58 protein-coding genes and 2 pseudogenes are annotated in these 54185 nt (G+C 54.3%); 30 read left to right on the top strand and 30 right to left on the bottom strand.

The genetic code is table 11. The annotated features are described in order from the left end of the window. A partial coding sequence (locus tag LWH94_RS15185; protein WP_232902738.1) for a helix-turn-helix domain-containing protein occupies positions 1–205 on the bottom strand: 205 nt, incomplete at its 3' end. A 430-nt stretch (positions 206–635) separates the two neighbouring features. Next, positions 636–1625 (bottom strand): porin, encoded by a 990-nt coding sequence (locus LWH94_RS15180; protein WP_232902737.1) that lies wholly within the window; start codon positions 1623–1625, stop codon positions 636–638. 674 nt (positions 1626–2299) lie between these two features. Here LWH94_RS15180 and LWH94_RS15175 point away from each other — a divergent pair. The 7 genes from LWH94_RS15175 to LWH94_RS15145 all read left to right on the top strand — a co-directional run bounded on the left by LWH94_RS15175 (position 2300) and on the right by LWH94_RS15145 (position 7925). Beyond that, positions 2300–3196 carry a cation transporter gene (locus LWH94_RS15175; RefSeq protein ID WP_023011861.1) on the top strand — a complete coding sequence of 299 codons (897 nt, stop codon included), beginning with the start codon at positions 2300–2302 and terminating at the stop codon, positions 3194–3196. 4 nt (positions 3197–3200) lie between these two features. Further along, complete coding sequence (gene lspA, locus LWH94_RS15170) at positions 3201–3716, top strand: signal peptidase II (RefSeq protein WP_023011862.1); 516 nt, start codon at positions 3201–3203, stop codon at positions 3714–3716. A gap of 97 nt (positions 3717–3813) precedes the next feature. Beyond that, on the top strand, positions 3814–4722 hold the full coding sequence (locus LWH94_RS15165) for a cation diffusion facilitator family transporter (protein WP_008169406.1): 909 nt from the start codon (positions 3814–3816) through the stop codon (positions 4720–4722). A gap of 33 nt (positions 4723–4755) precedes the next feature. Continuing rightward, complete coding sequence (locus LWH94_RS15160; protein WP_206769037.1) at positions 4756–5757, top strand: arsenic resistance protein; 1002 nt, start codon at positions 4756–4758, stop codon at positions 5755–5757. 44 nt (positions 5758–5801) lie between these two features. Continuing rightward, on the top strand, positions 5802–6440 hold the full coding sequence (locus tag LWH94_RS15155) for a DsbA family protein (RefSeq protein WP_058091791.1): 639 nt from the start codon (positions 5802–5804) through the stop codon (positions 6438–6440). Between the two features lie 22 nt (positions 6441–6462). Further along, the gene (locus LWH94_RS15150; protein ID WP_023010648.1) at positions 6463–7305 is read left to right on the top strand and encodes a cytochrome c oxidase assembly protein; all 843 of its coding nucleotides are present in this window, start codon (positions 6463–6465) and stop codon (positions 7303–7305) included. Beyond that, positions 7302–7925 carry an SCO family protein gene (locus LWH94_RS15145; protein ID WP_058341922.1) on the top strand — a complete coding sequence of 208 codons (624 nt, stop codon included), beginning with the start codon at positions 7302–7304 and terminating at the stop codon, positions 7923–7925. Before LWH94_RS15150 ends, LWH94_RS15145 begins: the two co-directional genes overlap by 4 nt. A gap of 61 nt (positions 7926–7986) precedes the next feature. Here LWH94_RS15145 and LWH94_RS15140 read toward each other — a convergent pair whose 3' ends face one another. Next, positions 7987–8394 carry a MerR family transcriptional regulator gene (locus tag LWH94_RS15140; protein ID WP_008173636.1) on the bottom strand — a complete coding sequence of 136 codons (408 nt, stop codon included), beginning with the start codon at positions 8392–8394 and terminating at the stop codon, positions 7987–7989. A gap of 69 nt (positions 8395–8463) precedes the next feature. Here LWH94_RS15140 and LWH94_RS15135 point away from each other — a divergent pair, with 69 nt between their 5' ends. From LWH94_RS15135 to LWH94_RS15100, 8 genes and pseudogenes are all read left to right on the top strand, one after another. Then, entirely contained in the window at positions 8464–9189 is a 726-nt protein-coding gene (locus tag LWH94_RS15135) for a cation diffusion facilitator family transporter (RefSeq protein WP_008173639.1), read from the top strand. Beyond that, positions 9186–9476: a disulfide bond formation protein B gene (locus tag LWH94_RS15130; RefSeq protein WP_442915001.1), complete on the top strand. Its 291-nt coding sequence runs from the start codon at positions 9186–9188 to the stop codon at positions 9474–9476. Before LWH94_RS15135 ends, LWH94_RS15130 begins: the two co-directional genes overlap by 4 nt. Before the next feature lie 25 nt (positions 9477–9501). Then, positions 9502–10827, top strand: coding sequence for an IS1182 family transposase (locus LWH94_RS15125; protein WP_053113971.1), 1326 nt, complete (start codon positions 9502–9504; stop codon positions 10825–10827). A gap of 142 nt (positions 10828–10969) precedes the next feature. Continuing rightward, a pseudogene (locus LWH94_RS15120) lies at positions 10970–11203 on the top strand (disulfide bond formation protein B); the annotation flags it as partial. Next, on the top strand, positions 11200–11877 hold the full coding sequence (locus LWH94_RS15115; RefSeq protein ID WP_008173644.1) for a DsbA family protein: 678 nt from the start codon (positions 11200–11202) through the stop codon (positions 11875–11877). The pseudogene LWH94_RS15120 and the gene LWH94_RS15115, both read left to right, overlap by 4 nt. Positions 11878–11958: 81 nt before the next feature. Next, the gene (locus LWH94_RS15110) at positions 11959–12681 is read left to right on the top strand and encodes a cytochrome c biogenesis CcdA family protein (protein WP_008173647.1); all 723 of its coding nucleotides are present in this window, start codon (positions 11959–11961) and stop codon (positions 12679–12681) included. Between the two features lie 57 nt (positions 12682–12738). Continuing rightward, positions 12739–13095 (top strand): DUF3703 domain-containing protein, encoded by a 357-nt coding sequence (locus LWH94_RS15105; protein ID WP_053113384.1) that lies wholly within the window; start codon positions 12739–12741, stop codon positions 13093–13095. Between the two features lie 17 nt (positions 13096–13112). Further along, on the top strand, positions 13113–13568 hold the full coding sequence (locus tag LWH94_RS15100; RefSeq protein ID WP_227507855.1) for an SCO family protein: 456 nt from the start codon (positions 13113–13115) through the stop codon (positions 13566–13568). A 538-nt stretch (positions 13569–14106) separates the two neighbouring features. On the opposite strand, the gene LWH94_RS15095 is transcribed toward LWH94_RS15100, so the two are convergent. The 5 genes from LWH94_RS15095 to LWH94_RS15075 form a co-directional block, all read right to left on the bottom strand. Then, positions 14107–14859: a VIT1/CCC1 transporter family protein gene (locus LWH94_RS15095; RefSeq protein ID WP_011784790.1), complete on the bottom strand. Its 753-nt coding sequence runs from the start codon at positions 14857–14859 to the stop codon at positions 14107–14109. A 75-nt stretch (positions 14860–14934) separates the two neighbouring features. Beyond that, positions 14935–17154, bottom strand: coding sequence for a PepSY domain-containing protein (locus LWH94_RS15090; protein WP_011784789.1), 2220 nt, complete (start codon positions 17152–17154; stop codon positions 14935–14937). A 22-nt stretch (positions 17155–17176) separates the two neighbouring features. Continuing rightward, positions 17177–17650, bottom strand: a complete 474-nt coding sequence (locus tag LWH94_RS15085) for a DUF2271 domain-containing protein (RefSeq protein WP_011784788.1) — start codon at positions 17648–17650, stop codon at positions 17177–17179. A gap of 54 nt (positions 17651–17704) precedes the next feature. Beyond that, a complete protein-coding gene (locus tag LWH94_RS15080; RefSeq protein WP_011784787.1) occupies positions 17705–18085 on the bottom strand; it encodes a PepSY domain-containing protein in 381 nt (126 codons plus the stop codon). Positions 18086–18161: 76 nt separating this feature from the next. Beyond that, on the bottom strand, positions 18162–19478 hold the full coding sequence (locus tag LWH94_RS15075) for a ferredoxin reductase family protein (RefSeq protein WP_232902736.1): 1317 nt from the start codon (positions 19476–19478) through the stop codon (positions 18162–18164). A 167-nt stretch (positions 19479–19645) separates the two neighbouring features. Between LWH94_RS15075 and LWH94_RS15070 the strand changes: the two genes are divergently transcribed. The 5 genes from LWH94_RS15070 to LWH94_RS15050 all read left to right on the top strand — a co-directional run bounded on the left by LWH94_RS15070 (position 19646) and on the right by LWH94_RS15050 (position 24617). Continuing rightward, entirely contained in the window at positions 19646–20311 is a 666-nt protein-coding gene (locus LWH94_RS15070) for a response regulator (protein ID WP_232902735.1), read from the top strand. Then, on the top strand, positions 20301–21626 hold the full coding sequence (locus LWH94_RS15065; protein ID WP_232902734.1) for an ATP-binding protein: 1326 nt from the start codon (positions 20301–20303) through the stop codon (positions 21624–21626). The genes LWH94_RS15070 and LWH94_RS15065 overlap by 11 nt, the downstream gene beginning before the upstream one ends. Next, on the top strand, positions 21617–22756 hold the full coding sequence (locus LWH94_RS15060) for a helix-turn-helix domain-containing protein (RefSeq protein WP_011784783.1): 1140 nt from the start codon (positions 21617–21619) through the stop codon (positions 22754–22756). The genes LWH94_RS15065 and LWH94_RS15060 overlap by 10 nt, the downstream gene beginning before the upstream one ends. 215 nt (positions 22757–22971) lie before the next feature. After that, positions 22972–23553, top strand: coding sequence for a DUF6448 family protein (locus LWH94_RS15055; protein WP_011784782.1), 582 nt, complete (start codon positions 22972–22974; stop codon positions 23551–23553). Between the two features lie 494 nt (positions 23554–24047). Further along, positions 24048–24617: a reverse transcriptase domain-containing protein gene (locus LWH94_RS15050; RefSeq protein ID WP_081432065.1), complete on the top strand. Its 570-nt coding sequence runs from the start codon at positions 24048–24050 to the stop codon at positions 24615–24617. On the opposite strand, the gene LWH94_RS15045 is transcribed toward LWH94_RS15050, so the two are convergent. Genes LWH94_RS15045 through phnC form a run of 5 tightly spaced genes read right to left on the bottom strand, consistent with a single transcriptional unit; the run spans position 24532 to position 28952 of the window. Next, a complete protein-coding gene (locus LWH94_RS15045) occupies positions 24532–25392 on the bottom strand; it encodes a LysR family transcriptional regulator (protein WP_011783503.1) in 861 nt (286 codons plus the stop codon). The two genes, LWH94_RS15050 and LWH94_RS15045, sit on opposite strands and share 86 nt — an antisense overlap. After that, positions 25386–26396 carry a phosphonate dehydrogenase gene (locus LWH94_RS15040; RefSeq protein ID WP_011783502.1) on the bottom strand — a complete coding sequence of 337 codons (1011 nt, stop codon included), beginning with the start codon at positions 26394–26396 and terminating at the stop codon, positions 25386–25388. The genes LWH94_RS15045 and LWH94_RS15040 overlap by 7 nt, the downstream gene beginning before the upstream one ends. A 9-nt stretch (positions 26397–26405) precedes the next feature. After that, positions 26406–27236 (bottom strand): phosphonate ABC transporter, permease protein PhnE, encoded by an 831-nt coding sequence (gene phnE / locus LWH94_RS15035; protein WP_011784781.1) that lies wholly within the window; start codon positions 27234–27236, stop codon positions 26406–26408. A gap of 10 nt (positions 27237–27246) precedes the next feature. Continuing rightward, complete coding sequence (phnD, locus tag LWH94_RS15030) at positions 27247–28110, bottom strand: phosphate/phosphite/phosphonate ABC transporter substrate-binding protein (protein WP_011784780.1); 864 nt, start codon at positions 28108–28110, stop codon at positions 27247–27249. Beyond that, a complete protein-coding gene (gene phnC / locus LWH94_RS15025; RefSeq protein WP_442915000.1) occupies positions 28107–28952 on the bottom strand; it encodes a phosphonate ABC transporter ATP-binding protein in 846 nt (281 codons plus the stop codon). The genes phnD and phnC overlap by 4 nt, the downstream gene beginning before the upstream one ends. Positions 28953–29462: 510 nt before the next feature. Here phnC and LWH94_RS15020 point away from each other — a divergent pair. After that, a pseudogene (locus tag LWH94_RS15020) lies at positions 29463–29828 on the top strand (Tn3 family transposase); the annotation flags it as partial. A 286-nt stretch (positions 29829–30114) separates the two neighbouring features. Here the strand turns inward: LWH94_RS15020 and LWH94_RS15015 are convergent. Further along, complete coding sequence (locus LWH94_RS15015; RefSeq protein WP_062785119.1) at positions 30115–30294, bottom strand: hypothetical protein; 180 nt, start codon at positions 30292–30294, stop codon at positions 30115–30117. Positions 30295–30633: 339 nt separating this feature from the next. Between LWH94_RS15015 and LWH94_RS15010 the strand changes: the two genes are divergently transcribed. The 7 genes from LWH94_RS15010 (at position 30634) to LWH94_RS14980 (ending at position 34102) form a co-directional block, all read left to right on the top strand. Next, the gene (locus tag LWH94_RS15010; RefSeq protein WP_011784777.1) at positions 30634–30939 is read left to right on the top strand and encodes a hypothetical protein; all 306 of its coding nucleotides are present in this window, start codon (positions 30634–30636) and stop codon (positions 30937–30939) included. A 99-nt stretch (positions 30940–31038) separates the two neighbouring features. Next, complete coding sequence (locus LWH94_RS15005) at positions 31039–31551, top strand: DUF411 domain-containing protein (protein WP_011786663.1); 513 nt, start codon at positions 31039–31041, stop codon at positions 31549–31551. Positions 31552–31561: 10 nt separating this feature from the next. Next, positions 31562–31969 (top strand): hypothetical protein, encoded by a 408-nt coding sequence (locus LWH94_RS15000; protein ID WP_232902733.1) that lies wholly within the window; start codon positions 31562–31564, stop codon positions 31967–31969. Between the two features lie 21 nt (positions 31970–31990). Then, positions 31991–32416, top strand: a complete 426-nt coding sequence (locus LWH94_RS14995) for a hypothetical protein (protein ID WP_232902732.1) — start codon at positions 31991–31993, stop codon at positions 32414–32416. Then, a complete protein-coding gene (locus LWH94_RS14990; protein ID WP_104270155.1) occupies positions 32409–32840 on the top strand; it encodes a c-type cytochrome in 432 nt (143 codons plus the stop codon). The genes LWH94_RS14995 and LWH94_RS14990 overlap by 8 nt, the downstream gene beginning before the upstream one ends. Before the next feature lie 36 nt (positions 32841–32876). Continuing rightward, positions 32877–33353, top strand: coding sequence for a hypothetical protein (locus tag LWH94_RS14985; protein ID WP_104270156.1), 477 nt, complete (start codon positions 32877–32879; stop codon positions 33351–33353). A gap of 26 nt (positions 33354–33379) precedes the next feature. Then, on the top strand, positions 33380–34102 hold the full coding sequence (locus tag LWH94_RS14980; protein ID WP_011784772.1) for a cytochrome c biogenesis CcdA family protein: 723 nt from the start codon (positions 33380–33382) through the stop codon (positions 34100–34102). A gap of 314 nt (positions 34103–34416) precedes the next feature. Here the strand turns inward: LWH94_RS14980 and LWH94_RS14975 are convergent, their stop codons facing one another. The 3 genes from LWH94_RS14975 to LWH94_RS14965 all read right to left on the bottom strand — a co-directional run bounded on the left by LWH94_RS14975 (position 34417) and on the right by LWH94_RS14965 (position 35831). Continuing rightward, positions 34417–35094: a hypothetical protein gene (locus LWH94_RS14975; RefSeq protein ID WP_031210228.1), complete on the bottom strand. Its 678-nt coding sequence runs from the start codon at positions 35092–35094 to the stop codon at positions 34417–34419. A gap of 100 nt (positions 35095–35194) precedes the next feature. After that, on the bottom strand, positions 35195–35596 hold the full coding sequence (locus LWH94_RS14970) for a GFA family protein (RefSeq protein ID WP_200861363.1): 402 nt from the start codon (positions 35594–35596) through the stop codon (positions 35195–35197). Further along, positions 35499–35831, bottom strand: a complete 333-nt coding sequence (locus tag LWH94_RS14965) for a hypothetical protein (RefSeq protein ID WP_226610592.1) — start codon at positions 35829–35831, stop codon at positions 35499–35501. The genes LWH94_RS14970 and LWH94_RS14965 overlap by 98 nt, the downstream gene beginning before the upstream one ends. A 79-nt stretch (positions 35832–35910) precedes the next feature. On the opposite strand from LWH94_RS14965, the gene LWH94_RS14960 reads away from it, so the two are divergent. Continuing rightward, positions 35911–37146: an aminotransferase-like domain-containing protein gene (locus tag LWH94_RS14960; RefSeq protein WP_232902731.1), complete on the top strand. Its 1236-nt coding sequence runs from the start codon at positions 35911–35913 to the stop codon at positions 37144–37146. Positions 37147–37178: 32 nt separating this feature from the next. Then, positions 37179–38090, top strand: coding sequence for a helix-turn-helix domain-containing protein (locus LWH94_RS14955; protein WP_232902730.1), 912 nt, complete (start codon positions 37179–37181; stop codon positions 38088–38090). 100 nt (positions 38091–38190) lie between these two features. Here LWH94_RS14955 and LWH94_RS14950 read toward each other — a convergent pair whose 3' ends face one another. From LWH94_RS14950 to LWH94_RS14890, 13 genes are all read right to left on the bottom strand, one after another. Further along, positions 38191–39594 carry a TolC family protein gene (locus LWH94_RS14950; RefSeq protein ID WP_232902729.1) on the bottom strand — a complete coding sequence of 468 codons (1404 nt, stop codon included), beginning with the start codon at positions 39592–39594 and terminating at the stop codon, positions 38191–38193. Beyond that, positions 39587–42781 carry an efflux RND transporter permease subunit gene (locus tag LWH94_RS14945; protein ID WP_232902728.1) on the bottom strand — a complete coding sequence of 1065 codons (3195 nt, stop codon included), beginning with the start codon at positions 42779–42781 and terminating at the stop codon, positions 39587–39589. The genes LWH94_RS14950 and LWH94_RS14945 overlap by 8 nt, the downstream gene beginning before the upstream one ends. Positions 42782–42791: 10 nt before the next feature. Beyond that, complete coding sequence (locus LWH94_RS14940) at positions 42792–43991, bottom strand: efflux RND transporter periplasmic adaptor subunit (protein WP_232902727.1); 1200 nt, start codon at positions 43989–43991, stop codon at positions 42792–42794. A gap of 97 nt (positions 43992–44088) precedes the next feature. Then, the gene (locus LWH94_RS14935) at positions 44089–45252 is read right to left on the bottom strand and encodes an MFS transporter (protein WP_232902726.1); all 1164 of its coding nucleotides are present in this window, start codon (positions 45250–45252) and stop codon (positions 44089–44091) included. A 149-nt stretch (positions 45253–45401) separates the two neighbouring features. Further along, entirely contained in the window at positions 45402–46085 is a 684-nt protein-coding gene (locus tag LWH94_RS14930) for a type 1 glutamine amidotransferase domain-containing protein (RefSeq protein ID WP_232902725.1), read from the bottom strand. A 30-nt stretch (positions 46086–46115) separates the two neighbouring features. Next, positions 46116–47153, bottom strand: a complete 1038-nt coding sequence (locus tag LWH94_RS14925) for an NADP-dependent oxidoreductase (protein ID WP_222180565.1) — start codon at positions 47151–47153, stop codon at positions 46116–46118. Positions 47154–47164: 11 nt separating this feature from the next. Beyond that, positions 47165–48322 (bottom strand): iron-containing alcohol dehydrogenase, encoded by a 1158-nt coding sequence (locus tag LWH94_RS14920; protein WP_222180566.1) that lies wholly within the window; start codon positions 48320–48322, stop codon positions 47165–47167. Beyond that, a complete protein-coding gene (locus LWH94_RS14915; protein WP_206856375.1) occupies positions 48322–48741 on the bottom strand; it encodes an organic hydroperoxide resistance protein in 420 nt (139 codons plus the stop codon). The genes LWH94_RS14920 and LWH94_RS14915 overlap by 1 nt, the downstream gene beginning before the upstream one ends. 119 nt (positions 48742–48860) lie before the next feature. Then, the gene (locus tag LWH94_RS14910) at positions 48861–49970 is read right to left on the bottom strand and encodes an XdhC family protein (protein WP_199007188.1); all 1110 of its coding nucleotides are present in this window, start codon (positions 49968–49970) and stop codon (positions 48861–48863) included. Between the two features lie 32 nt (positions 49971–50002). Next, entirely contained in the window at positions 50003–51178 is a 1176-nt protein-coding gene (locus tag LWH94_RS14905) for a cytochrome c (RefSeq protein ID WP_232902724.1), read from the bottom strand. Between the two features lie 61 nt (positions 51179–51239). Further along, positions 51240–53438 (bottom strand): xanthine dehydrogenase family protein molybdopterin-binding subunit, encoded by a 2199-nt coding sequence (locus LWH94_RS14900; RefSeq protein WP_232902723.1) that lies wholly within the window; start codon positions 53436–53438, stop codon positions 51240–51242. After that, positions 53435–53905 carry a (2Fe-2S)-binding protein gene (locus tag LWH94_RS14895; protein WP_206856383.1) on the bottom strand — a complete coding sequence of 157 codons (471 nt, stop codon included), beginning with the start codon at positions 53903–53905 and terminating at the stop codon, positions 53435–53437. The genes LWH94_RS14900 and LWH94_RS14895 overlap by 4 nt, the downstream gene beginning before the upstream one ends. A 100-nt stretch (positions 53906–54005) precedes the next feature. Continuing rightward, positions 54006–54185, bottom strand: a 180-nt coding sequence (locus LWH94_RS14890; RefSeq protein ID WP_232902722.1) for a hypothetical protein, incomplete at its 5' end; no start/stop codon positions are given.

Below are 54185 nucleotides of genomic sequence, written 5' to 3'. Positions count from 1 at the left end.
ACAGCCGTTGCTCCAGCTGGGCTTCACTCAGATCCTCTGGCAGCGGCCAGCCAAGCTCCGCCTCAGCAGCACGCCGCAGATACTCGCTCACAGTGGGGCGACTGATGCCGCAGGCTGCGGCAACCTGCCGGTTACTCAGCCCTCGCTCCCACTTGAGGCGAAGGACTTCTTTGATTTTACGCATGGATAACCTCTTCGCTGGCATCTGACCCTCTCCGGATGAAAAGGAGCAGAGTACCGTTAGTTATCCCGCGCCGGACGTTTTGATGGGGAAATCAGGCAGCCTGCCAAGGTGGCAGCTTTGCCGTGGAATCAGTGGCAGCTTTCGCGTGGAATGGGTGGCAGGCTTCGTCTGGAATCAGTGGCAACCTTGGTCTGGAATACGCACGTATTCCCCTCCAGTTTCTTTCTTAATTGTTTGTGATATCCGATTCGTACGGATCGTGGCGCAAATCTTAAAACCAGCTAGAACAACGAACTAAAGGTCAAAAAAAAGGCGAGAATGAAGCATTCCCGCCATTAAATAACCTTAGTTAACTCACAAGTAGACTCTCACACGAACCTTAAATGAGCTTGAAATCCGGAAAAGATTTCAGATACGTCGGTCCCCCTGTATTCAGCGATCACGCTCGACTCTACATGGAAAACTTATGCTCGAAGCCCACACCAAATGTGGAGTCCTCAGAGTCGGCCAAGTCCGCCTCCACCTGAGACACATACGCATAGACCTTACTCTTGCTCGCCAGTTTATAATCGAGCCCCAAGGCCAGCAGGGTTAGCTCCTCGTTTGTTGTCTCGGCTTCGGTCAGTCCGTACTGTGCCTTGATCTTCCAACGCTCAAGATTAACGGCACCACCAACCAGATAAGACGTATCTTCTCCAGGGCCATCGCTTTCTTCTGCCAACTGGTAAACTGCGCCGATCTCGAAGTTGCTTAATCGGACCTTCCCTACGGTTCGCAGGATATTAAGACGACTATCGCCACTTGAATCGGCTTCCAGTGAATCTTCGATATCAGAATCGTAGGCAATACTTCCGTAAAAACGATCATTCTCAAACGTAAAAGAGCTGGAAACTGCATCCGCAGGTCCGTCGTTCTCTGCCCCAGCTGACTGCTCTTCACCCGGGATGACGGCAACACTAACGCCCACAGCATCAAACAGACGTGGAGAACTGTATTGAACAATGTTGCTGGTCCGATTTTCACCAGCCATGATATTTTTTATATCCGCCTGTAAGTCGTTGAACTGGTCAACCTTGCCCTGCGCTGACTTTAAAGGTGTGTCAAATTTTCCCGCAATCAGTGCACCGAGGTTCGCCTGCTTGAAGCCACCGTAAATATTACGCTGCGAGAAAGTCTGGCCATCCTTATCTCCATCATCAATCGATATTTCAAATTCTGCCTTGTAGATCGCCTCCAAGCCTTCGAGGTCGGTATTGAGCGCCCCTTTTACCCCCAGACGGGACGCATTACTCTGGAGCTTCCAGGTATCGCTATTACCGTCGTCCTGGTTTTCATACGAAACATTGGCTTTGCCATACAGGATAGGACCGTCCGCAGCTTGCGCATTTATTGAAGTCACGACAAATCCACCAAACACCAACATCGATAGACACTTTTTCATGAACACCTCTTCAGATTAGATAGATTCAAAATGACACTTGAAGTCTTTCAAATGCTGAGTAGATGGTGCTTTGTACTTATTGCAAAACTGTTACATTTAAATATTTTTTCGTTTTATTCAAAAACCTAAATTAAAATCTTTCTATTATATCCTTTGACACTGAATTGAACTTGAATATAAGCGGTCGTCTTCATACATTGCGTCGTGGGCACGGAAGCGCTTTCCGTCTGACGCCAGGTCATTCACTAAATTCTTCTGTTCGCTCCCTGTGGTGGCCCCCGCTAAACCGGACACCACCTTGTTAATTTGATGCCAGCTCTGCCCGGTATTCCCCGGGCGATCTAATTGTTCCGCCCGTTCACGCCCTTTTTCCAGCGACCGGCCTGCCAAGACAATGTCGCTGTCGATCCGTTGCCCAAGAGTGTTGCAATAGCCGCCCCTGCAGCTCCGTAGCTACCAAGGATTAGTACGCTCTTGTTGCCCTGCCTCATCGTTGCTCAAACTCCTTTTAATGTACTCCAGTTCAACTCTTTAGTTACTACAGGGTCATACCGCAAGTCGTCGAATCGCGGTGGGTTCACCAGTGTCGTCAAAAACTAACAACTTAACGTTGACCCTGTAGTGACTACAGGGTTTTAAATAACGGAACTTGTGTGAGAACCGGAGCCGCGAAAATGAGCAAACCCTGCGATGGACAGTGTGGCAGCGAAGATTCTGTCGTTAACAATGAGCTTCAGAGCCCCGTCACCGCCGAAACAGACAGCCAGCTCAGCACCTACAGCGTGCCGAAAATGGATTGCCCCTCAGAAGAGCGAATGATTCGAATGGCGCTCACGGGTTTTGACAACATTCAGTCACTCTCATTCGACCTATCGAATCGAAAGCTGGAAATTATCCATCAAGGCGAAGTCGGACCTATTACCAGCAAACTGGAAACCCTGGGTCTGGGCGCTTCCTTGCAGAGGACAGAAGACGCCAGCGCTGAATCCGTCAGAGCGGCTGAATCTTCTAAGGCCAACGAAAGCGAAGAGTCCGGCACTTTATGGATACTGCTGGCAATCAACGCACTGATGTTTCTGGTCGAGATGACGATGGGCCTGATCGCCCAGTCCGCTGGCCTGATTGCAGACTCGCTAGACATGCTTGCCGATGCCGCCGTCTACGGTCTCGCGCTTTACGCCGTTGGGCACGGCATCAAAATGCAGGTCAGAGCGGCGCATGTGGCTGGCATACTCCAGCTTATCCTTGCCGCTGGGGTACTGGTTGAAGTTGGCAGGCGCTTTCTGTTTGGCAGTGATCCCCAGTCGTCAATGATGATGGCCGTCGCATCTGTGGCCCTTATTGCCAACATCAGTTGCCTGCTCCTGATCGCCAAACACCGTGACGGCGGTGCTCACATGAAAGCCAGCTGGATATTTTCGGCCAATGATGTGGTTATCAATCTGGGAGTTATCCTTGCAGCCCTTCTTGTTGCCTGGACCGGCTCCAACTACCCGGATCTGGTTATTGGCGGTATTGTGGGAGGCATTGTACTCATTGGTGCCAAGCGCATCCTTGCGCTAAAAGGATAATTCGATGTCTGAAGACCGTTCTCGCTTTTTTACGCTCACTTTTCTCGGCTTTTCGGCACTTATAGCTCTGGCCGACCAACTTATTAAATGGCTCGTCCAGCAATCCATGGCTTACGGACAATCGGTTGAGATCACCCCTTTCTTTAATTGGGTGCACGTATGGAATAAAGGCGCTGCCTTCAGTCTCTTTGCCGATGGCGGTGGCTGGCAGCGATATTTTTTTATTGCGATAGCCATTGTCGTCTCGGCTGTTCTGGTCAAATTGATTCGGGACAGCCATAAGCGAACCGAAGCACTAGCCTATTCGATGGTACTTGGCGGTGCATTTGGAAATGTCATCGACCGAGTTTTTCGAGGCTATGTTGTCGATTACCTGGATTTTCATTGGCAATCCCGGCACTGGCCGGCGTTCAACCTTGCCGACGTGTTCATCGTCCTGGGCGTGGCCATGATTTTGGTCACGAGCTTCACAGCCGAGAAAGGTGCCGGGAATAACATGGAAAATCGCCAGAATGGCTAGTTTTCGCGCGGTCGCAACACTCGCTAAGCCCTCTGAGCCAGGCTTAGCGAGTGTTGCGACTACGTTTAATTGAACAGCAACGACCAAGGAGAAAACAATGGGCCACGAGCATGCTCACATGTCACCGGATACTAAGGATAAGAGAGTTGCAGTAGCTATCTGGGCGAACGGTATCCTAACCTTGGCTCAGATCGCTGGAGGGATCTTCGCTGGCAGCTTGGCGCTGATAGCCGACGCTATACACAACTTTTCGGATATGGCGTCACTATTTATCGCATTTGCGGCGCGGAAGATTGCACGCCGCCCGGCCGACTCGAAGATGACCTTTGGCTACGGGAGAATTGAGGTTGTTGCGGCACTCATAAATTACACCACTTTGATAATGATCGGGGCATATTTGATCTACGAAGGTGGCATGCGATTCATAGATCCCCCGGAAATCAAGGGGTGGTGGGTAGTTTGGCTTGGCATTATCGCATTGGTAGTGGATGGTTTGACCGCGCTGCTTACTTACTCCATGCAAAAGGACAGCGTCAACATCCGTGCGCTGTTTCTACACAACTTGTCTGATGCGTTTGCGTCAATTGCAGTCGTTGTAGGCGGCGCCCTGATTCTCCTGTACGACATGCGTTGGGTTGATCCCGCGATCACAATTGGTATCGCAAGCTATATTCTCTACCTGGGTCTAACGGAAATCGGCGGAACCATCCGGACACTCATGCTGGGTAGTCCATTGGATATCGACACAGATTCTGTCATCGAGGCTTTATCAAACGTAGAAGGCGTTTTAGACCTTCACCACGTACATTTCTGGCAGATGGGTGAGCATGATGCCTCCCTCGACGCCCATGTGGTGGTCGAAATAAGTGCCTGGAATGAACTTGAAAAAGTCAAGGGTGGGATAAAACGAACTTTGGAAAACGAGTTCGGCATCACTCATTCAACATTGGAGTTTGAACATCCTGATCACAGTCACAAAGATGCCCATACTTATGGCCATGGCTAGCAGGGCTGCTGAAAAGGGTACCGTGTGGCAGATATGCTGCGAATGGCCGACATTCCACTCGGTTACGAGCACGCCATGCGAGACGTAATTGAACGCCACCAGGTCTGGGCCTACCTCATCGCTGTTGTTTTCGGACTGTCTGTGGATTGGACATCGTCCCTCGGTGACAGTGTGCCGGATTACTTAATCTGGGGGTTGCTCGGAGTTCTGCTCTACGCCACATTTACTCAAACACCGTTGACCCACCTGTCTGATATGTTCCGGGACCGTCGGTTCATGGGTGCCTTGCTCACCGGAAATTTTCTGGTCATGCCGGCGATCACTGCCTTGCTGATATTGGCGCTGCCGGACAATGACGCGCTGAAGTTGGGAGTGCTTCTGGTATTGCTGATGCCCTGTACCGACTGGTTTGTCACCTTCACTCACCTAGGCAAGGGGGACAGCACCCGAGCCATTGCGGCAACACCGGTTCTGCTGATTGCTCAACTGGGTCTTCTTCCACTTTACCTCTGGCTTTTCATGGGTAATCAGTTCGACGTGAATCTTGAGCTTGGGCGGCACCTCCTGCCGGCCTTTGGCGGGCTGATTATTGTCCCGCTTATCCTGGCATTTCTGACTGAAAAATGGGCCGAAAACTCCAGAAAAGCCATCGGGTTCATTCGCTTCATGGGTCTGATGCCGGTCCCTCTGCTGACAGTCGTACTGTTCATCATCTCAATGACACAGGTCAGCCAGATCGACAGTACCGGCTCACTTATCTGGCCCTTGATGATTCTGTTTCCGGCCTATCTTCTAGCTGCGGCTCTGGTTGGAAAGGCTCTGCGCCGGGTCTTTCGATTACCGGTAGAAACCGGTCGCACCGTCATCTTCAGCCTAGGAACACGCAACTCCTTCGTGGTTTTACCTTTGGCACTGTCAATGCCAGAGGCCTGGGCTGTGGCCGTCGTGGTGATTGTCGTCCAGTCTTTGTTGGAACTGTTTGGAATGATGCTTTATCTGCGGTGGGTGCCTAGTCGGCTGCTACCGGACACCTGAATAATCTGAAACCCGTAAACTCATTTAAAATAGGAAGATCTCCCGTGCAAACCCGAACCCTGGTCATCAGTCTCCTTCTTTTTTGTCTGGTTGTCTTTGCTGGTGCTTTTGTTATTTACGATCGCTCCCAGGGCACTAATGAACCCGCCGTTGTTGAAAAAACGCCACTGGTGAGGGATTACTCTCCCGTTATTGGCCCTGAGGACGCGCCGGTAACCATTGTCGAGTTCTTCGACCCATCCTGCGAAGGTTGTCGCGCCATGCATCCCTATGTGAAACAGATTCAGGCTGCCTACCCGGACAACGTGCGTCTGGTACTGCGCTACGTATTGTTTCACAAAGGCTCGGAAGAGGCCGTCAGAATCCTGGAAACCGCCCGTGAACAGGGGGTCTATGAGCCGGTACTGGACGCTGTTATGGAAGCACAACCGAAATGGCACGATGATCCAAAGGTCGCCGCAGCATGGGATGCGGCGGAGTCAGCCGGACTTGATGTCGAAGCCGCTCGGGCCGGTATGAACTCACCCGAGATTGACGGCATTATTCAACAGGATGCTGCGGACGTTAAGGCGGTTGGAATTTCCGGAACCCCAACATTCTACGTTAACGGAGACACCTTGAGCCGCCTGGGGCCTCAGGAACTGTACGACCTGGTGACATCCAAGGTAGGGTCACTGAAATAACAACAAAACAACCGGCAACGCTATGTCACTGCTTGACTACCTTTTACCCTACGATTTCTCGCCGCTGACCATACTCAGCTACATGCTCGTGATGGGATTCTATGGCGTCGGGCTAATTCGGATGCCGGAACAGGACCGGCCAGGCTCACTGCGGATCTTTGCGTTCACCCTGGGGGTACTGATCTGTTATGCGGTGATGCAGACCCGCTTCGATTACTACGCACAATACATGTTCTTCGTCCATCGGGGTCAGCACCTGATTCTTCATCATATCGGTCCGATCCTGATCGCCCTGTCCAACCCTTTACCGGTCATGCGGTTCTGGTTCGCAAAAATCAGCCCGGGCTGGAGGCATACATTGAGGCCTCTGGGCTGGGTCTATAACGTTCTGCAACAGCCTTTTATCGCCCTTTTCCTGTTTGTCGGGCTTATCTATTTCTGGCTGTGGCCATCAATCCATTTTGACGCCATGCTCAGCCGGGATCTGTATTGGGTCATGAACTGGAGCATGTTGCTGGATGGCCTGCTGTTCTGGTGGTTGATCTTTGATCCAAGACCGCCGGCGATCACCTCATCGCTGGGGTATGGCAGACGCATGTTGGTTCTGGCCGCCGCAGGTGTGCTTCAGATGTTTCTTGGGGCGTGGATCGTGTTTTCACGTGACATGGTCTATGACGTTTACGAAGTCTGTGGCAGGGCCTGGCCGCTGGACCCGGAAGTCGACCAGCTACTGGGAGGCATGCTGACCTATATTCCTCCGGCCATGATGAGCATTCTTGGCATTCTTCTGATGCTCCGGCGAGCCATGCATCAGGACGGAAAATATACCAACCAATCCAAACAACTTGAGGAAACAGCGTCATGAGAACTCGCTTCTGGCGACAGCGCACCAACATCATATCGGCGACCTTAACGCTGATAGCAGCCCTATTGCTGACTGGTTGCTTTGGCAATGACGAGGAAGACTGGAACGGTAAAAACATCAGTGGCTTGATGCCTGAGCTGGAATTCGACCTGATCAATAGCCAGGGCAAGTCTGTATCTGGCGATGATTACAGTGGCCGCGTGAGAATGCTGTTTTTCGGGTTCACCTCGTGCCCCGATGTTTGCCCGACCGCCCTGCAAAAACTCAATCAGGCAACCAGTGGCCTGGACCCCGCGCTTCAGGATGAAGTACTCACTTTGTTCGTGAGTGTCGATCCGAAACGTGACACGCCTGAGCGTCTCGCAAAATACGTGGATTTCTTCGGCGACAATATTGTAGGACTCACTGGAAAAGAACCCCAGCTTCGTGAACTGGCAAAACGATATAGAACAACCTTCGGTTATGACGAACCTGCCGCTGATGGAAATTATGCGGTGTCACACAGCAGCGCGATTTATGTATTTGATCGCGAAGGTAACCCCCGCCTCTTAATGCGGCCCGATCTGAGTAGAGAAGAAATTCGGCATGACCTCGTTGCTCTTATTCAGGAGGATGCCTGACTGAATAGACTGTCCCAACTCGAATTGAGACAGTCCTGGTTGGCGGGCACATACAAAGTGGTTAAGCAGAGCCGGAGAGTGTCTCGATAATTCGGCAGTCCATAATAACTCCGCCGTCACAACACGCACTCAGTCTTTCCAACTCGTGTTCCATTGCATGTAGATCTTTCAGTCGAGAGCGCACTTGAACCAGTTGTTGTTCAACTTTGGCGTCCACACCCGCACAGGACTCCTGCTGACGATCCGCCAGTGAAAGCAGTTCACGAATATCGTCAAGGCTAAATCCGAGCCCGCGGCTTCGTCGAATAAACAGCAGCCGCGAATGATCCTCTTCGGAGTAGAGACGATAGCCCGACTCCGAGCGGGTCGCTTTCGGCAACAGTCCAATTTTTTCGTAATAACGGATGGTCACGGGCTTAACGCCCGTATCATCAGCTAGCCGACCGACCGTGTTCCTTTTTTCGCTCATCGCTATTGACCTTATAGTTACTATAACCACCAGTGTATCGATGTATTGCACGTTTTAGGAGGGTTCGTCGTGGACAGCTGCTGTGAAAACAAGGCCGGTGAACTGGCACAATTGCGAGCGAGCCAAAGCCGGGTGCTTTACATTGCGCTTGCCATCAACGCAGTGATGTTTGTGGTGGAATTCAGCGCCGGCTGGATTGCAAGCTCTACCGCGTTGCTGGGCGATTCGCTGGATATGTTTGGCGACGCGTCTGTCTATGCACTGACACTGTTCGTGCTGGACCGAAGCCGTCGCGCGCGTGCCGGAGCGGCTTTGTTCAAAGGCGGCTTTATGCTGTTGTTCGGGCTTGTTGTTGTCGCCGATGCCATCCGCAAGCTGGTGATACAGGAAGTGCCCGCCGCCGAGTGGATGGGCGCTGTCGGCGCTCTTGCCCTGTTTGCAAACGGCGTTTGTTTTGTGTTGCTCTACCGTCATCGTGCGGACGATCTCAATATGCGTTCCACCTGGATGTGTTCCAGGAACGATCTGTTCGCCAATAGCAGTGTAATCATTGCGGCAGGATTGGTCGCCCTCACCAATACCCTCTGGCCGGACATCATTGTGGGCCTCGCCATTGCTGCGCTATTCCTGCACTCCGCTTGGCAGGTCATCCGTGAGGGTATGGAGGAATGGCGTGCCGGTGGGGCTGAAACCGCCGATAAATCGAGCAAAGATGAAGGCGATACCGCTGGAAACAGCTGCTGCTCTTCTTCGCAAAGCACTTGTGCCAATGAATCCAGAGAGCCATCCCGGTGACCACCAATAACCGGGTGATTCCATGGGGGCTGCTGCTGTCAGCCTGGCTACTGGCGGCGGGGTCCTCGCTTTCAGCCATCTACATCGGGGAAGTTCTCGGGCAGGCTCCGTGCGTTCTGTGCTGGTTTCAGCGCGCCTTCATGTTTCCGTTGGCGGTGATTCTCGCAGTCGCCTGCTACTACTCGGATTTTAACGTTTGGCGCTACGCTATGCCGCTGTCTGTCATTGGCTCCCTGTTCGCTCTAGGAGTCTGCGCGGCAGGAGCCACCTTCTGGCATAATACGTAAAAATTCTTCAGCACCGGAGAATCCGATGGGAACCACCTTCCGCCCCTATTCACCTGATCAGGAACTGCTTCTTCCCCCGAGCCTGAACGAGTGGCTGCCCGAAGGGCATCTGGCCTATTTCATCAGTGACGTGGTCGAGGAACTGGATCTGAGTGCCTTCTACGCCCGGTATGAAGGGAGCGGTCGGCGCAACTCGCCTTTCGATCCGCGGATGATGTTGAAGGTGTTGATCTATGCGTACGCGACCGGCGTGTTTTCATCACGAAAGATCGCCCGGAAGTTGGAAGAAGATGTCGCCCTTCGGGTCCTGGCGGCTGGCAATTTCCCCAGACACCGCACTATCTGCGATTTTCGCAAGCAACACCTGGCTGCGTTCAAGGCCGTATTTATTCAGGTGGTCCGGATCGCCCAGGAAGCGGAATTGGTTACTCTCGGTACGCTGGCGATTGATGGCACCAAGGTCCGGGCCAACGCCAGTAAGCACAAGGCCATGAGCTATGACCGCATGCGGGAGGAAGAAGCCCGTCTGTCAAAAGAGGTTGATGAGCTTTGTGGCCAGGCTCGCCGTGTGGATGAATCGGAAGACCAACAGTTTGGCCCGGATCAGCGGGGCGACGAGTTACCCGAAGAGCTTCAGCACCGTCAGGGGCGGCTGGACAAGATCCGGGCAGCGAAGGAGAAACTGGAAGCGGATCAAAAAACGCAAGATGAGGCCAAAGGCCGGCATCCAGACGATGATCGCCGCTCACCCAAGGGTGGCCGGAACTTCAAGAGAGACTATGGAGTTCCGGAGGACAAGGCTCAGAGTAACTTTACCGACCCCCAAAGCCGGATCATGAAAACGAATGATGGGTTCCAGCAATGCTATAACGGCCAACTGGCCGTGGATGGCGAGTTCCAGATCATCGTGGGCAACCGCCAGGGTAACAACCCCAGTGATAACGGCTGTCTGGTGCCGCTGCTGGGCGAGGTAAAAGAAACTCTGGGAAGTTACCCGGGCCAATGTCTGGCTGATGCGGGTTATCGCAAAGAGGAAGACTTGCAGGCATTGGAGACAAAAGGCATAGATGGCTACGTCTCGCTGCGCCGGGAAGGCAAAAAAACCGGAGATATAAACGCGAGCCGGTACCCGGCGACGGCCCGCATGGAGGAGAAGCTTACCACGGCGGAGGGGCGAGCAGTCTACGCTCAGCGCAAGCACATGGTTGAGGCGGTGAATGGCTGGATCAAGAATGTCCTGGGCTTCCGGCAGTTCGGCTTGCGGGGCCTTCAGGCGGTGCAGGGTGAATGGGATCTTGTCTGTCTGTCGCTCAATCTCAGGCGCATGAGTTCACTGATGAGGCTGGCATAAGTCGCTGAGGCAGCCTTTGGCTCACGGTAGGTACAGCTGGGGCCCTGCGATGCCCCTTTTAACCGGTTAACTGGCTGGATCGAAAGCGATGATGGAGCCGATCCGATATCGCGAACACTCCTTCCGGCCAGACAATGATCCGGTCTGGCGGAAACGAGGGCTCAAAACGTTTCTGCCGCGCAGACTCCTAGCCCACTCACTGCTTTATGTGGGGCTCATTCCACAACCCATTCAGCCCTGCACGGCCACTGGCCCGTCCTGCTCGGGTGACGGAATGACGATATTTGGTGGGCTGCCGCTTCCGTTTCTATCGCTGGCCATTTTTGTTGCCATCATCATTCTGCTCTTGCTTATCCGTCGGAGAGTTCATACATGAATCGTCGTGCCATCTTTGTTGTCGTGTGTCTCGTGCTGATCGCAGCCTTTTCAGCCGCCGTCCTATTCAAGCCACAGCCCCAGCAGCCTCAAAAAACGGCCACCACCGGCGAAAAGTCTGTTGCCGCTGCCGAACCGATCGCGAACCAACAAGCATTGGTACGCTTCCATTCGCCCACATTCGGGCCTGCCGACGCACCGGTGATCATCGTTGAGTTTTTCGACCCCTCCTGCGAAGCCTGCCGGGCGTTCTACCCGATCGTGAAACAGATACTTGCTGAGTATCCAGGCCAGGTGCGGCTTGTTTTGCGGTACACAATGTTCCATCAGGGTTCCGAGGAAGTCTCCAGAATTCTGGAAGCAGCTCGCCTGCAAGATGTCTATGAACCGGTGCTGGAAGCTGTGTTGGAGGTGCAGCCGGCCTGGCACGACGACCCGAAGGTTGCCAAGGCATGGGGAGCGGCCGAGGCAGCCGGTCTGGACCTGTCCCAAGCCCGTGAGGATATGCAATCCGAACGGATAAGCGCCATCCTTGATCAGGACATGCAGGACGTCAAAACCATCGGTGTTCGGGGCACCCCGACTTTTTTCGTGAATGGCCGCCAACTCACGGAGTTTGGTCCCAAACCGCTACTTCGTCTTGTTCAGGAGTCGCTCCCAGACGCACAGAAATAGTCGACCGGTGTCGAACAAAACACGGATGGGCTTGATGCCCTCCACCGTCAACTGAACTCAGAAAATTGAGGACTCACGGAAATGCCAGATCTTGCGACATGGGGAATGCTGGCTGCTTTTTTTGGCGGCCTGGTGTCATTTTTCTCACCCTGCACTCTGCCGCTGGTTCCGGGGTATCTATCGGTCGTTACGGGCGGCACTGTCACAGACCGTTCGAGTCGACTGCAATCTCTGTGGCTCAGTATCTGTTTTGTCCTTGGGTTCAGTGTAGTGTTCATCGCTTTTGGTGCCAGCGCTAGTCTGCTCGGTCAGTGGCTGATGGCCTACCGGCAGGAAGCCAATCTGGTGGCGGGCATTCTGATTGTGCTGATGGGGCTATTTATGCTGGGCTGGTGGAGCATGCCCGCGTTACAGCGCGACTGGCGCTTTGGGCAAACCCTTGAGGGTGGACGGCCCACGGCAGCGTTCCTTCTCGGCTTGGCCTTTGCCGTCGGGTGGACACCGTGTATTGGCCCGATATTGGGCGCTATCCTGGCTCTCAGTTCCACCCATGCGAATGCTGAAACCGGCATGCTGTACCTGGCCGTTTATTCGCTGGGGTTGGCAATTCCATTTTTGGCAACGGCTTTATTTATTAAGCACTTTCGGGCGCGAGTGCGCTGGATGAGCCGCTGGAGTCAGTCACTGAGAATCCTGGCAGGGCTGGTTCTGGTTGTTATGGGGGTAATGGTGCTGACGGGACAGATGACCCGGTTTGCATCATGGATGTTATCCGCATTTCCGGTACTCGGAAGACTCGGTTGATCCCGGGCAAATCTTTGCCCACAACTTAGCTGGCCGATAAGGCAGGAGAACTGAGCAGTGAACAGTGAACTCAAGACGTTCTATCTGACAGAACCGGCAGCAGCCGCTGATGCTGACAATCAGGGCGATGTCGCTACAGCGTTCAGACATCTTGAACGGGCTCATATTCTGAGCCAGAAGTTCGCGTTAGCGCACACGACAACACATTTGCGCATGCTCCGGCTTGGCTGGCACGCGCGCGATGCTCGCGAGGTTCTCGGTCAGCTGGCTCGGGCCTTCGCTGCGTTGCTGGTTTCACGAATCCGGGTTCCTGTCGGCAATACGGGACTTGCCAACGTCAGCGCATTTGAACCGATGGCGGTGCCGGAAGACTTGGCGATTGTTCTGGGACACCAGAATCCTTCCAACACGTAATTGAAGGACACCACTTGATGATCAAACCCTGCTTCCAACACCACGCAAAGCGCTTTGCATCCATTGCAATGATGATGCTGGCAATCCTCCTTGTTGGCTGCATGGGCGATGATCCGCCGGATTGGCACGGGACAGAAATCAGCGGCGTGATGCCCAAGCTTGAATTCGATTTGATCGACAGTCAGGGAACACGGGTTTCAGGCGATGATTACAGTGGTCAGGTACGAATGCTGTTTTTCGGATTTACCTCTTGCCCTGATGTTTGCCCCACTGCTCTGCAAAAACTCAGCCAGGCCGTCAGCGGGCTGAGCACGGAAAATCAGGAGGAAGTACTTACGTTGTTCGTCAGTGTCGATCCTCAGCGCGACACACCCGAACGCCTGGCGGAGTACGTCAATTTTTTTGGTGACAAAATCATCGGGCTGACCGGCAACGCCTCTGACCTCCGCACGCTTACCCAGCGATACCGGTAGACGTTCGGGCATGAAGAACCGGACGCAGAAGGTGACTATGCCGTTACTCACAGCGGTGCAGTCTATGTGTTTGATCGTGATGGTAATCCTCGCCTGCTTATCCGGCCGGAAGATTTAAGCGCTCAATCCATTCGGCAGGACCTTGTTGGCCTGCTTGAAGAGGATTACTGAATGACTGGAGGCTCTGGAGGAAAGCTCTGACTCGAATGTTCGCTTTTGTTTAGGTGCTGGTCGCAAAGCGAACATTCTGGGGTCAGTTCACGAAACGGAAAAAATTGTACGCTAAGCCTTTGGCATCAATGATATCGACACCATTTTTTCCACAATTCATAAAGTTGCGCAGTAATTAGTCGACGACTGGCCCTTGCTAAATAATTTTCATTTCAGCATGAGTTGTGCTTTAAAAATTCAATTCTGCAACTACACTCATTGGGCGAACAGAGCGAGAAATCCGCCGTTAATTCCAATAGCGGGTACGCGAATGAATATCAGCTCTTAGGGGAATATTATGTTAAATTGTCTATTCACCGCTGAAGAACTAACCCCCCAATAACCCCTGCGCAAAATGCCCAGTAGCAAACGCCAGCCCCGCTGCGGCCGTACCCATGATCAAAGTCCGGAGTCCTGATCGCATTGCTGGTAAGCCATAGACGATACTTTTAAGCATTCCGATACCCAAGAAGACGACGCCTGCCAAACCAAGACTCGTCAGGAACTGAATCTGACTCTCCATACCCGGGATGGCATAAGGCAGTAAAGGTAAAGCACCAACCGACAAAAATGCGGCGAAGGTAGTCAACGCGGCTCGGCGTGGGCTGAGTCCGGCACCCGAGAGTCCGTACTCTTCTCGCAACATGGTTGCTACCCACACATCGGGATTACGACTGATAGCCTCCACTACTTGCTCCAGCAATTCGCCGTCGAATCCCTTCGCCTGAAACAGCTGGCGAATTTCCTCACGTTCACCTTCTGGCACAGCACGGATATGTTCACGTTCTGTGCGTTCAGCAAATTTGATCTGATTCAACTGCGCCTGGCCCGCTTCGTAATTACTTACCGCCATGCTGAAGCCGTCTGCAATCAGGTTTGCAAAGCCGAGTACCAACGCAACCTGTGGCGAGAAACCTGCGCCGAACGCACCCGATACAACCGCAAACGTTGTAACGCAGCCATCGATGCCGCCAAGCACAGCATCTGGTAGCGTCGAGGCCTTAACGGGACCAGCAAGCCGTGCACGAACGGCATTAGGCTGGTGCTCGCTGAGCAGTCTTTCATTTTCTGTGGATGGCATCTTTCAGCTTCCTGTTCAGGACGCGATTTGGTGCTTTGGGATTATAGGCTCAGTTCGACCTTGTCACTTTATCTGTCAATATACATCTTCAAGATAACGTCCCTGGCCTCTCAGAGTTTCAATATCGATGTGCAAGGGTTTGATAATGTCTTCTATAACCTGCCGCACAGCCGCCGCCATATCCCGGCCACCACAGACCAGTATCTGCGCACCGGTGTTAACCATCTGTCGCACGGCTAATTCATCCTGTTTGAGCTTATCCTGCACGTAGGCGCGCTCGTCTGTTCTTGAGAAGGCTGTGTTCAGCCCGCTCAGTCGATGATCCTCAAGATAGCGCCCAAGCTCAGGTTGGTAGAGAAAATCTGACCTGGCATCGCGACCGCCCCAGTACAGATACATAGGGTTGCAACTGGTATTGTTTCTGATGAAACCGGTTAACGGACCAATCCCGGCACCTGCACCGACAAGAATCACTGGTCGGTTACCGGTAGCTGGCCGAAAGCCTGGATTGGGGCGGATGAAGCCATCGATACAATCACCCGGCTTGAGGTCATGCAAATAACCGGAGCAAAGACCGCCGGCCTGCTTACGGACGCATATCTCAACAATTTCGTCATTTGCCGAGGACGCGAGCGAGTAGAACCGCGGGGGTTGACCGTGTGGGGGAATAACCCCCAAAAGGTCTCCCGCCTCGAACGGTGGCAGCGCTTTAAATCTTCTTGGAGAAGCCGTTAGCCATCCGCCCTGCTCCGCCGGTTTGAACCGGAAGATACTGGTGGGCGCCTGAACCGCAATCCCGTAATCCGCCCTTTCTACCAGTTCCAGTTTGACCGTTGCTGGCTGCAATGCACAGTAGTTCAAGAAAAGCGGAGTACCGATAACCTCACCAACCCGGTTTCCCCACTCACTGAATTGCGAGGCAGAACACCGATCAATCAGTTCAATGGCGTGCAAACGGCTGACGCCTTTACCGGCGAGCGCAGCATCCACCGACAAGGCAAACTGACAGAAGTTCGGAAACTGCCGGTCACCAAAACCCAGTACCGTGTATCGCAGGTTCTTCTCAGCCCGGAATTCTTTGAGCCTGGCCATAAACTGCCGGGCCGATGCGGGTGCATCACCATCACCGTATGTCGAAGTCAGCACGAACAGCCTGGAAGCCTGCGGATACTGCTTAGCCAGGGCATTCATCTCGCTGCAATGCACGCGGAAACCGGCCTTATTCAGGCTGCTATGGAGTTCCTGGGCAAATCCCCAGGTGGCATTACCTTCGGAGCCGACCAGAATAATTGTATCCGCCTGAGCGGCATCGGCGTTGTCAGGAAGCTGCCCTGAAGACCGGCGACGCTGCCACCAGATGGTTGCACCTGTTATCGAGAGAGCTGGCACAGTCAGTGCCGCAGCGCCAAGAATCAGGCCAAGCCACCATAGGCCTTCACCGGTGTGCAAACGTACAATCCAGTCCTGCAATACGCCGCTGTCAGAGCGCGGCTGGAACTGCAGCAACTCGCCCGTAGCCTGGTCCACGAATCCGGAGCCGCCGGCGGTTGACAGCGAATAGACGTCCTGCGGATCACCGGGATAGGGAAACACCAGTTCCCGGAGTTCGCCAAGATCGAAATTGCCTAGCGCTTTTAAGGTGCCCACAGGCGATGGTTGCCCGCCCGAGACCTCAGCCGGAAACCCTGGCCCTGTGTCAGGCGCTTCCGGCAGCAAACCAAAGCGCTGTGCCGACATATAGCTACCGGTCAGTGCGGATAACAGTAGGCCGAGCACGGCAAACCGGGCCAGCTCGGCATGGATTCGTTTCCCGCCTGAGCCGGAAAGCGGTCTTAGTATATTCTTCCAACCCCCGGTACGCCGGGCTATCAACAATATTCCCGAAAGACACAGAAGTACCATCAAAGCAGCTAATACGCCGGCCAGCGCTCTACCGGCATCATCCAGCATAAACGCACGGTGCAGGTCCTTGACCCAGCCAAAAAATGCGGAAGGTTCGTAGGGTGCGGTGCCCTCACCTGTTACCGGATTCACCAGATCCGCACCGGCCTGGCCGTCACGGCTGTAATAGACAATGACCTTGCCAGAAGGCTCTCGCACGATCTGCTCAGTCCCGGGATAGTGAGCAACGACCCGGTCTGCCAGCTCGGCAATACTGACTTCACCGGAAGCCGGAATGACCGCTGACACTCTATCCAGCGTCGGAGCCAAAGCCAACACAGCTCCCGTGACCGAGAGAACGATCAGGAACACGCCTGCAAGCAAACCCGGTAAACTGTGGAACTTGCGCAACATAATAGTCGATGCTCCTGGTGAATTATTGAAGCTCGTAGGTCAGAGCGCGCACGTAACCACGTCCTGAAACCGGCTTTCCGGACCCTTCGGTGGTCAGGGGGGCTATCACATCGGCTCTGATATCGCGCATATCTTCAACAGCAGAGTCGACTCGAACCTCATAGCCGTTGTCGATCAGCGAATCATCGAGGTTCAGAGTCACTTTCAGCGTGCGGCCACTGGTAACACTGGCGCCAGTCAAGCCGTCATACTCTGCAGGATCAAGCCCACTGCCCCGGGCCCAGCCTCCCAGGTGTTTGTAGTATTTAGATTTCTTCCCGGAAACCCAAAGGGTACCCTGATACTCTCCGGCGGCATCGGTAAGATACAGCGCCAGATAGGCTCCATCGCCGCCGTAATTCTGTAGTTCCGTAGTGAAGGTCACGTCACGGGCCTGGGCGAATACCGGTAAAGCCAAGGCGGCGAAAAGGCTGCAAGTGAGAACAAACGTTTTCATAAATGGTCTCCAAAAACCTGATGAACGTTAAAGGAACAGGGCAAATTCGCTGAGTTACTCAACGGTAACCGTGGGACGCCCCTTGACGATGCCGTTGCGTGGCGCCTGACTTTTGGGATTGTCCTGTCCATTTTTCCTGTTGCCGCGGTCCCTCTCCTCATCGTCACTGTCTTCACGCTCCCATTTCATCATGGTCAATGAAGCGGGCGCGAAAGAGGCTTCTGCCCTGACCCCATCGGCATCGAGGCCCCGGACTTCATAACAACCGTCGTCAACCTTTATTCGGTGAACTGTCCAGCCTTCGGCTTCCAGCTTTTCACGCAGATTTTCACGGGGCTGCCAACTCGCCACCGGATCATCGCAGTCGTCATCGGCCACTGCGGTACCGCTCAGAAGTAACAAAGACAGGCTCAGAATAATGGGTTTGGTCTTCATGGTGTCTCTCCTGCTGGTTGTGTTAAATCCACTCTAAGGCGCTAACCTGACAACGACCTGAACAAACGAGGCCATTTCAGCGGAACTGAAAAGCTTCTTTATGGAAGCGAGTCAGGCGGAAGGGTGCTGCCCGCAAGCCGTTTCTAATGGCTTCCCCCAGCCCTGCCGGGCCGCAGAACCAGACCTCTGCGCCTGCTGCCGAGCGTCCGTTGGTAGACAACGTCTCGGCAGACAACCTCTGCCCCTTGCTGCTGTCATGAATCTCGAGGTGTATCCCGGGAAAGCCATCGCAAAGCGCCCGAAGTCGATCCACCATGGGATCCTGGCCGGCGTTGCGCGTGCAGTAATGCAGATCGGCTTCAGGCACGGTGGCGTCGGTGGCGCTGCTTAGAGCTTCGAGCCAGGCCAGAAACGGCGTGATCCCGATGCCACCGGCTATCCAGATCTGGTGGGATTTGCGGTTGCGGCGATCGAAGTTAAAACAGCCGTAAGGGCCTTCTATATTTACGGTTTGCCCCACGCTGATTTTTTGGCTCAGATTGCGGGTGAAGTCGCCGAGCGATTTAATGATGAACGTAACCGTGCCATTTTCCCTATCGGCACTGGCAATCGTGAACGGGTGCGCGCCCTCTAGTCGGTCGAAGGTCACAAAGGCGAATTGCCCCGCACGGTGACCGGGCCATGCCGGCCCCATGTGGCAGGTAACTTCGGTGACGTCCCGGTCTGGTGTTTTGATCGCGGTGACCATGCCGCGAACCTGGCGACGACGACCAACTCTGCCGGTCAGGGATAGCCCGCTGGCGATGCTGCCGCCAAAGAGCAAAATGGCCATCAGCACACCGATTGGCTGCTGCCACCATTGCAGCGGAGTAAGCCACGCCGCGTGGAAAGCGAGCAACAGATAAAGCACCGGCATGCCGCGATGCAAATAGCGCCAGTATTTGTAGGGGAACTTGCGCAACAAGGTGATCAGCAGCATGACGAACAGCAGATAGATGGCGAACTCCCCTACCTCTTCCGCCGCATCGCGCATGGTGTCGATGAACCCGGAATAATCCTGATCGTGCAGCTTGCCGGCTTTTCCGAACACCGACTCTATTACATCGTCACCCATTTCAATCAGCCAATGGGCGGCGGCGAATACCACGGCCAGAATGCCTGCCCATTTGTGGGTGCAATAGATCTGATCCAGCCCACCCATCGGTCTCTCCAGCCAGGCTGGGCGCAGTGCCAACATCATGGTCAGTGACATCAGAGCAATGGATAACAGCCCACTGAGCAGCAGGCTCTGGTCATAGACTGCCCAGGGAGAACCGGCCCCAGGACTTGCAAAGAGGCTCCAGGCCCATAGGCCTGAAACCAACACTATGAAAGGTAAAATTATCCGCATCATCACATCTCCTGCGATCGGTACCTGGAATATTCACCCGAAGGCTAACGTCCAAACCTGACAGCCCGCTGAAGACCGGTGAAGAGAGATCGAGGCGTTATTGACCATTCAGGCTGTTGTCAGGTTTGAGCTGTAGTATCTTGATTCCAGGGCTGGGTCAGAGGTGAACGATGCGGGTACTTTTGGTGGAGGATACGGTGGGATTGGGCGAGGCGGTCCGGGATCAGATTGCGGACGACGGCCACGCTGTGGACTGGGTGCAAACGCTGGGCTTTGCCGAGGCGAGTGTCAGGACCACACCCTACGACCTGATTCTGCTGGACCTGATGCTCCCCGACGGTCATGGCTTGGGCTTTTTGCGAACACTCCGGGCTACCGGAAAAACAACACCGGTGATCATTCTTACTGCCAGGGATCAGGTGTCTGACCGGATTGAAGGATTAAATGCCAGTGCTGACGACTACCTAGTCAAACCCTTTGATCTTTCGGAGCTGTCGGCCCGCGTGGCCGCGGTGGCTCGCCGGTATCGGGGCGATCCAAGCCCGATCATACAAGTGGGCGAACTGGTGATTGATCTTGGTGATCATCGCATCAGTCGCAACGGCTTGGCGGTAGAACTGACGGCACGGGAGTGGGCCTTGTTTGAGGGCTTTATCCAGCGTCCCGGAATGCTGTTATCGCGATCGCAACTGGAGGATCGTCTTTACGCCTTCGGGGCCGAAATCGAAAGCAACACCATCGAAGTTTATGTCAGCCGTCTGCGTAAAAAGCTGGGGCGGGACGCCATCGTAACCGTCAGGGGAATGGGCTATCGCCTGGAAACACATGGCCACTAGAACCAGTCTGCAAAAAACACTCGGTATCGGCCTGACGCTCGGCGTCACCCTGCTCTGGCTGCTGGGCGTGACCGCTTCGGGACTGGTGGCGCAGCACGAAATGAACGAGGTCTTCGACAGTGCCCTGGAAGAAACCGCCCAGCGAATACTGCCACTGGCGGTCACCGACATCCTGAACCGGGAGAACGGAGCGGGCAATCAAAAGGCCCCAGCCCTGAAAGACCATGACGAATATCTGACTTATCTGGTACGGGATGAACACGGAAATATTCTGCTCCAGTCCCACGATGCAGACCCTGGCGTGTTTAGTACAATCCCCGCGGAAGGGTTTTCAGACACTCTGACCCACCGGCTATATGGCGTATCTGCAGTCAGTAATACCATCTATCTTGAAGTGGCCGAACCCTTGGCGCACCGGCGTGAATCCGCTCTGGAGGCGGGATTAGCCTTACTGTTGCCTTTACTGGTGCTGATTCCGGTCAGCCTGTTGGGTGTCTGGTGGATTGTCCGGCTTTCCCTTCGTAAGGTGGTCGATTTTCAGCAAGACATTGAATCCCGCGGCGCGGGAGATCTGTCCCCTGTTGTAGAAGAGCAGTTACCCCGTGAATTTGAACCAATCGCCGGTGCCATCAACCGGCTGCTTGAGCGTTTGCATCGTGCTCTCGAATCAGAACGCAGCTTTACCGCCAACAGTGCCCATGAACTGCGAACTCCCCTGGCAACAGCGCTTGCCAAAGTGCAGCGACTGAAAACCAGAATGCCCGATGATTATCTCAAGAATGATGTTGCAGAAATTGAAGAAGCGTTACGCAGTCTCTCGGTGCTGTCCGGAAAACTGCTCGAGTTGGCAAAAGCAGAAGGTGGCGGTGCACTCTCACAAAGTCAGCAGGATCTTGTGCCCATCCTCGCGATGATTGCCCGGGATTTTGAGGCCCAGGCACCCGGGCGAGTTGTTTTATCCCTGCCGGAGCGCGAAGTGAACTCCTTTCTTGATCCCGATGCCTTCGCCATCCTGGTGCGTAACCTGATCGAGAATGCCCTTAAGCATGGTTCCCGTAGCGAGCCGGTGAAGATCAACCTGAACGATAATGGGGTTTTAAGGGTCTGCAATGGCGGTGCAAGAGTGCCACCGGAACAGCTCGCTCTTTTAAGAAACCGGTTTGCACGCGCCAAAACGGACGCTGCAGGTTCTGGCCTGGGCCTCGCGATTGCCGATGCGATTGCTAAAGGTGCCGGCATGACCCTGCATCTCAGATCGCCGGCAACAGGACGGCAGGATGGTTTTGAAGCGGAGCTGAATCTGGCATGTATCTGACACTCACCGACATTGTGCTGCTGACGAGCATCATTCAATCGCTGGCTCTTGCCGTTTTTCTCCTACTTCCATCCAACAGTGGGCTCATATCTAACCGACTCCTGGTTGCCACTCTGGTGTTCTTCGCCGCCGGGCTGGGAGAGATCTTCCTCTATGGCAGCGGGCTTGCGCTCCAGTACCCAAACTTCGCCTACCTCGGAACACTCATCGGACTTCTACAAGCCGGCTCGCTCTATCTATATGCGCAATCGCTGATGTATCAGAATTTCCAGTTACGCGGGAAGCATCTCGTGCACACGTTGCTCTTCTGGGTGGTCGGCGCAATTTTTCTGATTGAATATTATTTACAGCCAAGCGAGACCAAAGTTCAGATTCTGCTTGAACGGGACCACCCGGGCGTACTTACCTCTCCCCTTCTTGCAGTCGCTATTCACGCGGTCTTTCTGGGCTACCTGTACGCGACGATTCGTGCGATTAACCGTTTCGGCCTTGGTATTCGACAGATTTTCTCGAGTATTGAAAACAAACAACTTGCGTGGTTACGGACGCTTCTGATCGGCTATGCAGTGGCTTGGACCGTGAGCATGATGTACTGCCTTACAGCGCATGTGTTTAGAAGCGTGCCTGGAACCGAGTGGGTGGCCGGCGCTGGCGCTGTAACGGGCTTCATTTTCATCAATTTTCTGATGATAAACTCTCTTCGCCAACCCGTTGTTTTCTCTGGATTGGCAGCAGACCAGGCCGCCTTGCTGGAAGAAGAGCCCACGCCGCAGTTTGATCAAACTTTAAAGGTCAGGCTCCAACAGTTAATGCACCAGGAAAAGCCCCACTTGCACCCCAACCTGACCCTGGAACAACTTTCACGGAAATTGGGCGCCCCTTCAAGAGAGGTTTCACGGGCCATTAACCAAGGCTTTGGCTGCAATTTCTTTGAGTTCGTCAGTCGCTATCGCATCGACGAGGCGAAATCGCGCCTGGCCGATGCAGCCAATCAGGCAAATATTCTGCAAACTATGTATGACTCTGGCTTCAACTCGAAGTCCGTATTCAACACTGCTTTCAAGAAAGAGACAGGATTTACCCCCAGTGAATATCGCCGACGAGCCCTGCAGGGCGATATCCGACCCTAGCCACGATCCTGAACCTGGCTACCCGGCGTTCGAGTACGCTCTCACCCGATACTGAAACCTCTATCCTTTTGAATTATATATTTTATTTCCAAACCATGGAATCGGTTCGGTTTCGTACCTGAGAACGCTTCTTTGACCTCCCTTCCGTACTCTGATTGCCAAGCGACACCAAACCCGGTGCTCGTGAAGCTCAACGCAATATGAAGAGGTCATGTATGAAAACCAAATTACGCAAAACCGCTGTTCCCGCAGTGGCCGCAGCAATCTTCAGCCTGATGTTTGCCGGTAGCGCCCAAGCTCATTGTGATGCTCTGGACGGTCCCGTGATTACCGAAGCCCGTGCGGCACTGGAGTCAGGCAATGTTAAGCCCTTGCTCAAATGGGTGCCGGCAAAGGATGAGGCCGAAATCAAAAGGGTATTCGCCGATGTGCGCCAAGTCCGCGGGCAAAGCGAAACTGCGAAAAACATTGCCGATCAGCATCTGTTCTCGACGCTCGTTGAGGTTCATCGTGCCTCCGAAGGCGCACCCTTTACCGGCATCAAGCCTTCCGGACAGATTGATCCGGGTTTAATGGCGGCGGATGCGGCGTTGGAAAACGGGCAAATTGATCGCCTCGTGGCAAATATAACCCGCAAGATCGAGAACGGTATTCGTGAGCGTTATCATGAGGCTCAGCGTGCAAGGGCCATGGCTGATCAAAGCAGCGATAAGGGGCGTGCCTTTGTCGCTGACTACGTCAATTACATTCACTATATAGAGGGCGTGCATGGCGCTGCTGGAGGGCAGGGGCACTAATTCCTATCTTCACGCAGACGCAAAGCAGGCTGACGGCCTGCTTTGCCGTTGTATTCATTTCCAGTTTCGCCTTCGGCTGAATTGGTACCATCATTCTATTAAGGCGCATCAAAAAACATAAATGAAGCCAACACCAATCTCCGCTTCATAATCATTCCGGGATATCGGGCAGCCATATTACTAACTGAGGGGCGTGCTGTGTTTTATCTAATTTCGGTATTTCCGCAATTAGAGAAAAAAATTCCAAGCGCCAGGTATGGAAGGCGTATCAGCGCGTTAAATCAAATCGAGGTGCGGCCGGTGTAGATGGCCAGACGATTCAGGACTTTGATCGAGACTTGAGTAAGAACCTCTATCTAATTTGGAATCGGATGTCCTCCGGCAGCTATTTCCCACCGTCCGTCAAAGCAGTTCCAATTCCGAAGAAAAGTGGAGGAGAAAGATTGCTCGGGGTACCCACGGTTAGCGATCGTATAGCGTAAACTGTGGTTACTATGACGCTGGAACCTATCCTGGAACCTGTCTTTCATGTGGACTCGTACGGGTATCGGTGCGGGAAATCCGCGCATGATGCGCTTGTGATCACGCGAAAGCGGTGCTGGGAAAGGGACTGGGTGCTGGAGTATGACATCCGTGGCTTGTTTGATCATATTGATCATGAGCTATTGCTCAAGGCTCTTGACCACCATTGCTCTGAATCCTGGGTGCTGCTGTATGTGAGGCGCTGGCTAACGGCACCGATGCAGACGAAAGATGGTAAGCAGGAACGACGGAACGTTGGCACACCACAAGGTGGCCCGTTATCGCCAGTTCTGGCAAACCTGTTTCTGCATTATGCATTGGATCGTTGGCTGACCGTTCGTCATCCGGATATCCCATTCTGCCGATATGCAGATGACGGAATACTGCGTTGTCGAAGTGAGCGTGAGGCTCAGTATCTGCATTCCCAGCTAGATATGCGTGAGGTGGACCCAATAGCTATTCACAGAGATGCCCAACAAACGAGTATACTGGCCTGTGTTTGTCCAGGCTGCTCGGATAAATCACCATCAGCTCCTTGCTAAGGCCAGGCTCACTCACGGGAATAGCCACCAGACTTCCATTTTGGACCTCCTCCCGTACAGAACTTTCAAGCACCAACGATGCGCCAAGTCCGACCTTAACCGCTTGCTTGACGGCTTCGGTGCTACCCAGCTGCATAGATACCGTCGGAAATGGCCCATGCTCACCGAAGTAGGTCGCCAAAAGCCGGCCAGTGCCGGTGCCGGGTTCGCCGCCGATCAGAGCCATGTTAGACAGCGTATCGCGGTCGATATCGGTTCGACGGGCTAACGGGTGACCAGGCGGAACGATTAGAACAACGGGCTCGTTACGCCACGCCTGAGCATGGAATCCGGGTAGATCATGCCACCACTCCATAATCGCCACGTCCAGCTCACCGTCCGATAAATGCCGTGCAATAGTCGGATTGGAATCTATTACCACATCCACCTCGGGCCCTACGCCCAGCTCCTTGTAACGACGGATGTAGGGCTGGAGCATATAAATCCCAATATTGGAGCTCGCCCCAACGCGAAGTCGAGCCTCCATAATGGAAGATCTCGCCTGCTCCTCCAGCCGGAGCAGACTTCGGGCAAAAGGCAACAAGGTTAAGGCAGCCCGGGTTGGCTCACAGCCAGAGCGCCCCCTGTGGACCAATAAAACGCCAAGTTGGTTTTCGAGTTTTTGAAGGTGCTGGGACAGTGTGGGTTGTGCGATGTCCAACTGGCGGGCTGCGGCCTGAAACCCGTTGTGGTCCAGCACCGCCACGAAACTCTTCAGCCAGACAAGATTCAGCATGGGCCGCTCTCGCGGCCACTGGGATCATTGATCGCATCACCCGGCCGCTCACCCCGAAGCACTTGCAGAATGTTCCGAGCAGCGCGTTGCTCGATAGCCAGACGCACCTGGCTGACTGCCGATCCGATGTGAGCAGTAAACAGCGTGTTGGGGTGGGCCCTGAGCCCCTGGGCGATCTCCCTCGGACGATCTTCTCTCGCCCAATCTTCCATCTCAAACACATCAGCGGCGTACCCCCCCAACTGACCGGATTGAAGCGCTTGCAGAACACTACCCTCATCCACCACAGATCCACGGCAGGGATTGATAAGGAATGCGCCCGGTTTCATTCCTGTTAGCGTTTCGCGATTAATGGTGTGGAGGGTTTGCTCATTGAGCGCCAGTGCCAGGATCACAATATCTGACTGGGCCAGCAGCATCTTGAGGGGAGTATGGGACAAACCCAGTGCCTGCTCATGCTGCACGGGTAAACGTTCCGGCTGGGAATAGATTAAATCCGCTCCCCATCCGTTCAGGCGCTGCGCCACCGCTTGGCCGATGGCCCCCATACCCACAATACCAATCCGTGAGCCTTCGATCCCCTGCCCATAGAAGCGTGGTGTCCAGCCAGTAAATTCACCGGATCGAACGAAGTGGTCCGCCGCCTTGACTTGTCGGGTGAGACTGATCGTCAGCCCGACCGTTAGCTCTGCAGTAGGCACGGTTAGCAAATCCGGTACAAATGTCAGCCAAACCCCATGACGCGTGCAGGCATCCACATCAAAGTTGTCATAGCCTTTCAGGGCTGCACCAATCACCTTCAAGCGCGGACACCCCTGTAGGAACTCCACTCCAACTCGGTCTGGCATGAACGCCATCATCGCATCAGCGTCTGCAACGCGCGCAGCCACTTCCTCCTGGGGCAACGTGGCGCCGGATTGGTTGGTGACCAGCTCGCAATCTTGGGCAAGTTCATCCAGAACACTGTCATGGATCTTATGGGTTATCACAACCTTGGGTTTCATCGACGTTCCTTATTTGAATTTCTTACGAAGGCGGCCACTGAGACTGTCCACGACGGTGACCATCAACAAGATGACAATGAGAATGGCGCTGACTTCCTGATACTGCATGATTCTCAGCGAGCCCATCAATTCGAAGCCAATACCACCGGCACCCACCATGCCCATTACGGTCGAGGCACGGAAATTGTATTCCCAGCGATAAATGGACACGTCCGCGAATTGAGGAAGTGCTTGTGGCAGCACGGCGTGATAGAGCACCTGCAAGCGAGTAGCGCCGGCAGCATCGGCCGCTTCCACTGGCGCCTCATCTACATGCTCAATCGCTTCGGCAAAAAACTTTCCAACCATGCCAATGGAGTGAAGACCGAGCGCCAGTACGCCAGGCAACGCCCCAAAACCAACAGCAGCCACGAAGATGATGCCCATGATCAGTTCCGGGACTGAACGCAAACCGTTTAAAAGGGTTCGAGTTACTTGGAACACCACCGGATGTGGAGAGGTGTTGCGCGCAGCCAGGAATGCCAGTGGCACAGACAAGGTTACTGCAATGGCAGTACCGGCAATGCTCATCGCAAGCGTGTCGATTAACGGCGACACCCAGCTGGCCACATTGGTGAAGTCAGGTGGAAGAGATTCGCCAATGAGTGTGCCTATGGCTGGCACGCCATTGGCAAGTGTATTGAAATTGAGCAGCCCTACGTACCAACTTGCGACAAAAATGATGAGCAGCACTAACAGCGACTGTCCGAGTTTTTTCCGCCAGCCTTTCGCGTGCTCATCCAGCACGGAGGCCGACGGGGCCGGCGACAGAGTCGCCGGTTCCGTCGTTGTATAGTTCATGGGGCACTCCTCACATTTTTGCGAAATCAAGATTGAGCAGGCCACCCATAGCGCGGATGACATCGTAATCTTCGTCGGTAATTGCCGCGAATCCCTCAGCCTTCAGGTTGTCGAGAATCTCCGGGTCATCGATCTGCAGAAAGGCTTTCTGAATGTTGCTCTTCAGCTCAGGGGCCAGGTTCGAACGCATGGCCCAGGGGTATTGAGGAAAGTCACCGCTGTAGCCCAGCACTTTGACCTTGCTCCGATCAATCAAACCGCGGTCCATCACATGCTCGAAGATAACTTCGGACAACCCTCCGGCGTCGGCATTGCCATTGGCGACGTTAACCGCAACAGCGTCATGGCTACCGACGAAATGAGCCTCATAGTCCTTTCCGGCTTCGAGCTCTGCCTTCTCAAGGAGTACGGTCTTGGGGATCAGGTGGCTGGAAGTGGATGCGCGGTCACCGTAGGCCATTTTCTTGCCTTTGATATCCGCGAAGGAGCCAACGCCAGAGTCCGCATTGGCAATAATGATGGAGCGATAAGTCGGCTTCCCGTCTACCACCATGGCGGCAAAGGGTTCAATGTCACTCTTACTCTTGGCCATCACATAGGACAACGGACCAAAGTAAGCCAGGTCAATTCGGCCAAAACGCATGGCTTCGATCATGGAGGAGTAATCGGTGGTAACAATCAGTTCTACTTCCTTACCAAGAGTGGTTTCCAGGTAATCCTTCAAAGGTTGGTTTCGCTTGATCAGTTCTGACGCGTTCTCATCCGGCAGCAAGGCAACTTTCAAAAGATCAGGGTCTGTATCTGCGGCATGGGCTGACCAATGGATGCCGAGCATCATTATCAGAGCCAGCAAAGAGTGAATCATTGTCTTCATTGTGCTATCTCCAGTACGTCTGTCGTTATCGGGGTGGTCTTAGGTTTATGGATGGCTGGTTTGCCTTCCGCAGCTACCACGCTGGGTGAACGGTGGTAAATCTCGTCCAGGTGTTTCGATTTCAGGTTTTCAGGAGCATCGTCAAAAACGATATGAGCGTTCGAAAGGCCGATGATCCGGTCTGCAAAACGCCGGGCGTATTCCAATTGGTGCAAGGAAATAACCGCGGTGATTCCATCTTCCTGACAAATATCGCGCAGTAGGCCGAGTACCTTTTCAGAAGTGGCCGGATCCAGGCTGGCAACGGGCTCATCGGCAAGAATCATGGATGGTTGCTGCACCAATGCTCTGGCGATTCCAACCCGCTGCTGCTGGCCGCCGGACAACTGATCTACTCGGGAAAGCGCTTTGTCAGCCAGACCTACGCGGTCGAGGCATTGCAGAGCCAACTCCAGGTCCTGCCGGGGCAGGGGAAGCAGGCTTCGCCAAGTACCGTGATACGCAAGTCTGCCTGTCAGCACATTCTGTAACGCGGTGTATCGTTCGATCAGCTGGTGATGCTGGAACACCATGGCGGTGCGGCTGCGGTGCTGTCGCAGGATTCTACGGTTGGTCAGTTCACCAAACTCGCCAGACACAACCTTCCCGGTTGTGGGCTTAACCAGGTGATTCAGTGAACGAAGCAGAGTGGATTTACCCGCGCCTGAAAGTCCCAGTAGCACGGTGAATTCGCCCTTGTGAAAGTGAACGTTGGTGGGTTTGAGCGCGAGGACGTTTCCCGGGTAGGTTACGCCCATACTCTCGACTCGAAGCATCACATTGGTTGATTGAGTTGGCGCCACAGGATCACCTTTTGCAATAAATAAGCTCGCCGTATTGCGAGTTACAATTGAACGGTAAAGCTGAGAGATGACACTGTCGTGTCACTGACGTGACAGGTTGATGAAGTGCTTTTGGTTCGCAAGGATTTTCCGAAGGGCTCTGTGAAATACATGGAGCTCAGCCAAAGTGGAACGAGCCACCCAGGAGCTTAAGCAACAAAAATTGCGTTCCACCGTCAGTCGGCGAATCTCACGGTACAGTTCGTCCGTGCTGAGTTCATCGAATTGCTTACCGACTATACTCTTGCCTTCGAGGAGGTCGGACGCGCTCTCCAATAGGTCGCGCTTCCAGGTGCTGACTATGGTGGGGTGGATCTGGAAACGGGCAGCAATTCAAGGTGTGGCCTTAAGGGTGGGCAAGGACAGCCTTGCACTTACTAATTCGAAATAAAGTAAGCGAACATTACCCGGAGATATAAGCCAAATCCGGATGGCCAAAAAACGATTTCAATAGTCGTGGCAATTTTTGCAAACGTCGAACTGCGTCGCCGCGTGCAGGTTGGTTTGAATAAGGGCGAGGCTAAGAACGCGCTGGCTCGTGCCGTCTTCCTGAACCGGCTCGGTGAACTCCGCGATCGCAGTTACGAGAATCAACGCTACCGTGCAAGCGGACTCAATCTCGTCGTCAGCGCTATTATCCTTTGGAATACGGTTTATATGGAGCGGGCGGTTCAAGCACTGCGCGAAGACGGCCGGGATATCGACGAGACGCTTCTGCGGCATCTTTCTCCCTTGGGCTGGGAGCACATCAACCTGACCGGCGACTATATCTGGCAGCAGGACAAACAGGTCGAACAAGGAAAGTACCGATCGTTACGAACACTGCAGAGGTCTTAGCGTACGATTTTTTCCGTTTCGTGAGCTGACCCCATTCTGTCCCCCATCCCTTCAACCACGCGTAATCCTTCGTCGAGCCTTTGAATGTCTGCGAGATGACACTCCGTCGTATTCGCCCGATTAGCCAAACGCCACTGTTGCCAGTCCTCCTCCGCGCCAAAATAAGACGTTCAGCTAGTCATCGGAAAGTCCACTCCCTTTCCGACCGGGCGAGTGTGTTTTGGGAATAGAAAAGTGCTAAGATCTTCGGAACTGACAGAGTAATTGCATGTCAGAGCTCATGTCCTCAAAGCTTGGTGCTAAAGATCAGGATGTCCGCAAAGAACCGCCCAATCATCTCCCTATTGCTATCACTGCTTCTTGTGATCAGCGCGCCGGCGTTTGCTTTGTCAAAAGTAGCAGGCGGCCAGGCGGAGCCAGCGATGGCGGATTGCGGCACCATGATGATGGACCAGACTGAAGACACCGCTTACTCCTCAGACACAGAACCGGATTGTGTTTCCGCCCCTGAAATGGCCTGTCCAAGCGCCACTGGGCCGGTCAAATGCGGCGTCAACGTAAGCTTTGCCCTACTACCGGGGCATTCTATCGGTTTTACCGACACCGGTTCCCAAACGGTGTTGATCGGCCGAGCGGCCCTTTACCAGAATCCGTTCCTGGCCTCTATTACACCCCCTCCAGAACATCACTCCTGAGTTTTAACCCGGGTTTTTGCCCATCGCGGCAAGCTCTTTGAAGTTAATTCTTGCAACAAAGTCTCGTACTTCCGTTCATCCGTAACGAGGCTTTAACTGGAGTGAATCAAATGCGTAATTCAAATCTCAAGCTCACCGTAACCGCCGCCGTTCTGGCCGGCAGCGTCGCCCTTTTCTCTGCCCTTGCCCATGGCGAAGGCGCCGGCATGATGGCTGGTCATTCCGAACACAGCCGCATGATGTCCTCGCACGGTATGGAGGGTATGGGCGGCATGATGGGGATGATGAACATGATGTCAGATATGTCCCCGGAAGACCGTAAAGCCATGACCGAGGCTTGCATGAAGATGATGCAGGCTCATAGCGACGATGGCATGCCTGGTGGCATGAAAGACAAAGACACCGGCGCCAAATAACCATTTGGGCACCCTCATGAACTGAAGCTCTGGGCCGGGGATGCATGTGCACCCCCGAGCCCTGCACTGCCCATAAGCGATTACAAACGAGGATTTCCCATGAAGACCAAGAAACTCGCCCTGTATACGGGTATAGCCGCTATCGTTATCGGCGCTGGCGCCACCACATTGGCCCTCCAGGCCGACGAATCCGCCCAGCCGTCGGCTTCTCTAACCGAGAGTGAAGAGGCAGGCCAAACCATCACCATCTACAAGAGCCCCAATTGCGGTTGCTGCCAGTCCTGGGCCGAGCACCTCGCGACCAATGGCTTTGACACCCGAATCGTTGAAACCGACAACCTTAATGAAATTAAACAGCAGCATGGCGTGCCACGCGATATGGCGTCCTGCCACACCGCACTGGTTGATGATCTGGTGATTGAGGGGCATGTGCCGGCCAATGACATCCTGGCCTACCTTGAGGATCCGCAATTCAACACGGCCGGCTTGTCTGTACCCGGAATGCCCCATGGCACCCCTGGCATGGAAACCGGCCGGAAGGACGATTACCAGGTCATTGCCTTTAACGCCAATGGCCAGCAACAGGTTTTCCGTGAGCACAAGGATTACTGAGGTCAGCCCTATGAGAGCAATGGTTTCCCGCCTGAATTCAGCAGTCTCCGGACTTTTTCTGTTCGCGTTCGTGGCTGTCATGCCGACCCTGGTTCAAGCCCAGTCTGTGAATGAGGGCCAATCAGTGAGAGCGCTGACGACGGACTCATCTGGCGCTTTGCTGGTGCTTCGGCAGAGCGGTCTGTTTGCCCTGGATAGCCAGAACACTACCGAGATCCCCCTGCCACCGTCGGATTCCGGCGCCCAGCCCCGGTCCATGGCAAAAGGTGCTGACGGAAGCCTGTACCTTTCAGGGCCTGGCCTTGGGATCTGGCGCTATGACGAGGCCAGCAAGCGTTGGCAATCCCTCAATGACACCCTGCCGGACCTGGGTGTCACGGCGATTGCCGCCCACGCTACCCAAGCCAAAACGCTTTAGGCCTATCTCGGTGCAAGTGGCATGTTCCGATCCAGGAACGGGGGTGCCGAATGGGTGAAGGTAGACAGTGGCCCCCGGGAGCCGGTGCAGGCGTTCCTGCACTCTGATATGCCAGGCAGCATGGAAAGTGGCTGGCTGTTCGCCGGCACCACCCGCGGTGTGGCCCGTTCCATGGACTGTTTCTGCTTCTGGGGTGACGCCGGCGAATTGCGAGGAACTGTTTCCGCCATTGATTACGATCCTTCGGCCCCGGAAAACGTCTACGCCGTAATCGAGGGGCAACTTCACCACAGTTCTGACGGTGGCGAAACCTGGGCTGGCCTTGAGATACCCCAAGCGGTGACCGCTCTGACGTTCTCACCCTCGGAAGGACTCGTGGTGGGCACTAAAAACGGAGAGTTGCTTTCGCGGAACGCCTCTGGCGAATGGGTTCCTGTTTATGAATAAGTGGTCTTTCCCGCTGGTCTTGCTCATTGCCCCGGCCCTTGTGATGGCGGGAGGCGCGCCAACAAACAGTGGCAGCGTGCCGGCCGAAGTAACCGAGGGCCGCCAGATTTATGAGCAATACTGCGCCGCTTGCCACGGATGGCAGGGTGAAGGTGCGGCCGACTGGAACAAACCGGATGAGAAAGGCGAAATGCCCCCGCCACCACACGATGAGACCGGCCACACCTGGCGCCACAGTGATGCCATGCTGTTCAGGATGATTGCCGAGGGATGGCGGCATCCCTTCAACAAAACAGACCGGCTGACTATGCCGGCATTTGAGGACATCCTCACCGACCAGGAAATTCAGTCGGTGATCAATTACCTGAAAACACTCTGGACCGAGGACCAGCGCCGCTATCAACAGAACGAAAGTCAGGAATAAGGAACAACCCTCCCTCAAGTCTTGGGCAACTGGAAAATGGCATTGAAACAGCTTTTTAAGAAGTGGTCATGGTTATTCGGCCTCATCGGTTTCAGCATTGTGGTCACAGCAATCTTCGTGCTGCCGCAGTACCTGAAGCCTGATCTGGATGCCGGTGTTACCTTTTACGCCACCGAGGGATGCGCACCTTTCAAAGGTCAGTGTATCGGGCGAAAAGGCGATCAAACCATCACAGTCGGCTTAGGTAATGAAGCCATCGAATCGATGACAGAGATTCCCATCCGTGTGCATCTCGGCAACATGACAGCAGACTCCCTGATCGTGGATTTCGAAGGGCTTGAAATGTACATGGGCGTGGTCCGCACCCAGCTGTTACCGCATACCCAGGGTGTTTACCAGGGAACCATTACCCTGCCGGAATGCGGTACCGGCAAAATGCTATGGCGCGCACGGGCCATCATCGACAACGGCACGTCCAAGGAAGGCATCAAATTTGATTTCTGGGCGGTTTAACGAACTAACAAAACTTAGGGGGCCAAATGCCTGATCTTGCAACCTGGGGAATTGCCGCCGCGTTTGCCGGAGGTCTCGTGTCGTTTTTCTCACCCTGTACTTTACCCTTGGTTCCCGGCTACCTGTCGGTTGTTACCGGAGGCGCTCTGACTGAGGCTTCAAATCGGTTGAAGGCGTTCTGGCTGAGTCTTTGTTTCGTGATGGGGTTCAGTCTCGTATTCGTTGCCCTGGGAGCAAGCGCCAGTGTTCTTGGGCAATGGCTGATGGCTTATCGTGAAGAGGCCAACCTGGTGGCTGGCGTGCTCATCGTGTTAATGGGCCTGTTTATGTTGGGTTGGTGGAGCATGCCGGCGTTACAGCGGGACTGGCGCATTGGGCAGTCTCTTGAAGGCGGGCGCCCCACTGCCGCCTTCCTCCTGGGCATCGCGTTTGCCATCGGCTGGACACCCTGTATAGGCCCCATACTCGGGGCCATATTGGCGCTCAGCTCCACCCATGCCAATGCTGAGGCTGGCATGCTGTATCTGGCGGCGTATTCGTTCGGGTTAGCTCTCCCTTTTCTCGGAACTGCCCTGTTTATTGAACACTTTCGGCAACGAGTACGCTGGCTCAGTCGCTGGAGTAGACTACTGAGAGCGCTTGCTGGCTTGGTGCTCGTTGTAATGGGAGTAATGGTGCTCACCGGTCGGATGACACTCTTTGCGTCGTGGATGTTGTCGACGTTTCCGGTTCTCGGAAGGCTTGGTTGAGCTTCCTACAGCCAAACTACAGGGAGCGGTCCATGGCTTCATACTCAAATACTGCGTATAAACAGGTTTCATGAACAAATGGGGCTGCCATTTCGTTAACTAATGGTTTTGCATTGCCGAACGATTGAAGCGGCTCATTGTTCTTCAGGACTAGATTAAAAACCGCTTCGCAGTGGAGGATGGTGAACGTTCGCTTTTGTTCAGAGCCCGGAATGTGACCAGGGGTCGCAAAGCGAACATTCAGATGGTTCGATAACGCTTGGCGTTGCGGCGTGCCGGAGCGCAGCGTAGGCGCGTCCGCCAATAGCTACTGGTTATACGGAATTTGCCACCAACATCTCAGTAGCACCTTTTTGAAACCGGTAACTAACAGGCTGCAATGAGACATCAATCCCATCGGCAGATAATGCGGTCATTACCTGATCCAAATGCTTCGAGACCTCTCCGTCTAAGGATAAAACAGGAAAGACACGGACTTCGGTCGCCACTCTGCATAGCTCCCGCATTGATTTAAGGTGAGTTGCCCCATCCACATGGTCACTGTAGAGAAAAAGATAGTGGGAGCAGAGTGCCAAATCGAACTCGAAGTCGGAAAACGGTAATGATGGCAAAGACGCTGATATATACCGCCCTTGCTGACAACCGGCATCAAAGTCGGCCAGGAACCCCGACATGGCATTCATACGGACCTCGCCAAGATGCTCGACGCTACTCAGTGACCTCCAAATATACTTGTCTGCGTCCTGCCGCATCTTAGTCATGATTTCAGGGTAAACTTCATCAATACGACGACGTATTTCGTCGACTTGAAACTGGTAAACCGGATCACAGGAAACAACTTGGCACCCACGCTCTGTTGCCTCTACATTGAAGCTTGCGGGGCCATCACCGCAACCTAGGATTTTCTTGTTCAGATCATCATCCGATAGCCCAAACATCGCTTGGTATTCCTTTAGCGATCGCCCCCACGGTACTACATTAGCTAAATCCAAAATCGACTCTCCTTAGTCTGTATGACGCCAAAACAAGCGACGACCCGATAGGGGCGTCCGGTGGACGGTCGCCAGGCCGGGAATGAACTTGATCGATTTGTTAAATGTCGTCGCGCCATTCCTTATACTTACACACTCTATCGGACTCAAGCCATGGCACGTCGTGCGAAACCCAAATATGAGCCTCTGGCTTCAAACCGGGATCATCGTCCAGAGTGGCCACCCGAACAATTACGTGTGGCTGCGCAGGCCTCTCGGCGACCAAATGAGAACCACAGCGTTTGCAAAAATGGCGCGATTTGCCAGGAGATGATTCGAACGTAGAAATAGAATTTATGCCGCTGAGCCAACGGAAGTTCTCGCGCTTTACTCCCGCAGTGGCGGCAAATGAGGCCGCATGGGCTTTACGACAAGTCTGACAATGACAATGCACAATCGGCATATCCACAGAGTCGATCTCGTAACTTATCTCGCCACACAAACAGCTTCCCTTCAGCCCCATAGGGGATCTCCTTCTGTACATTGAACGCTTGGCTTTGCGGCGTGCCGGAGCGCCAGCGGTGGGAACCGATGCGGTTAGCGTTTGGTGTGGACTTCCCCCAATAAATTGGACGCGTCCCATCGGCTAAAGCGGTTGGTAACATGGTTAAATGCCATACCGCTTCTATCACGCCAGCGGCCAACAAGGAGCAAAGTAACACAAATTTCGCAATCTGAACCAAGACAAGCACTTTCATCCGGCCCTACCATTTATAACACCGCGAAATAGTTACCTACACGCCAGAAGATGCTTCTGGAAAAACAAATGGATTTGAAATGAGCCATCGATCATCAAGCTCCTCCGAGAGCATTCTTTCTCGTCGAATGCAGACAATGAGCAGTTCCGCGATAAGGGATCTGCTCAGGCATTCCAAAATCCCTGGTATGATCTCACTGGCGGGAGGAATACCCGCACCAGATCTCATAGATACCGAAGGGCTTGAAGCGGCCACTTTCCGAGCTGTTGAAAGTGCAAGAAATGCCACCTATCAATATGGACTGACCGAAGGAGAATTGTTCTTAAGGGAAGAAATTGCCTCCCGCATGGTAGCGCAGGGAATCAGCGCGGAACCCGACCATATTCTAGTTACAAGCGGTTCGCAGCAGGCGCTCGACATTGTAGCCAGAGCCTTTCTTGATGAGGGTGATAGTGTGTTGGTTGAAGAGCCAACCTATCTGGCCGCATTACAGGTTTTCAATATGGCAGGAGCGAAGACATTAGTATTCCAAGGTGATCAGTACGGCATTGATTTCACACGATTGGAATCATTGGTTGCCAATAACCGTATTAAGCTGATGTACCTTGTTCCCAACTTCAGTAATCCAACCGGCACAACCCTGCGACTTCCCGAAAGGACAAAACTTGTTGAGTTTGCTATCCGTCATGACATTATGATCGTTGAAGACGACCCATACGGAGATCTTCGATACGACGGAGAGCATGTTGCGTCACTCTTTGAAATAGCCGAACAGTCATTTAACTCGAAAAACCGGGTTATCTACATTTCGTCTTTTTCAAAAACTGTCGCCCCCGGATTACGCTTGGGTTGGTGTATTCCCCCGGAGAGCTATTTTCACTCGCTATGCCGTGCCAAGCAATCTATGGACCTTCACAGTAGTACGCTTTCGCAATACATTGCAGGTTATTACCTGAAAAGCGGCCGTCTTGATGGCCGGCTTCAACTTCTTAAAAAGGCCTACAAATGCCGGCGCGATGCGCTGATAAAAGCTATTTCGGAACATTTGCCAGACGCCCTCGAACTCAACGTGCCCGACGGTGGGATGTTCCTCTGGGGGCGATTTGCAAACGGACTGGACGCATCACTCGTTCTTCAGCAAGCTCTAAGCCATCACGTGATGTTTGTTCCGGGGAAATATTTTTATTGTGAGATACCTGACTTAAGTTCGGTTCGCCTTTCGTTCTCAACGATCACGCCCTCCCTGGCGGACGAAGCTGTTAAGCGGCTTGCGATTGCGATCCAGCGGACGGAACAACGCGAAACTCAAGGGTAGCGAAAACACCGACCATTTTAAACGGAGTTTTTATGGGCCTGAAACAATTCAACTTCCAACATGAAGACGATCGACAACAACTTCTCGCCAACAACGATGGCAGGGGAAGCCGTGAGTATGGATGGCAGAGCATCTTTTTCGAGCGGGTAGAAAAAGATCATTTTGAAACCATTGAACATGCTTTGACCGGTCATTACTTAATGGTAAAGCTCAATTCGGCCGCTCAGGCTAACCGACGCGTAGATGGTACTGTCCGAAAAGAATCGCAAAACAGGGGCTCTGCAGTGTATCTGCCCCACAACTGCCCCCACCAGGTCAGTTATACATCGCGATTGGGTAAGCTACTGTTGATGACCATCCCAGAGAAACTCGTTTCAAGCGTGGCGGAAGAAATGGGCGTTAGCCGCTTCCACGGTCATCCTCTGTTTTTCAAACAAAACAGCTTGCTTCTGGAAACCGCTCTGGCAATCGACAATGAAATCCGAGACGGCAACCCGCATGGTCCAATGTTTGCCGAATTTTATGGTAAAGCGTTGGCGGCACAGATCATCTGCGAAAACACAAGGAGAGTGAGAACCGATAACGCCACCAGGTCAACCTTGACAAATAGGCAAGTTCGCTGGATCGATGAATATATCGAAGCGAATCTTTCCTATCGAATCTTTGTAGATGATTTAGCTCAGCAAGTAGCTTTAAGTCCTTTTTATTTTTGTCGTGTATTCAAATCCGCAACCGGCGATTCACCTCACGTTTATATATTAAGAAAGCGAATAGAATATGCAAGTCAGTTACTCCAGAGCAACGAATACTCCATTTTAGAAATTGCACTTTCTTCTGGCTTCTCAGACGCCTCCAACTTTTCAAAACAATTCAAGAAGTTTACCGGACAAACCCCATCGAACTATCGTAGAGGATTTGAAAAACGACCAATCTTCCTCATGTGAAACCTTTGTGAGGATCGAGTGATTCACAGAGACAAAGTAATGAGTAACCGTGGGGTCAGGGTCACACTGTACGTGTACCCGCCAAACTGCACACCAACGCTTAAGAGCCGGACGACTGCTCTATTAAAAGCTTCTGATGAATCGCCGACGACCACACACCACTAAACTCCGCAAGCACCCCAAGTTGTGCATTGGCGCGCGTAAGCCTGGCCAACAACCGATCCTGTTGAGCCGAAATAAAGGTTCGATTGGCATCAAGCAGATCAAGATAGCCGATCGCCCCCTCGCCATGCATGGTAGACGCGATGCTGAACGACTGATTGGCCGCCTCAAAGGCCCTGCCCGCTGCGCGATCGGCCTCAACAGCTCGACCGTAGTCGAAAACCGCTACCCGCGCACTCGCCACCGCTTTGATTATCGTTTGCCGATAGCGAATATAGCTTTCTTCCGACACTTCGTTCTGACTGTCCACGCGCTGCATAATCACCGGATAACTCAGCAGCGACCAGGAAATCCGTGGGGCGATACTCGCAGTACTTTCGAATCCATCAGACTGGCCCGCTACATCCGTCACGCCAAGGAAGCCCTCCACCGAAACTTGTGGGTAGAGTTCTGCCCGCAGGGCATTGCCTTGCGCGACATCTTTGGCGAGCGTCGCCAGTGCACCGCCAATATCAGCCCTGCGTTGCATTGCCTCATTCGCCCTATTAGCCCCCGGCACACCAACCGACACAGCTAACACTCCCGACGCCGGCCGAAGGGTCAGAGTTTCCGGGTCTTCATTCACCAGAACTGACAGCACCGCTTTTGCCCGATATAACTGGGCTCGGGCATCCGGCAATTTGGCCCTTTGCTGCTCCAGCAAGGTGTCCGCTCTCGCCAGATCGAGGTCTGGCGAGAGCCCCTCATGGACCCGTAACGCCATTACCTTACGGGTATTTTCAAGAGTCCGTATATCTTCCTTGATCAGCTGAACGCGCTGTCGGGCTGCCACCCACTCTATGTAGGCCCGCACAACACCGACGGTCACTTCTTTCAGCATCGAACGCTGATTATTCAATGCAACTTCAAGATTGGCTTCCCCCGCATCTACCAAAGCTCTAAGCCGTCCAAACAGGTCCAACTCCCAAGACGCCGACAGGCCCACAGAAGCAGTTTCCTGGACGCTGTTTCGGTCCGTAGCGTCATAGTCGACGACTACCTCTCCCTGTGGCAACAACCGACTTTCGTCGGCCCCGAGGTCTGCAATAGCCCGGCGAACTCTCTGCCGCGTAGCCAGCAGGTCCAGATTTGCCGTCTGGGCAACCTCAACAAGTTGGTTGAGCTGGGTGTCCTGATAATCTCGCCACCACGCCAGTGTGTTGGCGCCCGCCGGCTGCACATCGAACTCAAGGCTATCCAGGTATCGGGCATTGGCGGCCTGTCGAGCTTCATAATCCGGGGTCGCGGCACAGCCGGTGAGCAGGATTGATCCAAAGACTATCCAGACTGCGCTCTTAAGCATGGTTGTTCTCCGTGATCTGATCCTTGGTCGCCGCTTTCTTCTCACGAGCTCTGGCGGCATCCGCTTCTGCACGCTGAATGACGGCATAAAACACGGGCGTAAAGAGAAGACCAAAAACGGTGACACCGATCATCCCGGAAAACACAGCAATACCCATCGCGTGTCGCATTTCCGCACCGGCACCACTGGCCAGCACCAGTGGCACTACGCCCGCGGTGAAGGCAATTGACGTCATCAGGATCGGGCGAAGCCGCAGGCGACAAGCTTCGATAATCGCTTGATAATGCGTGTAACCACTCAGATTCAGATCCCTGGCAAATTCCACCATCAGGATCGCGTTCTTGCTCGCCAGGGCCACCAGCACGATCAAGCCAATCTGGGTGAATATATTGTTGTCCCCGTTGGTCAACCAAACGCCGGCCAATGCGGATAGCAGGGTCATGGGCACAATCAGGATGATGGCAAACGGCAGACGAAGACTCTCATACTGAGCAGCCAGTACAATGAAGACCAACAGGATAACAAGCGGGAACACGTACACCATGGTGTTGCCTGCCAGCTCTTGCTGGTAGGTCACCTCTGTCCACTCGAAGGTCATACCATCCGGTAGCGTCTGAGCCAGCACTTCTTCAATGGCAACCTGAGCCTGATCAGAACTGAAGCCCGGCGCGGGCGAGCCATTCAGCTCCGCCGTAGGATAGCCGTTGTAACGCATCACACGATCCGGCCCAATGGTTGACTCCACATTCATGATCGCCGAGAGCGGGATCATCTGACCCTGCTGGTTGCGAACCTTCAGGTTAAGAATGTGCTTGGGGTCCAGTCGCTTCTCAGCCTCCGCTTGTGCAATCACCTGATAAGTGCTGCCAAACAGGTTCACATCGTTAACGTAGACCGAGCCCAGATACACCTGGAGAGTATCAAACACCGACTCCAGCGGAATGCCCAGAAGCATCGCCCGCTCCCGGTCGATATCCAGATCAAACTGCGGTACCTGAACCCGAAAGCTGGAGTACAAACCAGTCAGCGCGGGGTGTTTTCGGGCTTCGTTCAACGTAGTTTGCAAGCTACCAAAAAGCGCTTCAAAACCCTTACTGCTGCGATCTTCGATCTGCAGTTTGAACCCGCCGGTCGTACCCAGCCCCAAAATCGGTGGGGGCGGGAACACAGCCACGAAGCCTTCATCAATACCGGCAAAGGCTGCATTCAGCCTTCCGGCAATGGCACCGGCGCTCAGTTCGGGCGTCGTCCGCTTATCAAAATCATCCAGCGGCAAGAACACAACGCCGCTGTTGGAACTGTTGGTGAAGCCATTAATCGACAGCCCCGGAAAGGCGACCGTATTAGCCACGCCGTCTATTCCAAGGGCAAGCTCTTGCATCTCATCAACCACCGCAACAGTTCGATCTAGGCTGGCCGCATCCGGGAGTTGAGCCACAGCAACCAGGTACTGCTTGTCCTGCTGCGGGATGAATCCGCCAGGAACAACATTGAACAAGTGGCCAGAGAATACCGTCAGGCCCACATACACAACGCCTACAATGGCGCCGTAACGAACCAGTTTCTTGACCAACAACTCATACGCTGTACCGATCCGGTCAAAGAATCGGTTGAAGGGATGGAACACACAACGACCGAAGACCTTGTCAAGTAAGCGGGAAAGTCGATCCGGCTTTTCATCATGGCCTTTCAATAACAGGGCTGAAAGAGCCGGTGACAGAGTCAGGGAGTTGATTGCCGAGATGACGGTCGAGATGGTGATGGTCAACGCAAACTGCTTATAGAATTGACCCGACAACCCGGTGATGAATGCGGTCGGAATAAAGACTGCACACAACACCAAAGCAATGGCGATGATCGGGCCAGTTACCTCGTTCATGGCTACCTTGGTAGCTTCCCGAGGTGACAATCCCTGATGAATGTTCCTCTCGACGTTTTCCACCACCACTATCGCGTCGTCAACCACTATCCCGATGGCCAGTACCATCCCGAACAGTGAGAGCGTATTGATCGAAACGCCAAACCACTGCATCACCGCGAAGGTGCCCACAAGCGATACAGGAACTGCAACAAGCGGAATAATTGAGGCGCGCCAGGTTTGCAAGAACAGCACAACCACCAGCACCACCAGAAGAATGGCTTCGAGCAACGTGGCAATGACTGCATCGATAGACCCACGAACAAACACGGTCGGGTCGTAGACAATGTCGTAGGTGACGCCTTTCGGAAAGGATTCCGACAGCTTGTTCATAGTCTGCCGGACACTGTCGGAGAGCTCAATCGCATTAGCGCCGGGGCGCTGAAAAATGGGCATGGCAACCGCCGGCTTTCCGTCCAACCCTGCTTCCAGTGCGTAAGTGCTCTGTCCCAATTCGACCCGGGCAACGTCCGACAGACGAGTGATAGCACCGTTCTCGCCGATTTTCAGCACAATATCCCGAAACTCATCCAGGGAAGTCAGTCGCCCACGGACATTCAACATCAACTGAAACTGATTATCCGTTGGCGCGGGCTGTGCGCCCAAAGTGCCCGCAGCGATCTGTCGATTTTGGGCACGAACCGCGTTAACAACATCCGTCGCGTTGAGATTACGGGCAGCCAGGTCGTCAGGGCGTAGCCATAGACGCACGGCAAATTCACTCCCACCAAACAACCGCACATCCCCTACTCCGCCCAGGCGGGCGATTTCATCTTTTACATTCAGTTCGGCATAGTTCGCCAGGTAGGTAATGTCCCGGCTCTGATCGGGAGAATGCAGATGTACGACCATGCTCAGGTTAGGAGACGACTTTTCCGTCACCACGCCAAGGCGCTGAACCTCCTCTGGTAGTCGTGGCAGAGCGATATCAACGCGGTTCTGTACTTGTACCTGAGCTTTGTCCAGATCCGTGCCCAGGGCAAACGTCACTGTAAGCGTCATTCGACCGTCTGCGGTTGCCTGCGAGGACATATACAGCATGTTCTCAACGCCGTTAATTTCATCCTCAATAGGAGAAGCCACGGTCTCAGCAATCACTTTGGGGTTGGCGCCCGGATAGTTCGCGGTAACCACGACGGTTGGAGGCACGACTTCCGGATATTCACTGATCGGTAACTGGAAAAGGGAAATGCCCCCCCCGATCAGTATGATCAGGGACAGCATGGCGGCGAAAATCGGCCGGTCGATAAAGAAGTGTGGAAACTTCATATAGCAGGCCTCAGAACTCGACGCCAGCGGTCTGCTGGACTGTCGATGCGTGATCTTCAAGGGTAAAAGCAATGTCAGAAGGCGCTTCTGAGAGCAAAGTTGGAGCAATCTTCATATCTGGCCCCACCTTGGCAGCACCATTTGCTACCAGCAGATCGCCCTCGGCGATGCCCTGCTCTACCACACGGAAAGTGCCGTAGCGCTGGCCAATTTCCACGGGGGTGTAACGAGTTTCGCCATGATCGTTTACCGTGAGCACAAACCGGCTGTCCAGGTCGGTAGCAATGGCTCTATCCGGGACAAGAATTTTCTGTTCTGTACCGGCCACAGCGATTTTCACACGTGCAAATGCACCCGGAACCAGAGTGCCGCCTGAATCTGACAATACCGCGCGCAAACGGAGCGTTCCTGTGTCGGAATCAATGCTGTTGTCGACAAAGTCAATCTCGCCCACGTGTGAAAAATTGCTTTCCCCAATTAACTGGATGCGTACCGGAGATCCAAGTGCCTGATCACGTGTTTGGAAGAAGCGATACCAAGTGCTCTCGTCCATATCAAAATAAGTGTAGCGATCCTGATTCGATGCAATCGTCGTCAGACGACTCTGGTTCGCAATGACGGTGTTTCCGGCCGTGATATTCGCTCTGGAAATGTCACCTTCGATCGGAGACCGAATGGTGGCGTAGCCCAACTGAAGCTCTGCTTCCTTGAGCTGGGCGTTAAGAGATGAAACTTCCGCCTCTGCCTGACGACGAACCGACTCGCGAAGTTCCGCCTGTTCTTCGGAAATGGCATTGCTGCGCAGCAATCGACCAGCACGCTCGGCTTCGGCTTTGGCTTGATGAAGCGCGGCCCGGGCACGAGCCAGCTCGGAATTAAGCTGCTCCACTCGAGCTTTCAGGTGGCGATCATCCAGTTGGAAGAGAACGTCGCCCTTATTTACCCTTTGCCCCTCCTGAAAATGAACTCTATCGATCACACCGGACAACCGGGGACGAAGTACCACGTTCTCTGGCGCCTCAATGCGCGTGGTGTAGGTTTTCTGTGGTTGAACACCAACGCGGGCTGCGGCGACGACCTCAACCGCGGGTGGCTGAGAGTCGGAGACATTGTTTTGAGCTACGTTATCGCAACCCGCAAGAATAAAAACGGCCGCACTCAGTGCGACGAGAAATCGATATCTCATTGACTCAACCTTTTTCGTTTTCATTAGGAACTCTGAAGCCGGCACCGAGTAGATTGTTAAATCAATGCCGGAGTGACGCGTGGCAGGAATTATCTTTACTTCAAAGCGCCAAAAATAATCATCACGTTATATTGGCTTTATCATTCAAACTGATGTGATGGCTAAAGCTGTATATCCCGAAGGCAAGAACTATAAAGCCCGCTGCGACTACATTCAGAGAGTCGGTTCCGAGTGTTTGGTATACATGCTTCCCAATAAATGTGGAGAACGAAACTCCCAGATAGATGGCGGATGTGTTCAGGCCAAGAACAATCGACGCACTGGAGGGCGCGGTTTTAACTAGTTGGTGTTGCAAAGGCACCAGACAGCCCCAGGCCAAGGCGCCCCATACGACAATTGGCACCACCGCCATAACGGGCGAAGATGAAAGCAATGGCCAAATCAAGAAGTCCAGGCCCAGCAATCCAAGCCCTGCAAAGATGACCGTCCTGCCGCCCCATTTATCAGTTAATCTACCAGCGGAGAAGGTTCCTATAGTCGCTGCAACACCCCAGCAAGCCATCAATAAAGCCAAAGTCTGGCCATTACCAGCGGTGGCGGGCTCAAGAAGAACACTGGCGTAGCTATGCACGATGTATGACCCTGTCATCAGGAACAAGGTTGTTCCCAGGACTCCCAAAATGGAGAGTCTCTTGATCGGTTTTAGAAGATCCAAGGGTCTCTTTCTTGTGGCTGGCTTAAGGGCAGGGTCAAGTAAAAATACCAGTCCGATAGCTGCCAAACTGGCCAGGATGGCAACGAACCACATACCAAGCCGCCAGTCACCAAAACTCGTTGAGAGGGCAATTCCCAATGGCGCCCCAATAGCGGTCGAGGCACTCAGCCCGGCTGTTATCAAGGATAATGAACGCGCCCAGTATTCCTGCGCAACTATTGCGGTCGCTGCAGCTCCGGCAATTGGCATATACAAGGCGCAACCAAAGCCCGCCAAGGCTCGGCCAGCGATTATCAGTTCAAGATCCGAAGATGCTGCAGATAGGATATGCCCTACAGCCAGGACAGCCATACCAAAGATCAGAATTGGTTTGTAAGAGAAATTCACAAGTAGCGTGGCGGAAATAGGAGTCATCAATGCATATGCAGCAGCAAAGGCGGCAATCATGCCTGCAGCTGTTCCGACATTGACATTAAGGCTCTCTGCAACCTCGGGTAGCAGGCCCGCCATAATGAAACTACCGGTGCCAATAGCGAACATTCCAAAAGACAGGATGAGTAGCTTTTTCATGAGGGATTACATTATCGAGTGCCCACTTGTCTCTTGGATGCCAAAAGGCAAGTGGGCCCGGTGAGGGAAAAGGGCCAGCCTGAATCATATCCCGGCCGACTTCGCTGGTTTGGTTCAGCTTTCGAGGGTAATAACGCCCTGAATCCAGATTAGTTGGATGCTATAAGCGTTAACAACGCTTGGGCAGCAGCCTCCGAAGAAGCTGGATTTTGCCCGGTGACCAAAAGACCATCAGTAACCACATATGACAGCCAGTCATCACCACAACTGTAGCTGCCTCCATGTTCTTTCAGCATGTCCTCCACGAGGAATGGAACTACGTTAGTGAGGCCGACCGCCTCCTCTTCTGTATTGGTGAACCCGGTCACCCGCTTATTCCTAACGAGGGGGAATCCATTGTTGTCTTTAACGTGTTGGAGTACTCCCGGGGCGTGACAAACTGCAGCCACGGGTTTATCCGCGCGAATTGCGCTTTCGATGAGCGCGATGGATTCGGAGTTCTCAACCAAATCCCACAGCGGGCCATGGCCGCCCGGGTAGAATACGGCGTCGAAATCGGAAACCACCACGTCTGCGAGTTTGACCGTTGAAGCCAGGGCTGCGACTGCTTCGGTATCAGCTTCAAAACGATGCGTAGCATCCGTCTGAAAATCAGGCTCATTGCTTTTCGGGTCTAACGGCGGCTGTCCTCCATTGGGCGACGCCAATACGATATCCGCTCCCGCATCCTTGAAGGCGTAATAGGGCGCAGCCAGTTCTTCCAGCCAGAAGCCAGTTTTCTCGCCGGTATCCCCCAGCTCATCATGTGAAGTCAGTACCATTAATATCTTCATCGCTTGCCTCAATTAATCACAGATTCTGTGTTATGCGCGACGACCTACGCGGATAACCCGTTTACCAAAATTTTCGCCCCTGAGAAGGCCTATGAATGCCTCGGGGGCATTTTCCAGGTCATCAATGATTTCTTCTCGATACTTGATGTTTCCGGCTTCGACCCAGTCACCCATTACTTCAGCGAAGTCCTGGTAGAGATGGCCGAAATCCTCGAAGATAATGAATCCCTGCACCTTGAGCCTTTTGCGCAGAATCACCGACATCAGCCAGTTCATCCTGTCTGGGCCCTGCGGTAGTTCGGTGGCGTTGTACTGCGATACAAGTCCACATACCGGTACCCTCGCGTTGGTATTCAGAAGCGGAACCACAGCATCGAGGACCCTGCCGCCTACATTCTCGAAATAGACATCAACACCGTCCGGACACGCGTTGGTTAGCTGGTCTGCGAAGTCAGGTGAAGTGTGATCAAGGCACGCGTCAAACCCCAACTCTTCGACCGCATAAGCACACTTTTCCGGGGTACCGGCAATACCAACTACGCGGCACCCAAGGAGCTTACCGATCTGACCAACAGTGGCACCTACCGGGCCGGTTGCTGCAGCCACCGCTATGGTTTCTCCGGACTGCGGCCGACCGATCTGTGTTAATCCGGCCCAGGCAGTGAACCCGGGCATGCCTAGCACCCCCAACGCCCAGGACGGATGTGCCGGTGAGGAACCCAGGTTAATCACCCCTTCCCCGTCTGACAGCGAATAGTCCTGCCAACCATTGCCACTTAACACCCAGTCTCCCGCCGAGAAGCCCTCGATATGAGACGACACAACCCTTGCGACTGTTCCGCCGACCATGACTTCGCCCAGTTCCACCGGGGCCGCGTAGGAGGGTGCATCGCTCATCCTGCCCCGCATGTAGGGGTCCAGAGACAGGAATTCCGTGCGCAAGAGCATCTGATTATTCCCAACCGAGGGAATCTGCTCTCTGACAAGTTTAAGTGTGTCTTTCGTCGGCTCGCCTTTCGGACGTTTCGCAAGCACGAACTTTCGGTTCACCGTTTCAATGTTTGTCATGATTGCTCTCCCTACAGTGCTGCTTCGAGTATCCGACGGGCATCTTCAGGAGCAATCACACCGTATTCCCCGAGTGCAGTCATGCCATGCTCCTGTAGGCCGGTGACAATCTGATCAATTTCGGGTTCGGCGATGCCATAATCCCGCAGCTGTGTTTTTATCCCCATCCGCTGAAAGAATTCCCGTGTCGCTTCAATGGCAGCATCAATGCGGTCCTCCTCACCGCCATCAACAATCCCCCAAACATTACGGGCATACTGAAGAAGTTTTTCTCGTTTCGGGACACGTTGATCATTCAGAAGTGAAGGCAGAACAATCGCCAGCGTGCGAGCGTGATCGGTATCATTCAGCGCGGTAATTTCGTGACCAATCATATGAGTGGCCCAGTCTTGCGGTACCCCGGCTCCAATCAATCCATTCAAAGCCATCGTTGCTGTCCACATCAGGTTGGCGCGGGTATCGTAATCATCCGGTGTCTCGAGTGCCTTGGGTCCAAGCTCGATTAAGGTACGCAGCAGAGTTTCAGCGAAACCATCCTGGACGAAAGCAGAAACAGGGTATGTCAGATACTGCTCAACTGTGTGGACAAACGCGTCTACCACGCCATTCGCGACCTGGCGGGGAGGTAGGGTGTAGGTAACCTCGGGATCGAGTACCGAAAACGTGGGATAACAATGAGGGCTGCTAAATGGAAGCTTAGCGCCTTTTTCAGCATTCGTAATCACTGCGCCTGAGTTCATCTCAGATCCGGTTGCAGGCAGCGTTAGCACAGTGCCGAATGGGATCGCTCTCGTGATAACTGAACCACGTGTCGTGAGGATTTCCCAGGGATCACCGTCATAGTCTGCAGCCGCTGCAATAAACTTGGCTGCGTCGATGACGGATCCTCCGCCGACGGCAAGCACGAATGTCACATCCTTTTCCCGGATCGTTTCAACTGCTTTCAGCGCTGTAGCGTAGCGTGGGTTCGGCTCAATGCCGCCAAACTCATAAAACGTATGGGCAGAGAGTGCATCACGTACCTGAGCCAGCACACCGGTCCGTTCCGCACTGCCACCACCGTATAGAACAAGAACTCTCGCATCAGCGGGAACGTGGTCTTTAATATCTGCGATGGTGCCTTTACCGAATAATATTCGAGTCGGGTTTCTGAAGTTAAAGTTCTTCATTATTGGGTTGTCTCCGTTTCTATGTGTAGGCGAACATCCACGTTGCCGCGAATCGCGTTAGAGTATGGGCAGAGCTCATGCGTCGCTTCGATTAATCGCTCGGCGTCCGAACTGGCCATCCCGGGCAAATGAGCTGTAATATCGACATCAAGGCCGTAACCGCCCTCGGTTAGTTGGCCTATGCCCACTTCGATCGAGGTTTTGGCCCCTTGTGCGTCCACCTTCAGTTGCTTCGCCATGAGCTGCATGGCGTTGTCAAAACAGGCGGCATAGCCAAGAGCAAACAACTGTTCAGGATTAACACCGGTAACGTTGCTACCAGGCGGTACCATTTGCACGGAAAAGCTTCCGTCATTCAGTGTGGACGTTCCTGACCGCCCGCCAGATGCCGTGGCAGCCGTTTTGTAAAAAACCTTCATTATTGACCTCCTGCTTATTAGACCGGTCGTATATTCGCCCGGCAAAAAAATGTTCTCCAAACCGCCATTCGGCGGAACCGTCTTCAACGGCCTCTCAACTCGATTGCGCCCTCAAGCGGCTAGTGAATTGCGCCACTTCGGTGCATGAGCATGCCGCCACTGCGCCCACGCAGAACGGCACTGATTTCCGATACTATCGCCATAGCGACACTTTCAGGGGTGTCTCCCCCCAAATCCAACCCCACGGGATAATGCAATTTTTCTCGTGTCACTTCCGACCCATTCGACTCATCCATCCCGGACAGCAAGCGTTCAGTCCGGTATCGTGGCCCCAACTGCCCGACATAACTGGCGCGGCTTCTCAAGGCCAGCGATAGCCAGTTTTTGTCCTGCTCAAGACTATGCGTCATGATAACGACGGCCGCGTTATCAAGGAGCTCTTCTGTCGATAACAGCGAATCATGACTCTCAATTACCCGAACCTCGTCAGCCAAAGGAAACCGTGACGGGACGGCAAACGTGGCGCGACCATCAATGACAGTGACGTGCCAGCCCAGCATTTTTGCAAACTTGACCAGCGGTTGAGCGTCATGCCCGGCACCGAAAACCACGAGCTTTTGTGGTGGTGACACCAGCTCGATAAACACTTCAATGCTGCGGTTTGGACCACGATATTTTTGTACCCGAGATCGACCGTTCGCTATCACCGACTTCATATCGGCAAGAACAGACGGCCGGATAACGTCATCCCTCAGGCCGCCCTTCAGTTCACCCGAGTGCGCAAGTATCAGGCGCTCACCAATGGTAACCCCGGAATCATCGGGCGCCCCGATGACGGTGGCAACCACCGCCTGCTGCATATCGGCTCTCACACGTTTAAGGATATCCACCAAATCGGACTGGATGTCGGGAGTAACCCGCTCAAACAGCAAATGCACCTTGCCATCACACCCTAGTGCGAAATGATAGGAGCTATCACTGGCCTCGCCCTCCTCGTCCGTGCTGTAACTGCGCACGGTCGGCCCATCTGAGGTCAGCCAGAAGGCCTTACGGATGACATCCTGCTCCAGACAGCCACCACTGACCGTGCCTTCCGACTGTCCCATCGAGGAAATCAGCATACGCGCGCCCGGCCGCCGGTAGGCCGAGCCTTCGACCTTCACCACCGTCGCCAGAACGAACTCCTCGCCGGCGCGCTCCTGATTCTCGATCGCCTCTAACAGCGACACCAATCCCGACATCCTGGAATACCCGTGTAGGTTTAATGCAAGGCCGCAGCCTGACGTTCCCGGATCTGCTCCGGTGTCACCTCCGCGTCCAGGCCACCGAAGTGTTGCAGAACGAAGGTGGCCAGGGCCGACAGCTCATAAGCGTTGTAAATGGTTCCGAAATCAGGCATCCGGTGGCTCACCGGCAGCGACGACGCCGGATTTCCTTCCATCAGTATACCCATCAGATTCCGCGCCTTCGGATCGTGAACCGTTTTCAGGCCCGCCAGGGTCGCAGCCGGCGACTGGTTACCCTCTCCGTTCCACTGATGACAGCTGGCACAGGCCTCGGCAAACACCTTGCTGCCCAGCCCGGGCTGCTCCGGTGCCGCCAATGTGTCTGCCAGGGGCGTCGGCCGGGGCAAGCCGGTGGCCTGTGGCTCGGTCTGTTTCAGATAGGTCGCTATCGCCCGCAGATCCCGGTCGTTCAGGTGCCGCAGGCTCAGCTCGACGACCTCTGCCATGGGGCCGCCGGCAACGCCCAGGCCCTCGGCATAGCCCTGCCTGAAATAGTTCACCAGCTGCTCTTCTGTCCAGGTGCCAATGCCATGGGAATCGCTACCGCTGATGTTGTACGCACGCCAGCCTCCCAGGTCGGCCCCGGCCAGGCGCTCGCTGCTATCCATGGCCTGAAACAGATTTCTCGGTGTATGGCACTCCCCGCAGTGTCCGGGGCCTGTGACCAGATAGGCACCCCGGTTCCAGTCCTCACTGCGATCCGGGTCGGGCTCAAAGCGGCCTTCGTCCAGAAAGAGCAGATTCCAGAAATACAGCCCCCAGCGCTGATTGAAGGGGAACGCGATATCGTTCTCCGGGGCAGACTGCTCTACCGGGTCCAGACTGAACAGATAGGCCTTGATGGCCAGAATATCCTCGCGCGGCATTTTGGTGTACGACGTATAGGGAAAGGCGGGGTAGTAATGATCGCCCTCCGGGCCAATACCCTCTTGCAGGGCTTTGACAAACTGCTCATCGCTCCAGCCGCCGATACCGGTTTCCCGGTCTGGCGTGATGTTGGGCGAATACAGCGTGCCAAACGGCAGCTCGAAGGCCAACCCGCCGGCATAGGGTTCCTTGCCGGGCGCGGTGTGGCAAGCCACGCAGTCGGCCGCCTTGGCCAGGTATTTGCCTTTTGCAAGCATCGCCGCATCTTCACTTGCCAGGGACATCCCGGCTCCGGTCATCAGATACGCGAGCAAACCATAAACCAGCGTTCTCACAGCGCCTCCCTTAAACAATGTAATAGCCTGAACGAGTCAGCGGTAACTGGCGCACACGATCACCGAATGCGGCATGAACGGCGTTGACCAGCGCCGGACCAATCAGCGCAGTACCTGCTTCACCCACGCCTCCCGGTGCCTCCGCGCTGGGCACAATATCCACTTCCACCGAGGGAGCTTCGCCCATACGCAACTGGCGATACTCGTGGAAGTTTTCCTGCTGTACTTGCCCCTGCTCGATCTCGATTTCATTGAACAGCGCCGCCGACAACCCAAACAGCGTGCCGCCTTCCATTTGCGCTTTTACAGAGGTGGGGTTAGTTACCAGGCCACAATCCACCACCGTCACCAGGCGGTCTATACGGATGCCCTTGTCGCCCACCGCCGACAGCTCCACTACTGTCGCCACCACACTGCCAAACACTTCACCGACCGCCAGGCCGCGCCCTCGGCCCTCGGGCAGCGGGTCGCCCCAGTTGCTCTGCTCAGCCAGCCGTTCCAGTGCCGCCACTACCCTGGGGCGATGCTGGAGCAGTGTTTTGCGGTACGTCAGCGGGTCGATCCCGGCGTTGTGAGCCAGCTCATCGATGAAGCATTCGACGGCATAAATGCCCCGCAACACCCCCACTCCTCGCCACCAGGAGATGGGCACCACCTCCGGCTCCTCCCGAATATAATGGACCTTGAGATCATCCAGGTGGTACACCGGGTCCACCGCGATTTCAACGGCATCGAAATCCACACCATTGTCTGGCAAGCCACCGAGGTAGCGCGCAATAATCGAACCTCCGGCAATGCGATGGCGCCATCCCGCCGGATATCCATCGTCCCCGATGGCGGCGGTCATGCGGTCAACGTACCGGGGACGGTACATATCGTGGGTCATGTCTTCTTCCCGGCTCCAGGTCAGCTTGACCGGATAATCCACCTTGCTGGCAATCTGGACGGCCTGGGTGATGAAATCAAAATCCAGCCGGCGCCCGAACGCACCACCAATCCACTGGTTATGGATCCGGATCTGCTCCGGGCTGAGCCCGGTGATCGACGCGGCGGTTTGCTGTGCCAGGCCGGGCACCTGGGTACCCACCCAGAGATCGCAACCGTCCGCCTGCACATGGGCCACGCAGGTCATCGGCTCAAGCGGGGAATGGGACAGAAACGGCTGTTCATAAACGGCCTCAAATTGCGTCGCTGCCGTATCCAGTGACTGGTCAATGTTGCCGTTCTCGGCCGCCACCACCCCATCACGGCGGCTGGCCTCGTGCAGTTTCTCACCAAGCCGGGCGGAATCGAGTTCACGGTTGGCGCCGTAGTCCCACTCAATGTCCAGGGCCTTGAGAGCCTCAAAACACGCCCAGGTATTCGTGGCCGTAACGGCTACTGCATTCTCCAGAACCACAACGTCCTTTACCCCGGGAATCGCCCGCGCTGCGCGATCAGAAACCTGGCGCACAGTACCGCCGTAGACCGGGCAGGCCCGGGCCGAGGTGATCAGCATGCCCGGAACATCCAGATCAATGGTGAATTTCGCCTCACCATTCACTTTCGCGGGGGTATCCAGACGTTGCGCCGGAGTTCCGATCAGCCGGAACGCCTCCGGCTGCTTGAGTTCCACGGTCTCGGGCAGGGGATAAGTCGCAGCCAGATCTACCAGTTTTCCATAACCGAGCGCCTGACCATCCGGCCCGAGCACCTGACCGTCCCGGGCCTGGCACTGCCCCGCCTCAACCTTCCAGACCGAGGCAGCGGCCTCAACCAGCAACATTCGTGCAGTCGCTCCGGCCCGCCGCAAAGGCTCCCAGGTATAGCGGGTCGAGGTTGAGCCTCCCGTAGCCTGAAACTGCAGCAACGTGTCGGTATAGAGGTCGGCATCGGGTGGTGCCTCCTGCAGGTCAATCTGGTCAAGCCCGACTTCCAGCTCCTCGGCGACCATCATGGCAATGCCGGTGTGAATCCCCTGCCCCATCTCGATCTTGGGTGAGATCACCGCAACCCGGCCATCATGACCGACCCGAACAAAGGCACCGAAACCTTCGGCAAAGCGGTCGCCCAGGGCGCCCTTTTGGGTGGCGACGGCCGCTGCGGCGGCACTTTTGGGCGCAAAGGGTGGCAGCCAGGCGCCTACCATAAGCCCGCCCATGGCCGCGGTGCTGCCTTTCAGAAACTGCCGGCGGGATGCGCTTTCCTGTGTCAGATGGTTATCGCTCATGGTTGCCAGACTCCTACACTCTCGCTGACGTCCTGAATGGCACTGCGAATCCGGGTGTACGTGGCACAACGGCAGATGTTGCCCGCCATCGCCTGGTCAATCGCGTGATCGTCGATGCGGTTGTTGTTGGCCAGCAACGCCACCGCAGACATAATCTGGCCAGACTGGCAATACCCGCACTGGGCAACCTCATGATCGAGCCAGGCACGCTGGACCTTTTGCGCCAGCGGTTGCTCGCCGATGGCCTCAATGGTGGTGATCTCGCGGCCCGAGACATCGCCCACCGGCATGACACAGGAACGGATAGGCTGGCCATCCATATGGACCGTACAGGCGCCACACTGGGCAATCCCGCAGCCGAACTTGGTACCCGTCAGTTTGAGAATGTCCCGCAACACCCAGAGCAATGGCATGTCACCGGGCACATCCACAACATGGGTCTGATTGTTTACTTTCACCGTCTGCATGGTGCCCTCTTGTCGCCATTAAATCTAAAAGATATCAAACCGATAGATTAGACCGGTCGTATAGTGCCGTCAAGAAACAGCTCAAGATAAGGTCCTAACATCACGTTAAATGATGAACGTCAACAAAAGCAGAGAAATGAACAACCCGACAATTGAAGTGGACCCCGAAATTTGGACAGGTGCCTAAGCTCTGATTCATCATCTCCACAAGGAGGAGAATCATGAGCAAGAAACGCAAGCAATACAGCCCATCGTTCAAGTCCAAAGTTGCCCTAGCCGC

Origin of the sequence: Marinobacter sp. G11 (assembly GCF_021282325.1) — a bacterium.
GTDB lineage: Bacteria > Pseudomonadota > Gammaproteobacteria > Pseudomonadales > Oleiphilaceae > Marinobacter > Marinobacter vinifirmus.
Note: the sequence above shows the minus strand (reverse complement) of the source record. Positions and strands in the feature narration are given on the sequence as shown.

What these genes read in the sequence shown, in the direction of transcription:
- LWH94_RS15115 (WP_008173644.1), top strand. Translation starts at nt 11,200, where the DNA reads ATGAATCGTCGTGCCATCTTTGTTGTCGTGTGTCTCGTGCTGATCGCA.
- LWH94_RS14905 (WP_232902724.1), bottom strand. Translation starts at nt 51,178, where the DNA reads ATGTCCCTGGCAAGTGAAGATGCGGCGATGCTTGCAAAAGGCAAATAC.
- LWH94_RS15180 (WP_232902737.1), bottom strand. Translation starts at nt 1,625, where the DNA reads ATGAAAAAGTGTCTATCGATGTTGGTGTTTGGTGGATTTGTCGTGACT.
- LWH94_RS15055 (WP_011784782.1), top strand. Translation starts at nt 22,972, where the DNA reads ATGAAAACCAAATTACGCAAAACCGCTGTTCCCGCAGTGGCCGCAGCA.
- LWH94_RS14900 (WP_232902723.1), bottom strand. Translation starts at nt 53,438, where the DNA reads ATGAGCGATAACCATCTGACACAGGAAAGCGCATCCCGCCGGCAGTTT.
- LWH94_RS14980 (WP_011784772.1), top strand. Translation starts at nt 33,380, where the DNA reads ATGCCTGATCTTGCAACCTGGGGAATTGCCGCCGCGTTTGCCGGAGGT.
- LWH94_RS15165 (WP_008169406.1), top strand. Translation starts at nt 3,814, where the DNA reads ATGGGCCACGAGCATGCTCACATGTCACCGGATACTAAGGATAAGAGA.
- LWH94_RS15070 (WP_232902735.1), top strand. Translation starts at nt 19,646, where the DNA reads ATGCGGGTACTTTTGGTGGAGGATACGGTGGGATTGGGCGAGGCGGTC.
- LWH94_RS15085 (WP_011784788.1), bottom strand. Translation starts at nt 17,650, where the DNA reads ATGAAAACGTTTGTTCTCACTTGCAGCCTTTTCGCCGCCTTGGCTTTA.
- LWH94_RS15160 (WP_206769037.1), top strand. Translation starts at nt 4,756, where the DNA reads ATGCTGCGAATGGCCGACATTCCACTCGGTTACGAGCACGCCATGCGA.
- LWH94_RS15060 (WP_011784783.1), top strand. Translation starts at nt 21,617, where the DNA reads ATGTATCTGACACTCACCGACATTGTGCTGCTGACGAGCATCATTCAA.
- LWH94_RS14935 (WP_232902726.1), bottom strand. Translation starts at nt 45,252, where the DNA reads ATGAAAAAGCTACTCATCCTGTCTTTTGGAATGTTCGCTATTGGCACC.
- LWH94_RS14960 (WP_232902731.1), top strand. Translation starts at nt 35,911, where the DNA reads ATGAGCCATCGATCATCAAGCTCCTCCGAGAGCATTCTTTCTCGTCGA.
- LWH94_RS15040 (WP_011783502.1), bottom strand. Translation starts at nt 26,396, where the DNA reads ATGAAACCCAAGGTTGTGATAACCCATAAGATCCATGACAGTGTTCTG.
- phnE (WP_011784781.1), bottom strand. Translation starts at nt 27,236, where the DNA reads ATGAACTATACAACGACGGAACCGGCGACTCTGTCGCCGGCCCCGTCG.
- LWH94_RS15000 (WP_232902733.1), top strand. Translation starts at nt 31,562, where the DNA reads ATGAGAGCAATGGTTTCCCGCCTGAATTCAGCAGTCTCCGGACTTTTT.
- LWH94_RS15005 (WP_011786663.1), top strand. Translation starts at nt 31,039, where the DNA reads ATGAAGACCAAGAAACTCGCCCTGTATACGGGTATAGCCGCTATCGTT.
- LWH94_RS14895 (WP_206856383.1), bottom strand. Translation starts at nt 53,905, where the DNA reads ATGCAGACGGTGAAAGTAAACAATCAGACCCATGTTGTGGATGTGCCC.
- LWH94_RS14925 (WP_222180565.1), bottom strand. Translation starts at nt 47,153, where the DNA reads ATGACAAACATTGAAACGGTGAACCGAAAGTTCGTGCTTGCGAAACGT.
- LWH94_RS14940 (WP_232902727.1), bottom strand. Translation starts at nt 43,991, where the DNA reads ATGAAAACGAAAAAGGTTGAGTCAATGAGATATCGATTTCTCGTCGCA.
- LWH94_RS15095 (WP_011784790.1), bottom strand. Translation starts at nt 14,859, where the DNA reads ATGCCATCCACAGAAAATGAAAGACTGCTCAGCGAGCACCAGCCTAAT.
- LWH94_RS15110 (WP_008173647.1), top strand. Translation starts at nt 11,959, where the DNA reads ATGCCAGATCTTGCGACATGGGGAATGCTGGCTGCTTTTTTTGGCGGC.
- LWH94_RS14950 (WP_232902729.1), bottom strand. Translation starts at nt 39,594, where the DNA reads ATGCTTAAGAGCGCAGTCTGGATAGTCTTTGGATCAATCCTGCTCACC.
- LWH94_RS15175 (WP_023011861.1), top strand. Translation starts at nt 2,300, where the DNA reads ATGAGCAAACCCTGCGATGGACAGTGTGGCAGCGAAGATTCTGTCGTT.
- LWH94_RS15150 (WP_023010648.1), top strand. Translation starts at nt 6,463, where the DNA reads ATGTCACTGCTTGACTACCTTTTACCCTACGATTTCTCGCCGCTGACC.
- LWH94_RS15075 (WP_232902736.1), bottom strand. Translation starts at nt 19,478, where the DNA reads ATGATGCGGATAATTTTACCTTTCATAGTGTTGGTTTCAGGCCTATGG.
- LWH94_RS15145 (WP_058341922.1), top strand. Translation starts at nt 7,302, where the DNA reads ATGAGAACTCGCTTCTGGCGACAGCGCACCAACATCATATCGGCGACC.
- LWH94_RS14995 (WP_232902732.1), top strand. Translation starts at nt 31,991, where the DNA reads ATGTTCCGATCCAGGAACGGGGGTGCCGAATGGGTGAAGGTAGACAGT.
- LWH94_RS15065 (WP_232902734.1), top strand. Translation starts at nt 20,301, where the DNA reads ATGGCCACTAGAACCAGTCTGCAAAAAACACTCGGTATCGGCCTGACG.
- LWH94_RS14955 (WP_232902730.1), top strand. Translation starts at nt 37,179, where the DNA reads ATGGGCCTGAAACAATTCAACTTCCAACATGAAGACGATCGACAACAA.
- LWH94_RS14985 (WP_104270156.1), top strand. Translation starts at nt 32,877, where the DNA reads ATGGCATTGAAACAGCTTTTTAAGAAGTGGTCATGGTTATTCGGCCTC.
- lspA (WP_023011862.1), top strand. Translation starts at nt 3,201, where the DNA reads ATGTCTGAAGACCGTTCTCGCTTTTTTACGCTCACTTTTCTCGGCTTT.
- LWH94_RS15080 (WP_011784787.1), bottom strand. Translation starts at nt 18,085, where the DNA reads ATGAAGACCAAACCCATTATTCTGAGCCTGTCTTTGTTACTTCTGAGC.
- LWH94_RS15125 (WP_053113971.1), top strand. Translation starts at nt 9,502, where the DNA reads ATGGGAACCACCTTCCGCCCCTATTCACCTGATCAGGAACTGCTTCTT.
- LWH94_RS15050 (WP_081432065.1), top strand. Translation starts at nt 24,048, where the DNA reads ATGACGCTGGAACCTATCCTGGAACCTGTCTTTCATGTGGACTCGTAC.
- LWH94_RS15100 (WP_227507855.1), top strand. Translation starts at nt 13,113, where the DNA reads ATGATCAAACCCTGCTTCCAACACCACGCAAAGCGCTTTGCATCCATT.
- LWH94_RS14930 (WP_232902725.1), bottom strand. Translation starts at nt 46,085, where the DNA reads ATGAAGATATTAATGGTACTGACTTCACATGATGAGCTGGGGGATACC.
- LWH94_RS14965 (WP_226610592.1), bottom strand. Translation starts at nt 35,831, where the DNA reads ATGAAAGTGCTTGTCTTGGTTCAGATTGCGAAATTTGTGTTACTTTGC.
- LWH94_RS15140 (WP_008173636.1), bottom strand. Translation starts at nt 8,394, where the DNA reads ATGAGCGAAAAAAGGAACACGGTCGGTCGGCTAGCTGATGATACGGGC.
- LWH94_RS15090 (WP_011784789.1), bottom strand. Translation starts at nt 17,154, where the DNA reads ATGTTGCGCAAGTTCCACAGTTTACCGGGTTTGCTTGCAGGCGTGTTC.
- LWH94_RS14990 (WP_104270155.1), top strand. Translation starts at nt 32,409, where the DNA reads ATGAATAAGTGGTCTTTCCCGCTGGTCTTGCTCATTGCCCCGGCCCTT.
- LWH94_RS14945 (WP_232902728.1), bottom strand. Translation starts at nt 42,781, where the DNA reads ATGAAGTTTCCACACTTCTTTATCGACCGGCCGATTTTCGCCGCCATG.
- LWH94_RS15010 (WP_011784777.1), top strand. Translation starts at nt 30,634, where the DNA reads ATGCGTAATTCAAATCTCAAGCTCACCGTAACCGCCGCCGTTCTGGCC.
- phnD (WP_011784780.1), bottom strand. Translation starts at nt 28,110, where the DNA reads ATGAAGACAATGATTCACTCTTTGCTGGCTCTGATAATGATGCTCGGC.
- LWH94_RS14970 (WP_200861363.1), bottom strand. Translation starts at nt 35,596, where the DNA reads ATGGGGCTGAAGGGAAGCTGTTTGTGTGGCGAGATAAGTTACGAGATC.
- LWH94_RS14920 (WP_222180566.1), bottom strand. Translation starts at nt 48,322, where the DNA reads ATGAAGAACTTTAACTTCAGAAACCCGACTCGAATATTATTCGGTAAA.
- LWH94_RS14915 (WP_206856375.1), bottom strand. Translation starts at nt 48,741, where the DNA reads ATGAAGGTTTTTTACAAAACGGCTGCCACGGCATCTGGCGGGCGGTCA.
- LWH94_RS15045 (WP_011783503.1), bottom strand. Translation starts at nt 25,392, where the DNA reads ATGCTGAATCTTGTCTGGCTGAAGAGTTTCGTGGCGGTGCTGGACCAC.